Origin of the sequence: Paenibacillus sp. LjRoot56 (genome assembly GCF_964253335.1) — a bacterium.
GTDB lineage: Bacteria > Bacillota > Bacilli > Paenibacillales > NBRC-103111 > Paenibacillus_E > Paenibacillus_E allorhizoplanae.
This window is the reverse complement of the sequence record NZ_CAXURV020000002.1, coordinates 1-57,671: the sequence shown is the minus strand read 5'-3', so window position 1 is coordinate 57,671 and position 57,671 is coordinate 1. Positions and strand designations below refer to the sequence as shown.

The following is a 57,671-nucleotide window of genomic DNA, read 5'->3' as shown; positions in this document are numbered from 1 at the left end:
TCGATCTTCTCGTTCATTAAGCCGGATGTTTTATAATAGGCAATGTAACCGAGAAACGAAACGGCAATGATGACCAGTACGATGTTGAAGAATAGCATCTTTACGAAGTAACTTGTCCTTCGCATGATCATCCCCCTTTTCGAAATAACATTCACATTGTAAGAATCAATGGATGACGAGACATTGCAGCGTATCAATCCAACCTAGCATTTGACTTGACTAATCGGGATATAAATGAAATAATATTTTATGAAAAATCGATACGTTTTAACCGGAGTGATTATATGGATATCCTATCAATGCATAACGGGAAACACTGCGTTCCAGACTGGAAATGGCATGTTCCCGTCGGTTGTCATCCAGGGTTTACCTTGTGGAGTATTTGGGGTGGAGAAGGTCAAATCAGGCTAGGCAAGAACTGCTACAAATTAAGCATCGGTGATGTTTTTTTTATCAATTATCAGAACGAGGTCGACGCCTATCAAAGTGAACATACCAGTCTCGATGTACGTTACATAGATTTCACATTGCAAAATCCGGATATCTTATGTGACTTGCCTGAGCATCGTCATTTTGATCAATATCATTTTGTACTTGAGCTTTTCAATCGCTTTCGTTTAGCAGAAGAGAGAAATAACATAACGCAAATGGAAGTATGGCTACAAGCACTTATTACGGAATATCAACATATAACGCCAACATCAACCGGAGCATATACAATAAAAATTGATGAGCTATGCCGTATGTTTCAACAACATCCACAGCAACAATATGATATGAGCGAACTTGCCCAGAACTTTTCTCTTACGACAGATCATTTTATTCGCATTTTTAAACAGGAACGCGGTGTTACGCCCTACGCCTATCTGCAGAACTGCAGACTGGATACTGCAAAGACTCTGTTACGCATGTCTACTCTCAGTATCACGGACATTGCCAGCAGTTGCGGCTTTTCGGATATCTATAATTTTTCTCGTTTTTTTCAGTCAAAAACAGGAATGTCTCCAAGCAGATTTCGTAATTGAAATGCTTTTTCAGTCCATCATTCAAATTTAACTGGCGTGCCATTTTCAGCGCTCAAGTAAACCATATCTAACATTTGTGTGATTTTAAGTCCCTGTTGAGGCGTGCAAGGTACCTCTTCATCATTGACAATGGCATCCAAAAACGCTTGCCGAACATTTGACATTTTTGAAATAATCTTATCATCTAAAGGAATGTCTTGGACTTCTCCGCCAATTTCCAAAAACACTTTGTTGCTTGCAGCATTCCCATCTCCAACTACTCTATGCAGAACCGCACCACCCTTGGAGCCATAGATCCGTGTTGTAATCACCTCGTCCTCTCGATTGCTGGCCCAGGATGCTTCCAATTCAAGCATCACCCCGCCCGTCATACGAAACATAGCTACCCCCATGTCTTCAAGCTCAAAATTCTGAATGCCTCTGCGCGCAGCCTCGTCCTTGGATACCTTGCAGAACGTGTTAGCAAGTACCCATTCCGGATCTGGATGCCCGCAAAACCACATAGCACGGTCAAGCACATGGACACCAAGATCAATGATTGCTCCACCACCACATACTTCTTTCCCAGATGAAAGCGGATACCACCAGGGTACTCCTCGTCTTCGTTGCCACTGTGTACGCACATAATAGATATCACCAAGCTTGCCTTCGTCGATAATGGATTTTAACGTTTGGCATTCGTGTAGAAAACGCTGATTGAAGTTGATCATCAACTTCTTGTTGTGCTTTTGAGCGGCTTCAAGCATTTTTCTCCCCTCTGCCGCATTTCTTGCCATAGGCTTTTCACACAGCACATGCACGCCCGCTTCCATCGCCTGAATGGAAAGCCTCATATGCAAGAAATTAGGAACTGCGAGGCTAATCGCATCCAAATTTTCCTCTTTCAGCATCTTATCGAAATCCGTATATTTTTTTGAAATGTTATATTTATTGCCTATCTCTTTCAGTCTTGATTCATCAACGTCACACAACACAATTTCTTTAACGTTGTCGCTGCTAGCGTAGTCTTTAACATGACTTGCTCCCACAGTTAATCCGACAACACCTACTTTAAGTTTTCTGTTACTCAAGCTGATCCCCCCGTTATTTTATTGCCGAAGCATATATCACGATAATTCTTAAATCCTCTGGACCGTTATTAATAAGACCGTGACTGCCGGTTGCACGGCAGACGCTTATGTCGCCGGCCGACATCTCGTATTGGCTACCATCAAGCTCCATGATTCCGTGGCCAGAAATGCAATAATACCACTCTTCCATGGGAGCATCGCTGTTATGTTGGTGATAGCCAAAGGTAGAACCTGGCGGGATGATATCATCATGAATGAATTTGATGTACTGCCTATCGCTCGATGCAACCGTTTGAATAATATCCTTTAATTGAAAAGGACCTGTGCCACCATGGCAATTTTGACGAGTCTCATACGCTTGTGACTTGTTTTCGATAAAATCTGTTTTTTTCATAAATTAAAACTCCTTTTCAACCATGAGTTGTGTTAAACATTTTGATAAATTAATCATAGGCTTGACAAACTGGAATGTAAATGTTAAAAGGCGATATGATTTGTGAAAAATCGATATATCATAGAAAACTCCTATTTTTCAGTCATTTATGCAAATTCCTTATTTGATGAGCCGATTTGGTAACGAGTTTGCCATAAAATAAAATACGCGTTCACCCAATGGAATGAACGCAGTTGTAAATTAAGGACAACTATCCTGTATATCTTGGTGCTATCAAGACTCCCCAAAAATATTAAATTGTTTTGCTCACAACACGGGACCTTCCATGATCATCAAAATTTCTAAATATCAATCTACTAAAATTGTAAGCACCGTTATTCCAAACATGAAAATCATGAAAACCATCCTTAATCAGAATTTGATAAAAATGATTAAGATGATTCCCCGATTGATGTATAAGCTCATCTATAGATTTTATATAGCTGCCAATTGCTACTCCGTCCGCATCGCCACAGGTGGTATATAGCAGATGAAGATCATGGACGCAAGACGCAAGACTGACTCCAAGCGTTTTGCCATCACTCGACGTAGGCGCGTTTGAAAAAGCTCCGACATAAGCGAACAAATCTATCATACCTGGCGCGAGTACGGTCTTATCCAATTCGTTGTTCCAGGGACTCTCCGTGCGAGTGATTCGCGTCGAATCATGCCGGTAACCGCCGAGAATCAGATTCAGGGCTTGCATTCCCCCCATAGAAAGCCCAGCGATTGCTCTGTGGGTGCGGTTATATATGATTCCCTCATGGGAGGTGTCTGTTATATCTGCGAAGGTTTTGTAATTCGATTCTATACATGGAATCAGATCGTATCTCAGCTCATAATCAAAGTAATAGAATCCCAGCATATTGGTTCCTTCGGGATTGAAGGAGGTGTCTGTCCAGTCATGCGCGCTTCTTCCGTTAGGAAATACGACGATCAACGGATCGATATCACCGTTGGCAATGAGATTATCAAATAGATTGCAAATGATAAATCGTCCGTCAACTTTACCGTTGCTGCTTAACCACTCATATTGATCTCCTCCTACGCCATGAAGCAAATACAATACATTGTATCTGACAGTATTGTCGATTGGGTCATAAGCAGCAGGCAAGTAAACGTTGCATTTCTTCAAAATGGCATCTCCCGCAACGGTTTCTCTTCCTGCTTCACTGCTATCAATGTTCCGATCTGTTACAAGCTGTCGAGACAAATCAATATAGTTGCCTACCTTGTAGGTAACTTCCTCAACCGTACCTTGAAGCTCATCATTAACTGACTTAAAATATTCGGCAGGCACTGCCGTCACGTTCTTGCTTCTCATAGATGATTATTCTCCCTTCGGATATTTTTTCCAATTAGCCCCATTCCGCTCTAGAAACCCTAAAACAAAGCAGCCGCACATGAAATCCACGTGCGGACAGCTTTTCTTATTCCATTCTGGAAATGTTAATGTACCTTTTGAGCTTCCAAAATCCTAATAATGATAACCGCCGCTTCTGCACGGGTGCTGAAAGCCTTCGGCTTCAGCGTACCGTCTTCGTAGCCGTTAAGAACACCCTTAGCGGTCAAAGCCGCAAGTGGCCCTTGTGCCCATGCGGAGACGTCTCCACTATCCTTATAGTCCAAGCCGCTGTTGACAGATGCCAACTGTGCGGCACGTGCAAGGATTACGGCCATTTGTTCCCGAGTGATGTTGTCATCCGGGCAGAAGGTTCCATCCTCATAGCCATCCACGATTCCCAGCGCCGAAGTGGTTGCAATGGCTTCCTTCGCCCAATGACTGGCAGTATCAGCGAAATCGGTTCCGCCTGCAGCGTTCAGATGGAGAGCTCTGACGATTATGGATACGAACTCGGCTCTTGTTACGTTTGAATCAGGCTGGAATGTGCCGTCTTGGTAGCCGTCAATCACTCCTGCTTTTACAAGTTCTTGGATACCTGCTTCCGCCCAGTGTCCTTTAATATCGGTCAAGGCCGGAAGTTCGACGGATGCGGACTTTGCTGCCGCCAATACGGCAAACTTGGTGAAGTGCGTCACACTACCGGAAACGGTGCCTTTCACCAGGTCGATCTTAATATTGTCCAGTTTGACCCATTTGCCGGTTTCTTCGTTGTACCAGTACAGTGCCGGCTCATGCTTATCATCCAACAAGCTGGTGTTGAACGGAAGGGTGATCGTAACTGGTTTCTGGAACGGTCCTGCTACGTCCTTGATAATCTCGTACACATCTCCAGCCAGCTTCAAATCTGGATCCAGCTTCAGCTGTGAGGTTTCGCTCAACCTTTTAATGCTAACGTATATGTCACTGCCTATTGCTCCTGCCGGTAAGTCAACTGCCGCCCCATTATTCTCTACCTTGCCTCCTGTATCTGTTTGCACCTTAACAGCCCCTTCCGGTACTGGAGGCGAGACAGAGGAAGTCTGCGAGGTCGAAGGGTCGGATGACTGCACTTGCTCAAGCTTCAGAATGCCGAATCTCGAAGTGTTCTGGTAGGATTGACCTGTTGGGTCGTTCCATGAAAATACGCTGTCACGGCTTCCTCCGTCCTGATCATTGTTAACCTGGAAGTCAAATCCGATCACGGTTCCTGCTTGTGGAGTAATCGTATCCAGCGCTATAGCCGCTTCTACAACGTAACCTCCATCAATGATTTTGGTGGCTGATTCATAGTTATTTTGGGATGCATGGCCGCCGACGGTCTTTACGTTTTTGAAGTTGATCCGGTATTGGCCGTCGTCACCTTGGTAGCTGTCCGTTTTTCCGTTGTTCTGGTCTACGAAAATCTCCATCGAATCCTGCTCCCATGCGTTGGCATTGGCATCACTCAAATTGCTGTCTAACACAACGGCATAGACATAGAGGTTATGCTCATCCCACATGGCACGCAATTGAGCTTTGGCGACTGCATTGTTATGCTGCTCTACCATCACATCAGTCGTATAAACTGGTGCGTTCGCCCACTTGCTGTCCATTTCGCCATCGATTGCAGGAGTTCCGTAAGAAGCGCTTGCCGCTTTTACGGCATCGATATAAGTCAAGATCCCGTAACCAAGTACGTCGTTGTCCTGAGTGTTCCTTGGATCACTCCAGGAAACGATGACGCCGTTGCTCCCATGCTCCGTACCGTCATTAATCCCCTTATCGGTAGCTCTTACGTCAAACTTCAAGTGCTTGCCCAATGTTCCTGCCATCGGGATTGATGCTTGCAGCACATAACCGTCGGTTCCTTCCGTAATTTGAGCATCATTTCGTGCGAATGTATATTTCTTAATGCCATTGTCATCCACGAAGAGTTCTATTTGATCTGTTGCGGTTTTGGTCATGTCTTTGACCGCTATGCGGGTATACACATTTTGTTCATCCCACAAGGTTTTCACTTCAGCTTGAAGGGTACCTAATTGTTGCGTTTTCAATGCAGGAACCGTGTTCCAAACCGGATCTGAAGCATTAGCCGGTGTACCTTTCGCTGTATTTGCTGTCTGAGCGGTTATTGGCAGGTGGGATGGCGTCAACGTCTTTACTGCTTCAATCATTCCCCAATAAGCATATTTGGCTTGGTACTGCGCATCGAATGGGAAAGGAGCATCTTTACGGGTTGTACCTTGGTTATCGAGCCAAGTATGATCGTCTGCAATCCCCCACAACGTAACATTGCTGATCCACCCGTCAGGATTATATGCCTGCGTGTTCGAGGCGGCATTTCTGCCCGCATTGTCCAGCCGAACAAGCTCTTGGAACAACTGCTTATAACGGTAGCCTTGTTTCACAAGGATGGACTCATCATAGCTGGTGGAGTTGCTGTCGGTATAAACCGAAACGTCAAGCTCCGTTATTTGATTGTCGAATCCAGCTTCTCCAAATTTCCTTATGGAATCAGAAATTTGCTCGATTGAAGGACCGCCAATGCTGATGTGCGTTTGATGACCCACACCGTCAATGGGAACTCCCTCGCCTTTCAGCTTCGTCACCAAATTGAACAAAAAGTCGCGTTTGACAGGATCCTGCGTACTGTAATCGTTGATATATAGTTTTGCGTTTGGCAACTCTTGACGAGCAACCCTAAAGGCTGTACGGATGAAATCCAAGCCAGTTAGCGTATACCACTCGCTCTTTCGCATGCCATCCGGCTGTCCAGGATCAATAACTTCGTTGACCACGTCGACGGCATTGATTTGCACTTCCATGGAACTAAAGTGGCGCGCCACAGTTTGGATATACGTTGTTAGACGGTCAAGCACCAGCTGTTTATTCTCCGGTGTAGCTGCAAGCGGTTGGCCCTGCGCATCCTTAAACATCCATTCCGCAGCCTGCGAATGCCAAGCAAGGGTATGCAGCCGGAAATTCATCGTGTGATCCTTGGCATATTGTGCAATCTTGTCTGCTTCCGTCCAGTTCCATTGCCCTTCTGTCGGTTCCAGAGAACCCGGCTTTGTGGCATTCTCAGCTACGAGGGAGCTATAGTGATAATCCAGAAGCGTGTGAACATCGGAAGTAAGCTGATCTCCTGTTACGGCAGCACCAACTTTGAAGTTGTCCGCATAGATGTCCTTCAAAGGATCAATATCCGTTTGAATCGGCTTCGGCCCGGATACTTGACCCACATAGGACAAATCGAAATCGTCCATATAGAAGGATCTTGCATCTTCGTACTTGTTGGCTACTTCCACATATGCATTCAATACGGTCGGAATGGCAGCAACGGTAAACGCACCGGTCAACTGTACCCATTGATCAGAAGTTACCGTCACGTTTGACGAAACATTCGTATATGTACTATCGCCGCTCTGTACAGAGAGCCGCAATACAGTGGGGGATTGTCCCGGAGCCATTTTTACCCAAGTAGATAAATTGTACTTATAGCCCTTGGACATCTTGCCAAGGACGTTCAGCAAAGGCCCGTCATATTGCTCTGATACCGTGGTCAGCAAGCTCTTGGAGCCGCTTGTGGTGTGATTGTCTGCCGCAGATATATCGATATTGCCGGAGCCGTTTCTGCGCACCCAATTTCCTTGCCCGTCCTCAAAGTTAGATTGGATGCCAGTTTGGTCAACTGCTCCCGAATCAACCGGTGCAGTCGGCGTGACGTCTGTTAGCTGCACTTCATCGATATAGAGGTCCTCCGTAGTCGTGGAAGCTGAATCCGACTCCACCCATATTTTAAACCCCTTCGTATCAACCGGCAGCTCGTATCCCTTCAGTTCAAAGGGGGTCCATTCGGTAGAGTTAACGGTTTTATTTCCCACCAACCAAGGATATTTGTTGGTCAGCGAGGCGGCATCAACATTAGATGCGATATGGAAACTATCTGTTCCTGTTCCGACTTTAAGCTTCAGTGACAAATCGTACGTATGGCCAGCTTGCGTATACGAAGTCAAATCCAGGAACGGGGAGCTGTTACTTGCAGCACGGTTCGTCATCTCCAAGGATTTAGAGCCATCGGAGGCTGTTGCCGACGTCACGGCAATGGTTCCGTCTCCCATCCAGGATACTTTAACCCAACCGCCAGTTTGGTTGTCTTCAAAGCTTTGGGACAAAACGACCGTATTGCCGGCAGCCGATGCCATCACAGGCACTAGCAACTGGGGTGCGATCATCCCAAACAGCAGCACGATGGCCATCCATACATTCATTTTTTTTCTCACAAGCGTCCTCCTCTTTTTGCAATCGCTTACAAGTTTATTTCAATTTCATTCTACAACTTAGGTAATTGGCTTCACATACTCAAATTAAAGAATGATCCCCCCACAATTATGGAGCAGCATAACTAATGTGCGCACCGTTTCCACCGTTTGGGGTTTGTCACTGAAAGCGTCATGGATCATTTACTCTCACTTTGCTTCCTTGATTACTCGCCAAAATGCCTGCTTAGGCCGGAGATCTCCATCGAATAGAAACGGCCAATTCTTTCTGCCGCGAACAGGGAAGTTGTCCAACCAGGTATAGTTGTCAGCCGCTCCCCAGAATGTTACCGACGTAATGACTTCTCGATATTCTTTAAATAGCCTGAAGATATCCTCGTACCGTTGTTCCTGCAGCTCCACCATCTGCTCAGTGGGTACCAACAGATCAGTCCGCCTGTCCTCAAATTGAAAAATGGAGAGATCTAACTCTGTGATGTGAAGCTCCACATCTAGGGATGCGTAAAGCTCGATCGCTTGCCTTATTTCATCCAAGGAAGGACCATAGATATTCCAATGTCCCTGCATGCCGATTCCGTGGATAGGAACCCCCTTCTCCTTCAATGAACGGACGAGATTATATATCTTATCCCGTTTAACTGGCTCTGTCTCGTTGTAGTCGTTATAGAATAGAAGCGCATTCGGATCGGCTTCATGTGCTGCCTCAAAGGCATGGCGGATATAATCCTCACCGAGAATCTCCAGCCATTTGGTGCTTCTCATCACGAGGTCCGCCTTGTCTTCTATCGCTTCATTGACTACATCCCACGCATATACCCTGCCCTTATAACGACCAGCTACCGTACGGATATGCTCCTGCATCCGCAAGAGAACCATTTCTTTGCTGGCTGCACCGCCAGAAGGGCCTTCGAATATCCAATCGGAGGTTTGATTATGCCAGACCATCGTATGCCCACGAACGGCAATCCCGTTCTGCATGGCGAAATCCATGATTTCATCCGCTGCCTCAAATGTGTACCGATCTTCCTCTGGATGGATCTCCTCAAACTTCATCTGGTTCTCCGCTGTAATGCTGTTATAATGCTGGGCGATGAAGTTTCCTTCGGATCGGATGGTCTTCGTGCTAACAGCAGCCCCGATTCTGAATATGCCCTTATAAGCCTCGTGTAAGTTCGGTACCTTGTTGTTCATAGATTGATAAACCTCCTCATCATCCCCTGTTTAAACAGGCAATCTATGTTATATGATATAGAATCTGACTACACTTACCATTCACAGATTAAAGAACTCTCCCCCCTATTTTCTTAAAATGTTTCAAGATGGTGTGCGATGTTTTCAGTCGCACTCATAGCAAATAGACGTGTATCTCTTATAAAGAAATACACGTCCTTCATTTGACGTCCTTTATACTTTGCTTAACTGTCTAAACACACCGGGCTTGTCAGACACACGTTTCTCAAACTCTTTGAGGAAATGATGATAGTGAACGTATCCGATCTGCTCCGCAATTAGACGAATCGTCTCATCAGTTTCGCATAGCATACGCTTCGCCGCGTTAATACGCAGGTCATGAATATACTCAATGATGCCTACGCCGTTCCTCTTCATAAACGCTTGGCCTAAGTAAACTGGGTTCATGAAGAATCGTTCTCCGATCTCTTTAATCGTCAATGTTTCCCGGTAATGCTCCTGAATAAAACGCTCAATAACTCGAAGGGGATGACCGGAGAACTTCTCTTTATGCTGCTTCAGCTGGCTCATATACTGCTGCACATACGCCTGCAGTGACTCTTCCACTTCCTTTAGGGAACGATGCTCCCTTCTCAAAAAATCGCGAACACGAGGCAGCGCCTCCGAATCAATCCCCATCTCCCGCATGACAGCAGCGCTTTTCAAAACAATGCGGATGACCAACAAATGGACGACCTCCCGAGCCGTTTTATTATCAGATAGCATCACAAACATTTGTTTAATCAGCTCCCCAACTCGTTTCTCCTGAAGCGCCTCAAGGGCACTTTGAATGTCATCTACGATAGAAACCGCATGAAGATCATAGCTGATCTGCTTGTGATGAATCTTATCGTAATCGAGTGGACCACCGGATACATGAAAGAAATGATGTACCGAAGTCTCTAAAGAACCTACATACGAATTTGCAATAAGACGAAGAGAGTCCACCCGCGGACCTATCGACAAGCAACATTCGATACCTTGCTCGCGCAGGTCTTCGTATACCTGTTTAGCCCATTCCTCGATCCCGGAGAAAGACTCCATAACAAGGCCGTCCTGACTCCCAAACAAGTCAATAACATAAGCTTTTAGCGAGAGGAAGAAACGGGCATCCAGCTCCTGTGCTGGGCTACCAAGCCATTCGATATGAATGTACCTCCAGCCCTGATCTCCTTGTGCTAAGGGATCTAGTATTTCCCCAACGTTTCCGTCTGTTGCCGAGATTTCCCCCCGAAGCATTTGAGCAAGCAGCGTAGGTACTAGACGGTCGGTAACGAGATCATGGCGCAGCCTTTGCTGTTCTCTATGCTGCAGCTCTTCAATAACGGATTGAATGACAGCCTCCCATTCCCTGTCCAAAGCCGGTTTAAGCAAATAATGCTTTACCCCGTACCTTAGGGCGGAACGCGCATACTCGAAATCATTGTAGCCGCTTAAAATGATGAATACGGGATCGTTGCCTGCCTTTTGCACCCGATCGATTAATTCTAATCCGTCAATGACCGGCATCCGAATATCCGTAACAACGAGATCAGGCTTACAGGCTTCCATGCAGGCTAAAGCTTCTTCGCCGTTCTCGCACATGTCTACGATTTCAAAGCCAAGCTCTTCCCATTCGACCATGAGCTTTATACCTTCCAAAGCGAAAGGCTCATCATCCACGAAGATAACCTTATACATGTCCGATCGTCTCCTCCTGTTTCCTAATAAGACTCAAAGGAATCTGTATGGTAACGCTCGTTTTCTCGAAAGGAATACTTTCAATCTGGAACAATGAGCGTTCCGCATAAAACAGATTTAAACGTCGGTACACATTGCGAAGTCCGATGTTCTTGCCGTTGTCTTCTCCTTTATACAGACTCTGAACAATTTCATCCAATTTTGTGCTGTTCATACCAATTCCGTTATCTTCGACCTTCATGAGCATGTTCATCCCAGCTCTTTCTACAGATATCCGAATTCTGCGATTCCCTTTCACCGATTGAAGCCCATGCTTGCAAGAGTTCTCTACGAGCGATTGAATACTCATCTTCGGGATTCGATACGATAGAACAGAGTCGTCAACGGACAATTCATAGTGGAACCGATCTTGGAATCTGAACTTCTCGATCTGGAGATACATTTCAGTGAAGCTTAGCTCTTCTTCTACTGTCACCAAATCCTCCTTCCAGCTTAGCAGCCTTCTCAAAATCTGGGACAAGTTTTGAATAATCTCTATCACATGCTCATAACGATATTTCTTACATACAACAAGAATCGCATTTAACGTATTGAACAGAAAATGAGGATCTACTTGGCTTTGCAAATAATTCAGCTCGGCCTGTACGCGTTCTAGCTCCAAATCTTTTTTTTGAATTTCGAGTTTGTACACGTCGTTAATTAAATTGCGAATTTTCTTCGTCATTAAATTAAAGCTGCGAAGAAGATGACCGATCTCATCTTTTCCTTCATACATCGTAATGGGTTCGAACCTCTCGTTTTTCACCAACTGCATATGTTTGGAGAGCTTTCTTACCCGGAAATTAAAAGAGTGCATAATGATGTAAATCAATATCGTCGGAATGATCGTACTAATGAGCGTCAGCCAGATAAAGAAGTGGATGACTCCCCTTCTTTCCTCCGCGATTCGACTTCCCTCTGGAATTCCGACCAGCCGCCAGTTAAGCACATAACTAGCGTTACTGAGAGGATTGACAAAACTGTTCTCAGGTAAGCCTGTCAACTGAGAAACCTTTGACACAGGCAGGGTCGGGAGCAAAGGGTCACTCCCCTTAAACGCACCTGCTGATTCAAGAACAAGCCGATTCTCCTCATCCACAAGCTTGATTAACAAGTAATTACGCTCTTTATCAAACAGCTCCAGCAGCTTATCCATCCGAATATCGATACGCAGATATTTGGAGAATTTCATAAGATCTGGGAAATTATCCAGCTTTCGAATAATGCTGACATATACCAATTTTTCCTCGGGATTCATGGGATTCGTATCCAAATAAGAGGTCACTGTCACCTTATCTTTATTTTCGTTCATCTTTTGATACCATTCACTCTTCAGATCATTAGGTTTAAGCATAAAGTAGCTTCCACCATTGGATAGCGTTGGGTTCGATGTGTATACGCCAATCCAAGAGATATAGGGATAAATATTCGGATACTGCCCCAATTTGTCTCGGAGGTAACTGTCGTATTCTTCGTAATAAGCAACATTATCCGAGTACGTAAATTCTAGCATTTCATTAAATACACGATCAGCGGAAACAGCGTTGCCAATCACAACACCTGAGTTCACCATTTGCATGATTTCATTTCCGACCCTATCCAGAGAAATCCGCAAGTTATCCATCTCTCTACGTTCTGTATTTTTGCTATCCTGTAAGAAAAATAAGCCGTTTATACACAATATCGGCAGCAACACACACATCAAGTAAATGATCAGAAACTTGAACTTCAGGGGAATATCATTAACAATACGCAATAGTTTCCATTTCCGGCTCATATTTGCTCTCCTTGTCAGTCATAGGTTAACCCTTCTTGTAGGCAGAGGGTAATAGGCCAGTAAGTGCCTTGAACTTGGTTACGAACTGCTCGGAATCCGAGTAGCCCACACGATCAGCGACATCGGATATTTTCAGTTCTTCTCGGCGAAGTAATTTTTTGGCCTCGTCGATTCGTACGACATGTAAATATTCATTGAAGGTGAGGCCAACTTGCTTCTTAAACCTCTGGCCAAAATACGCAGCATTTAGCCTAAAATGCTCTGCAACAACCTGCAGCTGCAGTTTTTCCCTATAGTGCGATTTGATATAGTCTCCTGCTGCGGATATGACTTCATCTTGCCCTACACCTTTTTTCTGACCAATCCACTCTACAGCCTGCAGAATTTCTTGTGTTACTTTGCGCTCCAAGAGGCCAATATCCATTGGAACAATGGGAACAAACCAATTTGAAGCCCAATTAGGATCACCGCCAAATTGGGTAATTGACTTGAAAATTTCAAGCTTAATGTTGTCTACATAAGCACTTGCCCAAGATTCAGATACGGACTGCCTCGAAAAAGCGATGAATAATTGGTGTACATGGGCTCGTACTGTTTCTGGACACCCACTCCCTATGGCAGCTAGGATGGATTCCGTCATACCAAATGCAGGAAGCGTCTCCGCTGACCCCTCTCCTTGATAGATGTAAATCCCTTCCGTTCCAGAAGGGAACTTGCACATTTCGGCAATAAGCCCCTCACGAAATGCTTCTTTTAACGCATGCGGTCCCTTGTGTTCACTGCTAATTGAAAAGGAGATCGCTGTGCCCCAGTCATGTCTGACACTGGTCATGATCTCTGTCATCATTGCAGTAGGAAGTTCGCGTTTCTCGGGTCCTGTGACCAGCAAGAATCCATGGCGTTCTTTCCCTACGCCAAATGGAAGCATCCTCACTTGTGTAAGCTTCATCTTATCTGCAATAATCAGCTTCAGGTCCGACTGATTTTGAGCCTGAATGTTAGGTTCAAGTAAAACGCAGCGGAAGCTAGAATGTTCATGAAGATCTAACAAAGCGCTCGCCTGCTCGATCCATTTCTGCCTGTTTTCTCCCTGCAACAACTTTGAAATCGTTTCCAATCGTAAGCATTCCAAAGCAGCACTTTCGAACTGGCTAGCAGCTATACGCTCTCGAATCGTAACTGCGACCGCTTCCACTGCAGCTATAAGCTCCGCTTCCATCAAGGGTTTCATCAAATAATTGGCGACTCCATGCCGCATCGCTGTTTTGGCATATTCGAAATCCGCATACCCACTCAAAATGATAAATTTCATTTCAGGATGGAGGCTGGACGCTTGTTCAATCAATTCCAAGCCATCTATAACAGGCATTCGAACATCCGTCAGCACCAAATGAGGCAGGGCCGACGCCATCAAAGCCAATGCGTCTTCTCCATCTGAAGCTTCCCCGCACACTACAAAGCCTAGTTTGTTCCAATCAATCATCGTCCGCAGTCCCTCTAGCATGTAGGGCTCGTCATCGGCAAACATAACCCTTAACATGGGAATCACCTCTCTTCAGAAAGTCGATATGAACTATTATATAGGATAAGATGAGTTTGTATAAAGCAAAAACCGTCCCAGCACCGAGCTGAAACGGGAAATAATTATGATCATCGCTTGCTAAGTCTTATTCTTTGACACTTCCAAGGTTCATACCGACAATAAAATACCTTTGCAGAAAAGGATACACGAACAGAATCGGAACCGCCGCCACAATTGTAATTGCCGCACGTATGGAAGCAGGCGTAACCATAGCCTTCGTTTGATTCGTGTTTGCACCAGCTAGAAGACCTGGATCATTGTTGCTGTTCATCGTAGATCCAAGCAGCTTCATCATTTCGTACTGTAGTGTACTCAGTTTCAAATCAGAAGAGGCATACAGGAAGGTATCGAACCAGGAATTCCAAGAGCCAACGGCAATGAACAAGGCGATGGTTGCTAGTACAGGCGTACACAGCGGGAGAATAATTCGTACAAATATGGTGAAATCACCTGCTCCATCCATCTTCGCAGACTCAACCAAGCCTGATGGAAGCGTACGAATGTACGTCCGAATGACGATCAGATTAAACGCACTTACCATCCCTGGGAAAACATATACCCAGAAGTTGTTCAACAGTCCCAAACTTTTAATCAGAAAGTAATTAGGAATTAGCCCCGCATTGAAATACATCGTCAACACAAATATTAAACCTATTATTTTACGGAAAATATATTGGGGCTGCGCCAGCGTATAGGCAAGCATGGAGGTGAGAAACACACCCAGTACGGTTGTTGTAAGTGTACGAGCCACTGAAATCCAAGCTGCATGATAGATCGTACCAGAAATGAAAATCGCCTTGTAATTTTGCAATGACCAGGATCTCGGCCATAAGTAAATGCCCCCACGAAGCGCATCATTACCTTCATTAAATGAAATCGTTAAGGTGTGCAGGAAAGGATAAAGCGTAACTATAGCAAGAAGGAGCATGAAGATGCCATTAATCGTATGGAACAAAATGGGTTCAATTCGAGCTCTGCTAACAGTTGTTGTTCCCATCGTCATTTCTCCTTTATATCAACCGCTCTTCACCAAGACGCTTGGCGGTAGAATTTGCAATTAGAATAAGGATTATACTTACAACCGTTTTGAAAATGCCTGCCGCAGTTGCCAGTGAATAATTACCTAGCGCAATACCGTACTTAAGAACGAATATATCAATCGTTTGCGACCAGTCGACGATCAATCCATTGCCGAGCAGGTATTGAATCTCAAAGCCTGCATCCAGGATGTGCCCAACGTTCATAATTAATAGAATAATAAAAGTCGACTTGATGCCGGGCAGTGTGACGTACAGAATCTTCTGGTAACGGTTTGCACCGTCGATCCCTGCAGATTCATACAGCGATGGATCAATCGAAGTGATTGCCGCAAGGTAAATGATGGTATTCCATCCCACCTCTTTCCACACATTTGACAAACCCACAATTCCCCAAAAATATTTACCTTCGCTAAGCCACATCACGGGTTCCTTGATGATGTGCAACTTCATCAGCAGTTGATTCACGATACCATCATCAATCGATAACGAAGTCGCTACGATACCTGCAGCAATAATCCATGATAGAAAGTGAGGCAAATAGGATATCGTTTGGATAGACCGCTTCCAGAAACGAACTTTGATCTCATTCAGCAATAGAGCTAATAGTATGGCTGTTGCAAAACCTAAAACCAAATTGATTATACTCATAGCAAGTGTGTTGCGAAGCACCGTCAAGAACGTATCATCTTGAAACAGAAATTTAAAATGCTTCAGCCCCACCCACTGCTGTTTGGAAAATTTTAAAGCCGGGCGATAATTCTGGAAAGCCATCAACCAGCCCCAAATCGGAACATAATTAAAGATTAGAATATAGATCACGATGGGAAAAGACATCATTATTAACTGCTTCTGATTTTTTATCGTCTTCCAACTTAAACCGACGCCGATTTCCGGATCAATTTTTTGCTTTTTCTTTAATTTTTTGGGCAGTATGGTCTCGGCCATCGACATTTCCTCCTAGGAAGTAAAGCGGGAAGACCTGAGTCTCCCCCACTCCACTGTATGTTCTATCCCTTTATTTACTACTCCAGTTCTTAATACGCCAGCTGATTTGATCATTGATACGATCTTCGTAAACTTTATAGTTACTTTTGGAAATTTGATCCACATATTCCTTCCATACACCTTCAAAGTCATCCGGTTTGGCCAAAATAGCTTTCGGCAAATATTTTACAGCAAGGTCGTTCATCTTCGTATTGGCTACTTTTGCTGGGGAACCATCCACCAAATCAATGCTCCACGCTGGGTAGTATACGGGATTCTCATCTGGCGTTTTGAAAAACTCAGCCCATGTCTTATGGTTGTAAGCTTTCAGTACTTCTTGATCCTGCGGCTTCAAGCTGTCATAGAATTCTTGCGGCTGTGTTCCTGGATCTGTCGCATTTCCGTCACTATAGGTCCCTTGCATCTTAGGTAAATTAGCGAAGAACGCTTCAGCTTTATTGGCAAGCTTCCATGTATTATCGTCCGCTTTAGCGCGTTGTTCAGGGGTACGAGCGAACTTCCCATCCTTCACCGTATAGTCATCGCCTTGAATACCCCATTGGAGTGTCTTCTGCCAATCTTCGGTCATTAGTGAGTCAAGGAACTTGATAATTTGAACCGGATCCTTAGCTTTCGTCGAAATCCCGTATCCACGGTTGATGTTCAATACTGGACGGTCACGGTAGTACTCTTTGGCGCCTGGGTATAAGAGAGGGAACCCAACATAGGTACTGCCAATTTTATTTTGTGAAATCAGTGAGCGTTCGCCATCACCGAAATTCCAATGTTGATCAAACATCCCAATGACACGGCCGCTAGCAATTTTCGCCAAGTACTGATCGTAGTTCTGCACCAGAGCTTCCCTATCCATTAACCCTTGCGCATTAATCTCATTCAGCTTTTTGTAATAGGTCTTAGCAATGTCCTTGTCTGCAAATATTTGTGCTTTCCCATTCTCGACGATAACCCCGCCGTCATTAGGGTGTCCAGCTAAATGCTCTGGCGGATTAAGCAGTGGGAAGTTTCTCCAATCGAAGTTCAGCGTCTCGAAGCCGATCATATCTGGATGTTTCGCTTTGTATTTGGCAATGATATCGAAATATTCTTCCAACGTTTTAGGCGTCGGATAGCCCATTTCCTTCAGGACATCCTTTTGCAAATAAAAGCCTGGTCCTTCGTAAGCGGTTTCGTTAAATTGACCACTGAACACATTGTAATTTGGAAGTACATATAAATGGCCGCTCGCAGGATCCTTCATCTGATTCCAAACACTTGCATAGTGCTTCTTTAAATTTGGTGCGTACTTGTCAATCAAATCCTCGAGAGGCACAAACGCTCCCGCCGCAATTAGTTTATCGTTTCCAGTCATGATATCTGCATAATCGCCGCCGGCAATCATGACGCCAAGTTTTTGCTGCAAATCACCGACCAGAAACTCCATTTTTAAGCTAACGCCAGTCTTTTCTTTAATCATCTTATAAATCTTGTTGTCAGGAGTCGGTTGTTGATAAGGGCTGTCAATGAACAAGGACAATGTGACTGGCTTAACTTCATTGCTCTGCGTTGCCGCAGGCGTTGTCTGGCTTCCGTTAGGCGAAGTGGTGTTGCTTGCCGCATCCTTTGCGTCGGTGCAGCCTGTCAATGTTAATCCTAGAGCCAGAACAGGTACCAATGTTGCTAAAACAGGACGTTTAATTTTCATAACCATTTTTCTAATCCTCCCTTATTGTCTCCATAACGATGTATGCTTGTGTAGGTCAATCATTCATTTGCTTACACTATTTATTATACGGATCAAGAATGCGCTTACAATTCACAGATTATAGGTATTACCCCTACGAATTACAGCTACTAATATTGAGTTAATGAAACTATTTTACACTATACAAAGTTCAGAACACGAATACAACCTTTAGAGAGGATCAAATATGAAAAAAGCATCCTAGTTAGCATGGCGAGTTTCGCTGGTCTTGCGCTTATACAAGAATTTTTGTTAAATAAAACAGCAGCAGGCTAGGACTTTATTTTCTCGTCCTTGGCTGCTGCTGTTTTGTATTTCTGGTATGTAATCTCATTGTTGATCGCCAACACATTAGCGAATACTTCTGGGGCTCTTCTTACTTCAAAATAGCTCCTGCCGTCAATGCATTTTCAATCTTTTCATTACCTATCATATATACAATAATCATAGGTAAACTCGAGAGCACCATCGTTGCACCAATAAGTCCCCAGTCTGAAACACCGACGCTAACGAAGAAGCTTAGCAAGCCGACAGTTAACGGCCGGAATTGATCTTTTGAAGCTATAATGAAAGCAAGCGGAAACTCATTCCAAATGCGCATGAACAATAGAACGCATTGTGTCATTAGCGCTGGCGTGACAATCGGAAAAATAATTCTGAAGAAAGTCTGATAAACGTTCGTCCCATCTATACAAGCAGCTTCTTCCAATTCCTTAGGAAGTGAACGGAGAAAGGCAAATAACATCAGCACACAAGAAGCGATTGCGAATCCGGAATACGGAAATATGAGACCCCAATAACTATCCTTCAGATGTAACCATTTTATCAATTGAAATAGCGGAATTAATACAACTTCAATAGGCACAATTAACCCTAAGGACACATAGAGTAGTGCTGCCGAATTGAATCTCCATTGCATTCGGCTCAGACAATACGCAAGCATACTCCCCGTCGTCAGTGTGATTGCAATGGTCCCTATGGTATAAATCAAACTGTTCTCGAAGTAAACAAAGAAATGATATTTAGACAACGCTTCACTATAGTTTATCCAATCCCATGAATAGGGAATGCCGAATTGATTATTATAAGCTTCACTTTTGGACTTAAGTGACATTGTAATCATCCAGTATAAGGGAAACAGAAATGTACAGCCAATCGCTAGCCAAAATACACGACTTAAGTATTTCATGATGGTCTCCTCCTTAAAACTCCAGTTTTTCTCTGGCGACGAACCGTTGAATCAGAAAGGAGATGAATAGGCACTCTAGAATAAATACAACCGCAATAGCCGTTCCTTTACCAAATTCTGACGTTTCGAATGCCACATAATACATTTGGTAAATAACCGTCCTGGACAAATCTCCCGGACCACCGGCTGTCATGACGCGGACTTGCGAATAGAATGCCATGGAACCTAACGTAGACAAGATTAATACGTATTTCGTTACATCTTGAAGCAGTGGAATCGTAATTCGCAAGCAGACTTGGGTAAAGCTAGCACCATCAATTAAAGCAGCTTCGTAATAATTTTTGGGGATCGTCTTGATTCCCGTATAGAATAGCATGGCGTTCAGCCCAATGTATTGCCATAGAAATGTCAATCCGATGCTTGGCATCACCGTGTTCTTTTCAGTAAGCCAGGAATGAGTCCAAGCTTCAAGACCTATGGATCTCAGAATACTGTTAAATAACCCATAGGTTGGTTCATAGAAGGATATCCACATTTCTGCGACGACCGTAACTGACAAAATTGCGGGAAGCATGGCAGACGTTTTAAAAAAACGACGCAACTTTGGAGTTTGAACATCCATAAAAAGAGCAAACATTAAGGAAAGCGGTAAACCCAGAAAGACGGAAATCCCTACAATTAGATACGTATTCTTATGAGCTGTCCAGAAAGAAGCAGAAGCTAGGATATCCTTATAATTATCTAAACCAACAAACCCTAAAGTTCGAAAACCATCATGATTATTCAAACTCATCCAAATTTCAGGCAAGAGTGGATAAACACAGAAAACGGTAAACAGAATCAACGCAGGTGCGGAAAATACAAATATCGACAATTTGGTGCTGTAGTACTTGTTCATGGCTCTCTCCACCGTCTGATTTGATTTAGAATCCCCCCGGAACTCAATGTTCCAAGGGGGATTCAGTTTATGAAATGAACTTATATAATTTACTTTTTAAACCACGTATTTTCACTCCAGATCTTGCCCATCTCCGTACTAAACTTATCAGCTGGATATTGTCCCGTCAGCAATTTCGCCCCTTGCGTCGCAAGCTCTGCCGATGTTTTTGCATCCAACGAGTTAAGTGCGAGTGAAGCAATTTTGGTAGGGATAGGATTGTACCAGTTAATGAATTTCTTCATTAACGGCTTAGGTTCAGCCACTGTATTGCCTGTCTTCAAGGCAATTGGTGCACCCGTAGATTCGAAATATTGAGCGTCTGCCATAGCTAGAAATTCCGCCAACTTTACTGCTTCTTCAGGAAACTTGGTTTTTGCGCTAACTGCATATCCGTTCAATGGAGATCCCCAGAACTGAACGTGCTTCGTTGGGTCGTATTTGTCGCTAGCACTTGGGAACGGGAAGAAATCGACTGTATCATCTTTCGCCAAATTAGGAAGCTCCCAAGTAAACATCATGTACATAGCTGCCTTCTTAGCTGTAAACATTTCGTTAGCTGGACCGTAATCTAGATTAGCAATACCTTCCGGAAAGACACCTTCCTTAACCATCTTCTCAATGCGAGACACCCCCGCCTTGACCGCCGGATTACTGAAGTCTGTCTTATTGCTCACAAGATCTGCCATCGCTTGCGGATCGCCGATTTGGATCATCTGCTGAAGCAGGAATAGCTTAGGTCCCCATCCATCTTTGCCAGGAGTAACCGCTGGTACCATGCCCTTACTTTTTAATTTCTTCGATACTTCGATAAATTCGTCAAATGTTTTCGGTACTTGCACCCCTGCTTGCTCGAACATGTCCTTATGGTAGAAAATGACCGGGGTGAAATACGTATCCGCTCCGGAAGACAAGCTGTAAATCTTTCCGTCAACATGTTTCAATGCATCAGGAACAGCGAATTTGTTCAAAAACCCGTCCTTGGTGATCGGTGAGGTTAAATCCATAATACTGCCGGTATTGTTCAATGGAGTAAAGTAACCTGCGTCGTTCCAGAATACATCAGGCATATCACCTGCAGCGTTAAACGTTTTCAGTTTATTCGCCATATCTTCGCCGCCGCCACCTGGCTCAAATTCAATTTCTACGTTCGGAAACGCCTTGGCAACGTTCGGTTTAATATGCTTTTCCATGATATTATTGCGATTCTCGTCCGTAGTGATAGTTACAACTCTTAGCTTTACCTTCTTATCACTCCCAGCCTTGTTTTCTGTCGTTGCCGCCGGGGTTGGTGAATTTCCGGTGGTTGCGGAAGGTTGGGCTTCATTCTTCGTACTACAACCTGCTGAAACGAGAAGCATACCTGCCATCAGAGAAGTGCCGAGTACCTTTACTGTTCTTACCATTTGTTGACCTCCTAAGTTTGATCAAAGTAAATTGTATCTATTTGGTTGATCCCTCAATGGAAGCGGTATCATCCTTAATTTCATTCTACGGATTCCATATAAATAATTACAGAGACTATTCTCGGACAGAAAGGAAAATTGTTTGCAATTGCAAAAAAAGACGCAATGAGACATTATCGATAAATGCCTCATTGTGCCGTATTCTTAAAAGTACTTTATTGGACATTGTTCACGTACTTACTAGGAGTAATTCCAATATACTTCTTAAAGCATTTACCGAAATAATTAGCATCTGCGTACCCTACCTGACTTGCGACGTATTGTACGATCTTCTCTCCTTGGTCAAAAAGTCCCTTTGCTCTCGTAATGCGTATTTCGGTCAAATAGTCGTTAATTGTAATGGAGGTTTCTTTTTTAAACACATAACAGAGATGATTGTAGTTCATATGGACACTCTTCGCGAGATCTACGATACGTAATTCTTCATTCCCATAATGACTTTGGATATACGCTTTTACCTCGTCCACGACTTTGGCCGCTCTATTTTGCTTTCTGCCATGTACATGTGCAATCACTTTGAGAATCAGGTTACGAACCCATCTCTCCAGTTCGCCAAAAGAGTTCATCTGTTGAATGAACTGAAAAATATCAGTTTGAGCCGTATCCTGAAATACATGTTCGAAGCTTTGAGACATCTCATGCAAAAATTCCAAACAAGTGGATACGATTTCAAGTGCGGCAACAAACAGCATTTCAGTGGAAGCGTTCTTGGTACGAGCATCCTGGAAAAAAGTCGTGAGCCACTCTTCTGCCTCAGAGAGATTACCAATTCGCATACTCATCAACAGTCCGATTCTCCTTTCTACGGAGAATAAACTGACCTTCATACCCGATTCAGCAATCATGGAATGAAGTATAACTTGATTGCCACCTAAAACAAACCGATGTTTCAAAGCAAATAACGCTTCTTGGTAGGACACGGATATCGATTCAAAGGCAGGGTATCCATTGCCAACGCCGATCGTTACCGTACATCCCAAAGTCGCCTGAACCGCTTTCCTAATCGCTTCACTAATCGCTTCCATTCTGTCGTAAGAAACGTTAGGAATACCAATTATCATAACATACCGATCGTTAGTATCGTGGCAACTAGCATACGGGTATGTGTTTTGAATAAACTCTTGGGCTATATCTTGAACAGCCAGCTTGCGAATATGCATGTCTTCTTTGGTAACAAGATCATCCTGTGAATCAATATCGGCTACGACCACTATATGAAATGGAGCATCCAGATTGATGCCCAAATACTGCAACCGTTCTGAAGAAGATGAGGGGTCTATAACTCTACTACCCTGCAGCCATTCATTCAATAATCGCTCCTTCAACATCGGCATATGCTCTTTTGCCTGCTTCTTTAAGTGTTCATAATCCAGTTTTACGGAGTGCTCCTTGTCAATCAGATTTTTAATCTCAAGTAGGGAGCTTTTAAGTTCATCTTCGTCAATCGGTTTGAGCACATAATTAAAAACCCCAAGCTGCACGGCCATTTTGGCATATACAAACTCGCTTTGACCTGTTAACATGATAAATTTTATTTCCTGATCAGATTGTTTAGCTTTCTGAATAAATGCCATGCCGTCCATAATGGGCATATTAATATCGACCAAGACGATATCCGGTTCAATTTCAGACATCAATGAGAGAGCTTCCTCTCCATTCTTCGCTTCGCCGGCGATCTGGAAACCCAACTCTTCCCAAGGCAATGAAATTTTCAACGCTTGTCTAAAGTAATATTCATCATCGACAATGAGTACCTTTAACATCTCATACCTCCCGCAATGGTTTGAACGGCAAACGGATGGTAACTCTGGTATATAAGCCTACTTCGCTTTCTACCTCTAATCCGTATCTGTCCCCATACAGCATTCTAATCCGATTATGGACACTTCTAACTCCGAAGCCAGTTCTTTCACTGGTGTCCGAAACTTCCCTCAACAATCCCTTTATTTGCGATTCTTCGATTCCCACGCCGTTATCATAAATTTCAATACGTACCTCTTCATCCAAACGGCGCCCAGTGATCCTCAATAAACCTTTTTCCGTTTTCCTCTTAAGGCCATGATAGATGGCATTTTCCACGATCGGCTGCAACGTTAACTTCGAAATTGAACACGACATAATTTCCTCGTCAATATCCATTGTATATTCCATATATTCCACATAGCGCAATTGCTGGATTTCCAAATAACTCTCAGATAGTTGCATTTCTTCTCTAAGTGTAATAATATCGTTACCTTTGCTTAACGAAATTTTATAGAAATTGGCCATATATTTCGCTGCTGTAATGGCTTCTGTTTTCATATTCAGCTTAATAAGCGATATGATCGTTTCAAGGGTATTATACAAAAAATGGGGTTGTACCTGCGTTTGCAGCAATTTGAATTCAATCTCGGCCTTTGTCTTCTGTTCCTCAACATTTTCGGCCAATAGTTCTTCGATACGGTCCATCAAATTATTAAAAACATCGTTTAAATATCCGATTTCATCCGATGATTGGTACGAGCTTCTGACCGTCAAATGGCCAGTCCGAATATCTCTCATCGTTCTGGAAAGTTGGAAGATCGGCCTCGTGATCGATCGGGACAACAGATAGGAGACAATAAATGCGAGCAATAGACATAATGAGCCGATCCAAATAATTAATTTGTTAATTTCTTTGCGCTCCACCGTAATTTCATCAATTGGAATAACACTTACAATCGACCATTCTAATGGTTCCAATCGGTGAGTAGATACCAGCACTTTCTCGCTCCCATTTCCTTGAAAGAAGCCTGTTTCTACTTGAGTCGAATTAGGAATTGATATCGAGGTTGCCTCTTTGAAATCCCGGTACAAATTAGCTTTATTCTGGGAGGAGATGATTTTTCCATATTGATCGAGTATATAGAAATTTCCTCCCTTGTAGTTCATTTTCCTTTCATAAATAGAGGCGATAACCGTTTCTTTTACGTATAAAACAACCAATCCAACCGTTTTTCCAGTATCTTTATGGATCACAGTTTTGGAAACAGCAAATACGTTGTCATCCCCTTCATAGCGGAATTTGAACTTCATTAACCCTGTCAAGACAGGCTGAAAGGAATGATCGATGGCTTCTGGGCCGGATCCAAATATACGGGAAGCAAACTCATTATCCGCAAAGCCGACATCGACCCATTGATGATTCGAAGTGAGAACACTTACCGCTTTGATATTGGTATTGGGCTCAACAATGTTGCTAATAACTTCAGAGAGTGTCTTTTTCATTGATAAATTATCTAACCCCCCCACATAATGAGAGGACGATAAGTTATTATTTTCTAAGAAATCGTTATAGAGTTCATTTTGCAACCTGTAATCAGTTGCCAATATTTTTGAATAATCTTCGACTGTCGTGATTAATGTCTGCAGGTTATTGTCAATGAGAACAAGTTCCCTTGACGAATTTTTGACTGCTTTCTCGATAATTGCTTTTTGAGAGACGATGTTGGCAAAAAGCGCAATGATTGAAATCGAAAGGATAATAATCAAAATATTTGTGGAGAAGATTTTGTTTTTAATCGAGAGCCCATTGAAATATTGCTTATACCCTTTCATGTTGATGCCACCTTTCAAATGAAGCAGACAAACTTTAATGTAAGCGTTCACCATCATTATATAAGGAAGAAATTAACAACACAATATTCATTCTTGCACAAATTATGGCATGAAAAGCCCAATAAGCACATGTCATCTTGAAAGAGACATACAGCTTATTGGGCATTAATCTAGCGAAACCCGCATTACGAATCCTGACATACGAACCACCGTTCACTCTTACAACAGTTCACGGCAGCCGGCCAATACTCTCTTAGTGTTTGGATAACAAATACCGGGCATCCCTGAGCAAGTAGCCTGCGGCTTGCGCAGAGATATGCTTGCCGCTTTGCGCCTGAACTTCACTCACGAAATCGGCCAGACTGTTTGCAGTGAGCTTGCTCTGCAAGCTGTTCGCAATGCCTGCGTTATCGATCCATCCGGCATTCTTAAAGCGTGAGACCAGAGTTTGCAAGGATTGGATACTGGCAGTCGTCTGGAACGCGATCGTCCGGCTACTCGTATTCCCTGCCAGATCGCTTGCCGTCACGATCAGCATGTGTGAACCGAGAGGCAGCGTATAGAGTGGAATCGTCGCTCCTTGCTGTACGCCATTTGTATCCAGCATGATCGTTGTATTGCTGCTGTCCACTCCGGACAAGTTATCGCTGAGCGTCAGGATTGGCGTGATATCCATGGAATCACTGTACGAGCCGTATACTAGGCCGGATACCGTAATCGTCGGAGCGGCCTGATCCAGGTTGAAGCTGATCGTTCTCGCTGCTTCCACATTGCCGGCATTGTCCGTCGAACGGTAACTCACGGTATATTTGTTGTCTTGGCTAAGCGTTACCGGAGCCGTATAGGTTAACCATGTGCTGCCTCCGTCCAGGCTGTACTCCGTCTTGGCCGCACCTGAGAGATTATCGGCTGCGCTAAAGCTTACCGTTACAGCTTCTGCATACCAGCCATTGCTGCCGTTAGGAGCTTCGGGATTAACAGATAAGTCTGTAACAGGTGCCTCCATGTCAATGTTCACTGAAGCTGTATGCGACTGTTCCACATTGCCAGCGTTATCCACGCTCCAATAAACGAGGGAATGAGTGCCTTCGCCGACAATGTACACTGTCGTTCCTGCCTGTTGAACTCCGCCATCTATCGTGTAATACGTCTCTCCGACGCCAGACCCGCTATCAGTTGCCGTCAGATTGACCACTGCATCATGATTAACCCAATAGATCGGTGCATCATCGGCCGTTGTCGGTGGAGTCGTATCGCCCTCTTGACCGCTGATTGAGATTAGCGCGCTGCCGCTCAAACTGGACCCGTTGGCTATCGCCGTTACTTTCACGACGCCGTTCTTTTTGGCCGACAGCAATCCTGTCTCGCTGATGATCGCCGCATTTGTCTCCGAACCGTCTTCTGCGGTTACCGACCATACGACGGGCACTCCCGCCAACATTTGCAGCGTGCCGGCTTTCGTCGTGATGGAGGTCGCTCCAGCAGCGCCGGTAACCACCGGCGGCTTGCCCACAAGTGTAACCACACCCCATTGTGAACCGTTAGCATAGGACTGTCCGGTCACGTCGTGCCACATGATAATGTCCTGACGGCCACCCGTTGCTTTCGCGTCATTGATCTGCAAATCAAATCCAATTACACGATCAACCGTAGGAAGGACAGCTTTAAAGGGGATCTTCGTTTCAATGTAATAACCGCCATCCACGACTTTGGCAAAAGACTCAAAACCCGCACTGATACTGCCTGGATTAAAGCTTTTCGCATTAAGATAGTTAATACGGTATTGTCCCATACCTGTGCCGTAGGAGGTTTGTTTACTATTGGTCTCATCCACAAAGATCTCGACCGAGTCCTGCTCCCACGCGTTGCTGCTGCTGTTGTTCAGCTCAGGGGATTTTACACGCACCAGAACATACAGGTTAGTATCGTCCCATAGCACTTTAGCGGAGCCATCCGTCGGACCGTTCACCATTGTCAGATGCTTAAATATCGGCAGCGTGGCGGTCTTATCCCAGAGCAGGTCGAGCACGGCCCCGCCGAGAACAGGCGTACCGTATATGGCAGTCGCAACTCCGCTGGGTACCAGTTGAAGCGCTTTGCTCGCGTTACGGAGCGCGTAATATGAATTGTCCACTGCTGCCTGCCCGATCTCACCATTTGAGAGCGCTGTTTTGGCCTCACTTAATGCGCTTGCAAAAGCGTTCCATGAATTGCTTGTATAAATGGTAGCTTCCTTGTTATTGGCGGCCTCTATCAAGGCAGTCAGCAGGTTTTTGTCGACCGCGGAGACAATTGGGTTCGCGGGTCCACCACGGCCCGCTTTGACATTGTTAAAATATGTTTCTACTTTCGTAATTTCATCCGTTGTCAGCACCCTGTTGTAGATGAGAATCTGCGAGACCCTACCCAGGAAGCGGTAAGGGGTTGCAGCCGCCATCGTGTAACCTACGCCCAGATCCGAGCTGTTCCCTAAAAGTGCCTTAGCGTTGGTTCCAGTTCCGATGACATTGTTATTAACAAAAACGGCTCTATTGGTTCCGTTTAGCTGCGCCCGAACGCTGGCCAGACCGTCAGTGGCTGTTGTTGTAATTTGTTGCCCGCCGCCCGATACGCTGCCATCCGTGTTACCAAAGCGGACGTTAACTCTGTTTGTTCCTACACCTAGATTAATACCGCTCCAACCGCTGTTGGCCGCCCAAGTTTGGTAAGACTCGTTCAATCCGAAATAAACAAGACCATTTTGGTCACTCGAGTTGTTGGCTGTGGTTGTTGGTCTAACCAGCGCGTATATCGTCATCTGCGTACTGCCGTTATAATTTTTAAAGTCTGCAGCTTTTAGCGGCCTTGACATCGCTGCGAAATCTACATAGTCGTATCCATCGTTCTTTAGCGTGGGGTTGCCATTTGGTGTTCCAAGATTATCGCCACCGCTACCGGGGACGTTCGCTGGGACAAGCTTCGCCGGGACGCTTCCCATATTTGTCCATCCAATCACATTGCCACTGCTATCTTTTTCCACGCCCTCATCAGCCTTGAGCCATAAGTCAAGACCATTTCTAGGAATATCGACAGGCGTCATATCGCGTACCACAACACGAGCGTGAGACTGGCTGAGTACATCGCCTTCTTTCGACCGTACATAAATAATGTATGGACCGGGCAACTTTGGCGCGGTTATTTCTATCATGTTGCCGGAGGCCATTGTTTCTTTGTCGCTTTCAATAAAATTTCCATCGCTCGATGAGGAAATCCATATCTGTTTTGTGGCGTCGTCCAAATCGTACGCAAACCTGACTTTCCCGCCGGGGGCTACTGACACGTCAGCCGGGAGCAGCCTATTCGCCACCGATACTGTGGTGTTAAAGTTGAGGGTTATGGCAGGCGTCGAAGTGCTGCCTACCAAGGTCCAGCTTCCTTCGGTGCGGATTTCGTACCCATTCGCCACGGGCTTGCCGTTAAGCGTAAAGGTGTAATCAGTACTCAAAGTCAGTTTAAGCGGCCGTACCGCTGAAACTTCGTAGCTTTTCCCATTTTCCACATTGGTTGCTGAACCGCTCGCATCGACGTATACCGTATACTTGGAAGTCGCCGTTTCTCTACCGTCTCCATATTTGATATATAGTTTGTATTCTCCTGCGGCAGACGGAGCGTTGATTGACTTAACGTCGCCGGCAGCTTTTGTCATCGTATTGCCTTCATTAAAGACAGTTGTGTTCGCGGGCGCGAGCCAGACAGTGTCTTCAGCCTTTAGCAGACCCCTGCGGTTCAGTTTTTCACCTTTACCCATAATGACGTTGGAAGCCAGCTCAAACTCCGTATCGGCAATGAGGCTTCTTGGGATCATCTTCGTATATTCGTTAGTAAGGCCCGAATTCAAAACGATTTCGTTGCCTTTAAGTGGCCAAATGCGGCTTGTGCTTTTGTAATTGTCAAAAGTAGTCCTAGGGGCGCCATTCTGGTTGTTGTCCCCGTCCACATAACCTTGGACCATAATCATATCGCTTTTCCGCTTCCAGTTATTAAACTCAATAAGACGGCTCTGTCCGGGGGCATAGGAGAGCTTTGCCTGCACGACGTTGCCTATCATCTTAATGAACGTGCTGCCTTCGTCGGGATGGAACCCGTTCATCCAGTTGTTGGAGCTCGTGGGTTTATCCGTTGGATTTGGGTTAAGGAAGTTGTAGTTCATCTCGGTGAAATTCGTCCAGTTGTCAGAATTCCAGTTACTATTCTTGTTAGTGACGGGATCGTTTGTCAAAGGATAGACGGTGTTGATGGTGTCCCATGTCCCTCCACCTGGCAAATTACCCGGATCACCCTGCCGTCCCAGTGAGTAAATGGCTCCGGAGTCGTTAACTACCGTGCAAATTTCCTCTACCCGGTTATAGTTTATTTTGTTATTCCTGGAAGTCGTAGATATTGCTGGAGACCTTGCGATGCTCGTTTCACTCGTACCATTGTAAGGGCCACCGGTCTTGTTGGTCCCTTGGGCGGTAAAGCCGAACCCGTCATACTCGTCCCAACCCCATCCGATGCTCATGGCGCCGTAAGTGGTGTCATAGATGTAGTTGTGCAGTACCTGCATATTCGTTGTGTAGAAAGAAGCCAGTGCGTTGGCGCCCGGGAATCCGTAGCAGGTCCTGTACAAAAAGTTATTTGTAATATAAATATTCTCCGGCACGGCTTCCGTACCCGCCGTAAATTTCTCCTTATCAACGCCAGCCCAGTTCCTTATTGGCGTGCCTGAGACCGAAACACTAGATTCATGCGTAATCGCTACATCGTTTTCATAGATATGCTGCGGATGTCCGATTACAATGCCGGAAGCGAGCGTATCTACGATATAGTTGCCCGAGATTTCGATATCCTTGGCATCGTTTTCTACATGGATGCCATTAAATCCAGTTAGTCCAATCTCACCGTTCAGCACTTTGATGTTCCTCGCCGCGTTGATCATTACCGCTGCTGGCGGTATGTCATACCCCCGGTAGAAAGTCTCATGCCAGTTTATGCTGCTGGGGAAGTAAACTTTGTTCACGATAGAGCCCTGAACGGACGCATAGCCGCGGGAACTTGTTGTTACCGGACCGGACCCGTCGCTATATGTATAGGTGCCCGTCAGTTCAGTCAGTTTGTAGTCGGTATGGGCAAACTTCAGCCCGTTGAAAGTTATGTTTTTGACACGACCATCGTCCGAGCCCGCAACAGGGTTCAACCGATCTCCTACAGGGATCCCTCTAATGTCGAGGACCGTCTCAAGCCTTGGAATGACCACGTCGGCAGTGTTGATATCTTCGCCTGCAAGCGGGATGTAGTAAAGCGTGCTTTCCGCCTGGTCGAAATAAAAATCTCCGCGTTTGTTGAAGAACTCGAAAGCGTTGCGGATTACTTGATTGTTACCAGGATTGTATTGCGTGTTATTACCCAAAGACTGTGAAATGAACCCATACGGCATCTGGAACCGGAACATGATACCGCCGGGCTTGTTGCTGGCTGCCGGCGCCTGTTCGATCGATGCGAAGGTGATAAAAGGCCTCGCCCATCTGGCTGTGGAGCCGCCCGTGCTTTCGGCTTCGATGTTTTGGGGGTTTTTCGTTGCCGTCGTCAGTCCTACGCTGGCATCGAATACGATACCCGCCCGGATGTTGGTGCCGTTTTGCCACGCCCAAGGGTTATTGGCAGCGGTAAAGCTGGCTGTAGGGGTGCCGGTAACGGTTCTGTTGGCCGAAGCTATTTCCGAGCTCTTCGTCATGGTGGCGCCCTTATCGTTTACATAGAGTGCGCGCAGCTTATCGCTCCGGTTAAGGGTCGTTTTATACGCCTTTAAGCCGCCAGTCTGGGTAAGGCCAACAGCTTCTGTCCATACGCCTTTTTCCAACATTTCACCAGCGCTGATTACCGGCTTCGCACCCGGCGCCGCCTCATAGCGAATCGTGCTGCTTGCACTTCCGGAATCATCTTTGTCAAAAACTAGGGTTTCATCAAGCGGATAATATCCATCCGCAATTTGAACGATGATATCACCGCCCGTCTTAGGCAGAGTCCTTACTACTGTTTTTGCCTTGGCAAGCGTTTTGTACGGCTTTGCTTGTGTTCCGTCGCCTGTGTTATCATTGCCATTTGTAGCAACATAGATCGTTGCGCTTGGCACACTGGTAGCCGCAACTACCGACCCTGAAAATGGTAACATGGAAAATAGCATTACCAAAGTCATAATCCAAATGAATGCTCTGTTTCTCACTTTCATAAAACCTCCTTGGAATAGCAATTTATAAACTGTTCTGGTTAGCACGACAGTAGGAGTTTTGTTCGAATCACCCCCTTCCATTCCGAACTTAACAGTGTTATGTAAGCGATATCATTTCTGAGTTCATTGTAGTTTTTCACGACTCTTTCGTACAGAGACAATCATACGGACAGAAGGAATTTTGTAGGAACATTGATTGGACATCGTATAAGAATGCCAAGGTAAGACAAGGAAAAGCTCAAGTACCATTTGGTAACGTACTCAAGCTATATCTTGGCTATCTCCCCTTACAAGTCTTTTAGCGTGATCTCTATGTAGTTTCCTGTGTAGTGAATTTGCGTTTTCTTCTCTGCCTCCTTGAGAGATCCATCACCATCATTAACACCATAAAATGTTAGATTAAATGACTGATTTATGCTCATCCCGAGATAAGTGCCTTCCCGCTCTTTGATAATGAAAGTTCGGTTCTCCTCATCCCACACCATAGGAATTAGCGCGTAAGCACCCTTTTCATAGTTATAATTGTCGCCTTCGTCTTCATAGTAATCGAATGTGCCGTGCTGCCCCGTGTAGACACGAATGTGTCTATTATCATCCGTACGTTGTTCAGCAAACTGAATACTTCCGCCCATAGGCACGATCGATCCAGCCTTCACATATAGCGGTATACGGTCAAGAGGAGCCTCAGCTTCTATCATTTGCCCACCATCAAAGATGCGACTGGTCCAGAAATCGTACCACGCCGTTCCTGTTGGCAAATACACATCTCTGGTTTTCTTCACACCTTCTAGCACGTCAGAATTACTAGTGTAGTACATAGGCTCAGTGATTGGATTTACTAAAAAAGCAGGACCAAACATAAACTGATCCCCAATGTTATATGTGTTCGAATCATGCCTGAAATCAAATGATAACGCTCGCATGAACGTATAATCATCGTGATGAACGTGGGCAGATACGGAGTAAATGTATGGCATTAATTCATATCGAAGATGGAGGAATTTAACAATGGCCTCATATACAGGCTCACCGGGCTCACCAAATCGCCATACCTCCCTAGGGGTATCCGTTCCATGAGAACGAAACATAGGAAGAAACGAACCGTACTGAAACCAGCGAGCATACAATTCCCGGTACCCCATATCCTGGATGCCTGTGTCGTAATCGCCATTCCAAAACCATAGATCAGGTTTGTTTTGGACAAAGAAAGCTCCGATATCTACCGTCCAATATGGCGATCCTGTTGCGCAAAAATTCAATCCAGCTGGGATTTGCTTCCGCAGCGTTTCCCAATTTGCCGCAATGTCCCCCGACCATGTTACTGTTCCATAACGATGCTGCCCTGCATAAGCTGAACGTGTCAGGTTTACAACGCGTTTGCTCTCCGTGGTGCGGCGTTGTCCTTCATAAATGCCTTTGGAGTGTAGCAAGGAATAAGCATTAATGAACTCCGGATCAAGATATAACTTCGCTTCTTCTGTGTTAATCTGCATCCGTTGTTCCGGTTCAAGCTTGATAGAGCCATGCCAATCTGCTTCGAAAGGTTCTGTGCAATCACACCACCAAGCATCAACGCCATGTACAAACAGACCCTCGTTTGCCTGCTTCCAGTACAATTGTCTTCCTTTTTCCTGGAAAGCGTCATACGTTGCCTGATTTCCCAGCAAGCAACCATTTTCATTCATTTCCTTATTGTTATCGCTCTGTGGATTCATAATGGGCCAGATAGAAACCATCAATCGTGCATTCATCCCGTGAAGCTCTTCCACCATAGCTTTCGGATATGGAAAACGCTCAGGATCGAGCGTTTTCTGACCCCAGAGTTCCCCTGTCCACGACTTCCAATCCAGTACAATGCAATCAAGCGGGAGCCCTCGTTCACGATACTCACGAACAACGGCTATCAATTCTTCTTGTGACGCATACCGTTCTTTGGACTGCAAATAACCGAACGACCACTTAGGCAGCATCGGTGCTTTTCCAGTTAATTGCCGGATCCCATGCACAATCCCGTCCATCTCCGGACCATGAATGAAATAATAATCCAATTCATCGTCTACTTCCGTCCATAAATAGGAACCAAAAGCATCGTCTCGAAACGTCATCATGGAATAACTGTCCACTACAATGCCATATCCACGCGTAGATACAAGGACGGGAACAACCGCCTTCATGTTTTGTTGGTACAAGTATTGATGCGTTCCCCGCAAATTCATTACGCCTTCTTCATGCGAGCCTAAGCCGTATAAAGCCTCATCTTCCATCCATTCAAACTCAAGCTTTGTATGAAATGCTTTTCTATCTATCACTTTTCTCACGTTGTCGGCTCGGACACGCAGGCCATCTGCTCCTTGTCCTGCTTCGATATTGGCGGATTCATCAAACACGGATTTCGTAACATCCATGGGTACAAGCGTTTTGCCTCTACGATCTGGCTCTTTGGTTAATACAGCTCCTGACGCATCCAGATATGTAAAAGCCCCCGTCTTCTTTAAGATACGGATTGTCAGATCAGCCGTTGAAACTAATAAATGGCAATCCCGATCTTCTACAGTGAAGGCAATCTTCGGATCAGGCAAGCCTGTAATCATTAGACTTTCTTGGGTACTAAATTCAGCATCCAATGTATATCGAATCCTAATGATCTTGTTGGAATAAGGCACGAGCATGATTCTTCCGCTTGTCGTTTCTAATAGCAGACGATCTGTCTGCACAATATGTCGAATGATTTGCATCATAATTCTCCTTGTCACAGAAATGTGTATTCCTTATCCTTTTACCGAGCCAGATGTCATACCTGAAATAATGTATCGCTGACCTAATAAATACAAAATAATAGCGGGCAGACAGGTCAGTACAATATCAGCACTAACTAGATTCCAGTCCATTTGATATTGACCAAAGAAATTATAGACGGATAACGTCATAGGCCACTGTTTGGCATTGTTTAAAAAATAAAGAGGAAGTAAGAATTCATTCCATGAATTAATGAAAGCCAGAATAAATGTTGTCACTACAGCAGGCATTAATAATGGAAATATGATGGAGAAGAATAGCTTTAGTGGGCCGCAACCATCAATAATACCGGATTCGTCGAGTTCTTTGGGAACGGTTCCCACAAATCCATATAAAATAAATACACTGAATGGAATTTGCACGACTGCGTACAAAATAATAATTCCGATTTGCGTATTCATCAAATGAGTCATTTGCATTACCTTGGTTAATGTAAAATAATTGATGGGTATGGCAATGCCTAGAATTAAGAAATAGTAAAAAAAACGATTCCATCTAGAACGGTTTCTAGCATAAATATAGGCTGCCATTGCAGCTAATAATACGCATAAAATCGTAGAAACTCCGGTATACAACACACTATTCAAGAGAGAACGAAGTAATTTCCCTTTTTCCATAACGACCAGGAAGTTTTCGAAATGTAGCTTTTTGGGCAAATCAAAACCCATTGAGCTAGCCTGCGTTTTATCCTTTAACGAATTAATCACTATTAACAGGAGTGGAGCTAGCGTGATCATGCTCACGATCCAGGCAGCCATATTTTTCAAAGCATTCTTCACCATGTTCAGCTTCATTTGCCCACCTCATCTTCTTTGCTCATCCATTTGACTGCAAAAAAGCCAATCACGATCATAACGAGAAACATGACTGTAGACAAAGCAGTACCTACACCATAACGACCGAGGGAAAATTCCTTAAACACGCCAGTATACAGTACTTCTGTTTCGTATCCCGGTCCACCATTCGTAAGCGCGTACACAATATCAAATACTTTGAATCCATATATGAAATTAAGAACCGTCGTAACCGTAAGCGCTGGCATCAATAGTGGCATAATAATATGCTTGAATTTATTCCAAAAATTGCTTCCATCCATTTCCGCAGCCTCATAGTACATATCCGGAATGGCTTGAAGGCCAGCCAGTAGAATGACCATGATATAACCGACTCCTTTCCAGGTATCTACAGCAATAATGGATTTGAATGCCAAATGGATATCCGTCAGCCAACTTTTTGCCAAAGCTCCAAAACCGATGGATCTTAAAAACTCATTCAGTAAGCCAACTTCCGGATGCAGTACGGATTTAAAAATTAATCCTACAATTAAAGTAGGAACGATAACTGGCATAAAGATAACAACACGATGAAAGTTTTTACTTTTAATGCCATGATTTAAAATTAGAGCAAGGAAGAGCCCGATTGCCGTTTTCAGTATGGCCGTTGTTATCGTGAACGTAACTGTATGATTCAAATAGGATACGTATTTCTCATTCCCTGAGAAGATCGTTCGAAAATTATCAAGTCCAATGAATTCAATTCCTTCGCTATAACTGTTCCAGTCTGTAAACGAGTAGTAAATTCCCATAAAACCTGGAATTACAAAAAACAGCAGATACAGGACCAATGCGCCAATTGAAAAATAAAAGGGATATATGCTTTTGTTCATTGTAGGACTCTCCGCTCCATATTATCTTCAGTAACAACCCAGCAAGAGGTATTATCCTATCCACTGGGCTGTTCTGATTTATACCTTTATCAAATTATTGCGCCCAAGCAGGGTCTTTGGCTGCTTTTGCGGCATCGCTTCTTCTTTTGTCGATGCTTTTCAAAATATCCTTAGGCTGCATTTTCCCTGTAAACATCGCTGAAATGTCTTTCCCGATATCCATCCATTGCGGATTTAGGTAACTAATGGATGTTTGATACACGGTGCCTTGTTTTTTGCCATACATATCGAAGAATGCCTTTTGATCAGGTGTGTAACGGTTCTTAATATCTTTGAAATTCAAAGCTAAGAACTTCGGTTCGTTATCCAAAAAGAATTGCAAGTTTTCTGGCTTCGTCAAATACTGAAAATATTTCTTTGCCAAATCAATATGTTTGGATCCTGAATAAATAAATTTACTTGGCGCAGCAGGATTCACATTTAATATCTGATTGTCCGCAAGCGGCATCAAGAAATAGCCAAATGTATCCGCTTTAACCTCTGGGAACGCTTTTTCGATTTGCGCCGGCAGCCCAAGATTATACACCGTCATCGCATATTTGCCGCTTGCCATGTTCTTTTCTGTATCAGCGTACGTATTTGAAAAATAGTTATCTCCCATGTAACCCGACTTCGCAAGTTCATTGAGTTGCGTAAGTGCCTGCTCCATAATCGGTACGTTCGCGAATTGCTCCTTATTACTATTTAGCTTATCCGTTAATCCAGGATTTGCTTCTTCGAATTTAGGACCAAGCTCAGGAAACCAAAGCACATGATGCCAGCCATCCGACACGGGTTCATAAATAGGCGTCGTGCCTGCAGACTTGATCTTCTCTGATACCGCTTTAAAATCAGCATAAGTAGTCGGTACTTTGATGTTTAGCTTTTCATATATTTTCTTGTTATATACGATAACCCAGTCATAACTTGGATCCCAAATGGTCAGTGCATACACCTTTTTATTAAAGGATCCTTGTTCTACAAAAAGAGGGTCTTCTCGTTTTACCCATTCTTCACCGCTTAAATCAACCGCATTTTTTTCGACACCGTACAAATTGTTCAAATCAAGCTGTCCGTCCTGTCCACCGAAAATATCCGGTGCTTCCTTCGCATTGAGTTTCGTCTTCAAAATATTCTGGTACTGATCTGATGGAACGATTTGGTAATCAATATGAATGCCTGTCTCCGCCTCAAACTTCTTTGCGAGCTGCATTTCGGAATCCTTTATCCAGTCTTGGCTAGCCATGTATGTCAGTGTAACTTTTTCTTTTGGCATTTCTGTTGATTTCGCACTATTGGTAGCACCGCTTGAAGCTGCTGGTGTTACGGTCTCCGCTTTACTTCCGCATCCTGCTAACATAGACGCCATAATCCCAATCGACACAATCACCGTACATGTTTTTTTCATTGGTCTCGTTTCCCCTTTTCACTTGTCGTTGATAATGTTTACGCTTTCATTATAATTGCAATTCATTTCTATCATCCATGGATTTACAGTACTTTATAACTGGACATTCTTTACCTCCGTTAAATTTCTTTTGACAATTCCCTATAAACACCGCAAACTAAACATAAAAAATCTTATTCCTGTATTCAGTAGGAGACTATGGTCATTCACAAACGTACCATTCGATTCGTTCTTTTTCAGACCTATTCCTTAATTATCATAGTGGTATTATCGCTAGTGGTTGTACCTTTTTATATGTGGTCATCCGATTTATTAAAGAAAAAGGCTGTTGAATCTCTTGATAATCTCTCACAATCCATGCAGGACAAATTAGACCTAGAAATAAGAAGAATTGACTCTGTATCCTTAAATATCTTGTATTCCAATCTAGTGAAAGATAGATTCCTCAAATTCACTGAGGGATCTGGCGACTCGATCAATAACAATAAAGATCTAGCAGACATTTTAGTTGCAGCAAATGGACCTGCTCTCCCCGTTAATCAAATTAATTTATATGATTTAGGAGGAAACATGTTTGGATCCGGCATCGACAACCGGAGAACGAAAGTAAACTTGCCTAATAAACTTTGGTATGAAGAGGTGCTCGCAAATACCAACGGCAAATACATCACAATTCCGGAGAAGGATGATGAGCTTTCACTATTCCTATCCTCCAAGGATGCGTATTCCATCTCACTGGTTCGGTTGTTTTTTGATGCTAATAATACCCCAGAAGGTATCGTAGAAGTCAAGCAAGATGCAGACAAATTATTTACCAACATTAATGATTACATGAAGCACAACTACGGGCAAAAGGTTATTGTATATAATGATATTGGGGACATTATATATCCCATTGACCCCAAAGCTAAGGAACTAATTTCTTACTTTACCCTTCTGCAAACCAATTCCCATTCAGCTATCAGTAACATCCGTAACTCTATCACAAATGAGAAAGAAATTTATAGTATCGCCCATTCCGAGTACACAGGTTGGAACATTGCTCTCATTGTCTCCGAACAGCAATTATTAGGCCCCTTAAATGATTTTACCAAGAAAATCGCCATGGTTAGTTTCGCCATTCTACTACTTGCTATTTCGCTTTCTTACCTTGCAGCTAAACGAATCACAAAGCCCATAGCAAGAATGCATGCCACTATGAAATCCACAAATTTAGTAGGTATCACCTCTCATACACATTTGGAACTAAACAGCGGTTTAAACGAGCTTGATCGCTTGCAGTTCGCTTTTAACAAGATGAGTGAACGACTGAAAGAATCCATGGACCAATTGTTAATGTCCCAGTTACAGGAACTTCAAGCCAAAATGTTAGCGCTTCAATCGCAGATGAATCCTCATTTTTTATACAATACATTAACTACGATTTCCATCATGGCCGAAGAAAATATGAACGAGCAAATTGTAATCATGATTGAGAATTTATCCATGATGTTAAGATACATATCCGCTGATAATTCATCTCTTGTTCCTTTAGAAACTGAACTAGCCTATACCGAAAAGTATCTGGAATGCATTAAAATCAGACATAAACAAAACGTTCTGTATACATTTGAAATGGCAGATAATATGAAAAATATTGCAGTTCCAAGATTAATTATTCAACCACTTGTTGAGAATTCACTGAAGTACTCATCCAAACTGTTGCCTCCATGGACAATTAAGGTGAGAGGGTATCAGGAGAACGACCACTGGTTCGTAGAAGTTACCGATAACGGACCTGGATTTGATCAGAGTGCCATCGGTGAATTTACGAATAGGATTCAGGAAATTGAACAAACCGGTATTATTCCTGGCCTGCAGCTTGATGGTATGGGTCTACTGAATATTTATCTCAGGTTGAAAATTTCTTACAGTACTGATTTGTGCATGCAAATCAGTAACCTACCAGATGGCGGGGCAAAGGTTATCGTTGGAGGAAAATGTTGAAGGGGTGAGTCGAAGTGGAGCATACAACACAGATTCGCGTTGTAGTCGTTGAGGATGAAGAACTGATTTTGAATAATATCGTTAAGAAAATTCAATCTCTAGATACTTCCTTTGTCATCATTGGTACTGCTCAAGACGGTTTGTCCGCGCTGAAGGTGCTTGCAAATAATACCGTCGATGTTTTATTTACGGATATTCAAATGCCTGCCATTGATGGATTAGAGCTCTTAAAGCAAGTCTCACTTCAATTTCCCCATATCGAAAAGGTAATCATCAGTGGTTACAACAATTTCGATTATGCGCGTCAAGCTATTAAATTCAACGTAAACGAATATTTGTTGAAACCGATCATAACTAGCGATTTGGAACAAGTCCTAATCAAGATCAAGATGTCGATTGAAAACAAAAGGCAGTTACCTAAGTCACTGCCTTCCACCGAGAAAAATATGCGTGCACCTGAAGAAATCGTGCAGATGGTTCAACTATATTTAAAAGAAAACTTTTATGAAGAAATTACACTGGAATCGATCTCCAGGCACTTTAATTTTCATCCTTCTTATCTTAGTAAAATTTTCATCAAACATTCAGGGGGACCACCTTCTAAATACTTGACAACAGTGCGAATCAATCACGCCAAATATTTGCTTACAAAGGAAAAGAATCTCACTATCAGAGAAATCTCTCAGCGTGTAGGCTATCCAGATCCTTATTATTTCAGTAGAATTTTTAAACAAGTTGCAGAAAGAACCCCAACGGAGTATCGGAATTTGTTTGAGTGATTACCATCTTCGTGCGCTTCGTTCATTACAGCATTATGCCGTAGCATAAAGTTCGGAAGCTCCTCCGCGTCGCTTTACTATTACTGAATAGCATCAGGTACAGGGAGAACTGAACGGAAAAATGGTTGCAGCCGGTGGATCATCTATGGCCTTCTTCGTATAATTAAACATACGACTTAAGAAAACGCTAAAAAAAATCATCATTGCAGTTTTATTTACAAAGATGACTTTTAGTGATTTACTTCTCTGTTAATCGATCAAATCGTTGCGACTTCAGCCGTTGAACGCCTATATCTGATCGGCGGCGACTACAAGGATATTCTCTTGTATGCAAGCATACGCAGTAAAAGAGAGCCCGTTTTCCGAGGAGAGCTCGTTTTCACTTATCAGCTTTTCCTTCATCTTGAGAAGAAGCCCTTTCGCGTTACTATTATCAACTCTGACTGATACGGTGTATTGATGCTTTTTTTTGATATTATCCATTTCCAACATAGATAAATCCCTCCCATAATAAAGTAAGCACTTTCATCTTAGTGCAATTATGTGCCCTCCCCCTTGCTCGAAAGCAATGTTTAAGGGATAGGGCACAATATTCGCAATATTAGTTTATGTGATCATTATAGTAAATCAGATATCCGTAACAACTTTTGTACCAACTTAGCAACCTCGGCACGAGTAATATCTGCGTCGGGATTAAATAGGTCTTTGCCAATCCCACGAATGATCATCTGTGATAATTACTGTTTACAGTTTAACTTAAACGTAATCATTTCAGAATGTAATTTCTTATTCGAAAAGTGAAGATTTCTATGAATGACTTCGTAGATTCTAAGAAAAACCAACAAATACAAGTATGCCCTATCCCTATGAGGATTTCTATCGGGATAGGGCATAACTAACATTCAGTTTTTATTGGAGTATCTTGGATGCCACATCCGCAAGATCACTAATATCGATCTTATTATCGTTATTCATATCTGCAATCTTAGCTGCCGCCCAGTCTGTGCTGGTGGAATTCTTACCGTAATAGTAAGCAACCATCGCAAGGTCACCAACATTGATGTTTCCATCCTTGTTGAGATCTGCAGACTTTATAACTGCTGCTTTGAAGGCATCAACTGCACTGCCCAGTGCTGTTACGCTATTATCAACCTGGGACTGTGTCGCACTTTGGTTGTCTTTTACAGCATTGGCTGCATTAAGGGCTGCACCGAACGCATCCTTGGCTGCCTGCGGGTATTGACCCGCCGCTGTACCAACGACCGCTGAACCATATAGGCTCTGTGCACTCGTAATGGCTGTTGTCAAAGCGGTCTTATCTACAACCACTCCAATACTGCCTACTGAAATGCTCTTACTGCCAAGCTGCGCTTGAATCACGGTTCCCTCTGGGGCCACACCAAGCTTTGCCTCGGTAGCTGCAATCGTTCCACTGGTACTCTGAACACCGGCCTTTACCTTGAAGGTTAGATTCAGAACCGGCGTACTGGCTCCAGATATCCCCCCTCCAGTATTGGCGGTAATGAGTCTAACTTTCCCAGCAGTGGCTTTGTCCACTGTCACGATCTGGATGTTGTTGTTTGCACCCGCCGCACTCACATATTCAAATACATTGGAATCATAAGTTAAGGTGATGTCCTGGGCGTAAACACTTTGTGTCACGTTGTCCAGGCTAACTCCCACTGTAAAGCTGCTTCCGGGCTGCACACTGCTGTCTGCTGAAAGTGCAGCAGCGGGTACTTTCACTACAATCACTCTGGCACCTGCCCAATCACCATGGTCATATGCGTTCCCATCTCCACCATCGGTTACGACCAGTTTGAGAATCTGGACTCCTTTTATATTTACATTCGCTGTTGCAGTAGAGCTAGTTGCTGTCATGAGTCCGCTTTCCCACAGCTTTACCCCATCTCCATACACCTGAAACGTAACACTACCCTGGTTAACGTCATCATCAATTCCTACATCAGAAATAAAAGTTTCATATTTACTGTTTATATTGTAAGTGATTTCACTTCGTGAATTTGTTCCCAAGCCTTTGTTATATTGGACACCATTAAGGGTTATGATTTTTCCGTCATTTGTACCATTGTTTCCAACCGACATATTCTTCTCTACCGGTCCCCATCCATTTGTTGAAGAGGCCCACGCTAAGTCGCTTAAATACGCACTACCTTCGGATAAATTAACGACAACTTTTAAACTTTCTTGCTGCTGCTTTGTAATAGTCCCATCTAAGTAGTTCAATGTGATACCAATATCTTGTGACCCTACTGAAGAAGAAGGAGCAGTAATATTCCAGCTAGCTGTTACCGTTTGTCCGATTGCAATGTTATTAAAACTGTTGGCGGATGTTGGCACTACTGTCCAACCATTAGGAACTTGTGCACTTACAGATGCGTTTTGAATATCCTTGACACCGCTATTGTAAATAGTGGTTGAATATTGAACAGTTTTACCAGTCTCCAAATTAGCATTGGAAGCCGCAGGTTGAATATACAGTGAAGCAGGCAAATCAGCTAATGCTGCCGCAGATACTCTGAACATTGCAGTACCGTGAGAAGGAACATCAGCGCTGATTGTTCCAAAAGATCCCTTGCTCTGATGCAGCCACAAGTCTCTAACTAGGTATCCTTCTGAAACTGGAAGTCCTACATCCGCAGCCGTTACACTAATTTTCGTTGCCTGTGCTCCTCTATTTAACAATGCAACTGCTTTGTCACCATTCGCAAGCGGTTTCACAAGCACTTCGATATCTCCATTGTCACTAATTTTTGTAGCTTGAACGCCAAGAAGGTCCTGATTTACAGCAATTACTTCTTTATTCATTAAAATATCTTTGGTAGCTTGTGACATGGTTCTGAGATCATTCCCGGCAATTAGCGGTGCCGCCAACATACTCCACAAGCTAAACTGTGAACTGTATTCTATAGTAGTTGCACCGCCATTACCTATTTCAAGCATATCCGGGTCATTCCAGCCGCCAGGTCCTGCGTTGGCATTATGAGTAACAGATGTATCATAAGCATTAATTATTCCATTGTACCAATTTGTACCTTTTTCCCATGCATCCCCAATATCTTGGCCAGTGCGCCACAAATTGCCGACTTGCGGTCCCCACACCCATGGTGATTGCTCACCCCAGTTGCAAATACTATAAACAATTCCTCCTCCGGCATTCTTTAGTGCTTCCCCGAATTCACCATACCAAGTTGCCGCATTAGGTTTCGGACCGGAGTTTAATAATTTTGCATCTGGATCAACATAACACCAATCCACTTTGACATAGTCAACACCCCATTGCACATACGTTTGCGCATCTATGTCATAGTAACCTCGACTGCCCGGACGCCCTGCACAAGTCTTATAACCAACATCCGTATACACACCAAGTTTTAATCCTTTCGAGTGAACATAATCAGCAAGAGCTTTCATTCCACTCGGAAACCGAACTGGATCAACCACAATTTTTCCAGTTGTTGTATCTCTAGAAGTTTGCCAACAATCGTCGATATTCACATATTGATATCCGGCATCCTTCATACCACTTGAAACCATGGCGTCGGTCATTTCTTTAACCAAGCTTTCACTAACATTGCAACCAAACTTGTTCCAGGTGTTCCATCCCATAGGTGGTGTCTTAGCAAGACCGTTCTCTGAAGCTTCTGCTGGAATACTTGGAATAAAGAAATACATGCTGACCATTACTAAAAGAGTGGCAATCATACAAGCTTTTCTCATATTTTTTTCAACCTCCATTGTATTTAGATAAATTAAGATTATACCTTGCTACCAAACTGTTTGCGCTTTCAAAATATGAAGTATCTACAACAAGTACTGTTAGCCTGCCCTTCCTCGATAAACTCAATATCGTAGCATGACTTTTCCTTCCTATACCTCCCTTTATTCAAATTGTACAATTAAAATATATCGAAGATACATGCATGTATCCATTTAGAAAATTACAATTGAATTGCTCATTTATACTGAATAATTTGCATTGAAACGACTTTATTCTTGTTTGGAACTTCTTTTTATGATTCTTCCTGTATACTCAGAAGGGTTGTAGCCTGTATACTCACGAAACGTTTTAATGAAATGACTTTGACTTGTATATCCGACCCTCAAGGCCACTACTTGAATAGGTTCGTCCGTTATAGCTAGCAACTTTTGAGCTTCTTGAATTCGGAGGTTTGTTACATACTTAATAAAAGAAATACCGACATTACGATGAAACAATGTACTCAAATAATTGGGGGAAATATGAAATTTGTTTGCGATTTCTGTTATGCTGAGGTTATACATATAATTCTCGGCGATATATTGCTGAACTTGGAAGAGGAAATCATTTGTTCTAGCGATTTTATCAACAACATCTAATTTTGATGAAAATTTCTGAATGAGATTAACTAAGTAATTGGAAGGTGACTCGTCCAAATTGAATATAAATGGGAAAGTTGTCTGTAAGTATACAAGAAGTTTCCGTTTTTTCTCGGGGTCATCCTCCAATCTGTCCATCTTGAGTTGATTCAGCAATCCGTTACACTTCTCTATACTGACACACCTATTATTTGTATAGTCGTTCACAAAATCAGTAACCATAGAGCAAAAATGAACGTAATGCGAATCATAATGAGCTATACGAGCTAAAACCTTCATTTTCCATACCTGATTTATGCCAAATAAGATTCGAAGATGAGATAACTTATTAACCTCTTTGATCCAAAGAGCGATTTCGCTATACTCAAGTTCACGATCATGTACAATCAACGTTATTGCCCAATCTGGTTTTGATTCTGAACGTATGAATTCCTCAAACTGTGCTTCATAGTTTTGCATTGAAGACCTCCCCTCCTTTTCCTTCCTAAGTATTTGTATCAAACAAAAAATTCCATTCTGTACTGAATAATTCAAATCCCCTAAAGTTATATTTCCGTTACCTGTAAAGAACTGTTTTAATTTTCTATTGAATTCTTGATTTAAATCTGTTTGTAGTTCTTTTTCTAAACTACTGTCCACATATAATAAAGCAATTTGATAACAATATTTGTCTGTGTGTACTTCATTTTGACTCATAATTTCAATTCGCTCATTGAAAGCATTCTCTACACTGCGTTTTAGGTGATCCTTTAGGACAGCTAGACCCTGCTCTAACTCCTCCTCAATCGTTCTTACTATATTCGCTAACTTTGATGCTTTAACAGGCTTAGTCAAGTAATCGTGAGCTCCGAGTTTTATCGCCTGCTGTGCATACTGAAACTCTTCATAGCCGCTAATTATTACCCATTGTGTATCAGGAGAACTAAGCTTACAAGCCTTGTAGGCTTCCAGTCCATTCATTTCCGGCATTTTAATATCAATAATAGCTAAATCGGGATTAAGTTCCGATACAAGTTGATACAGTTCTTTACCATTAAAGGCTCTACCGATTATTGTCCATGATGGATCGCCATTTAAAAGAATTTGTATTAAATATTCTTGAGCCCAATATTCATCATCTGCAATTACAATTCTCATACCTTCACCTCATTTTCTTCGATTATTCCTTTGGCCGGTAATGTCAGTTTGATAACAGTTCCTTGCTCCAGCACACTCTGTATATTAATCTCAGATCCGGGATATGTTAGTTTCATTCTGTTGATTACATTCTGTAAACCGATATGATTCCCTTTAACCGATTTCTCCTCTGCAAAACCTATGCCTGTATCCGCTACAATTAGATTCACAAAAGATCTGTTAGCTTCATCTTTATCTAAACATGCTGTTACTAATAATTCGCTTGGGGAATACAAGGGCTCAATACCATGAATGATTGCATTCTCAACCAATGGCTGCAAGAGCAGTTTAGGAATTTGTATAGACTCCAGCTCGGGTTCACATTCAATCCGATACGAAAAACCTCGACTGCCAAGTCGCATTTTCTGCAGCGCGCAATAGCTCCTTAGAAAATCCAACTCTTCGCTTAAGCGCGTCATATCTTTATTCGAGAGTACGTAACGCATCATATGGCTTAACGACAAAATAGCTGACTCTATCTCTTCCTTGTGACCCTTTCGATTAAGTCCAAGTATCCCATTTAAGACATTGTATAAAAAGTGAGGTTGGATTTGTGACTGCAAGGATCGAAGCTCCGCTTCTTTCAATCCTAGCTGAGTCCTATACTCCCTCTCAATAAGATCATTTAACCTATTGATCATCGTGTTCATTGCTTGGCCCAGTTGAGATATCTCATCTTTACCTCGAATAGTCACTCTCCTATCCAAATGTCCTGTTTGCACCCTTTTCATCACGTTTGTCATCTCTTGGAATGGTTTGGTAGTTCTCCTGGATTGAATAGCAAATAACGTAACCGTCAGTATAAGCCCGCCGATACCAAACAAGATACCAACCACATACACCCAACGGAACTTGGACTGAATATCGGAATAAGGCAATAGTACGATCACTTGCCAATTGTTCTGTTTTAGCTTTCCTTTTATGACAAAATAAGAACCATTACGATCTTCTTTTATGATCGCTTGGTTAGCGTTTAGTTGAGTTAGCAAGCTATCATTAATAGTTTTGCTGGTGAACAATGGGTTTTGCCCTTCATCCAAAATGGCGACAATCGAATTGACTTGAAATTTGGTATCATCAATGATTCGTTTAAACACCTTAGTATCCGCATCCGCCATGATAATCGCCAGCTTTTGTTGGGTATCGGGTTCTTTAATGACTCTTGCGACAGAGAAAACCTTTTTCGACTCATGCCCTTTCCAATAATCCTGACTATGGGTGCCAATATACACCACTCGCCCATCTGCCTCCGTAATCGTTTTGTACCAAGGCTGTTTTTCAAATGCATATGATTTTACTGGATCAGACAAATCTATTGATTTCACAAAGGCTGTGCCATCGTTAAAAAGCATCGTGGTGCCCAAAATATCTGTTCGTGCCATCTTCATATAACTGCTAAGACTTACGTCAAGTATACGACTTGTCGTCAAGGCTATGTATGTATCCTCTACCCCATGATGATTCGCTTTGTTCGATAACGCTCTCATAACCTCATTATTTAAATATGGCGTGATGGTCAGCTTCTCTAGATCGTCCAAATAGATTTCAATATTACGACTCATGGCTGCCACTATACTTTTAGTCTCCGTCGTAGAGTTGTTGATAATAACCGTTTTAAAATAATACGGCATAAAAAATATAATAATAATCGTTGGTACGATTATCGTAAGCAAATACAGGAACGATAGTTGAAAGCGAAAAGAGTGAATCCATTTCATTGGCGTAACCTCTTCATATTCGTTTGCATATTATCTGCAAACTCTTCCGGGCTCATATGGTTAACTAATACATCTAGCCCTTCGTTAGACATGATATCCCACATGCCACTAGGTAAATAAACTCTGTCAAAGTAAGGGAAAATACGAGTTTTCGCATATTTCTCATAAAAGGATACAAATTCATGTGAAGCCTGTATATTTTTTAGTCCTGACGGAAGCTTAGTCGCATTTGCAATCTTGGACATATTCTCAGGTTTGGCATAAAAGTTAATTAATAACCTTGCTGCTTCTTTGTGCAGGGAGTCTATCCATATCCCCATCGTGTTCCTTTCTCCTCCTGCAAAACTGGGCTCAACATACTCCTGCATGGCTGGTATCGGCATGATACCGATTACTGTTTCCGCATTCAATTGGTAGACGTCGTTAGCAAAGGAAGGAGATGAAAACGTGAACGCCACTTTATCAGTAGCAAACAATTCGGGTAAATCACTATATTTGGCTTTAGCAAAATCTTCATTCATATATCCTTTTCGGAGCATTTCCTTCCATGTTTTAGCGATCCACACCCATTTGTTTTTATTTAGGATCCCATTCTCCAATTCGGCAAACTCATTATCCGAAGTTGAAACATAAAGGGAATTGGCCATATAATCGAAATATTGTCCAATTGTCCATCTATTCGCACCGGCAAAAAAGAAAGGAATGACTTGACCTCCGCTCTCTTGCTTAATCGTTTCTGCAGCTTGCATTAACTCTGTAAACGTTCTAGGTATTTGAATGTGATATTTCTTAAGCACATTTACATTATATGATAATCCATCCCTTGCCTCACTTATTGGCAGCGCATACACGGCCCCATCTGTATCTGTGACGGCTATCTTCATTGAGTCCGAGAGCTGATGCGCCCATTTCTCATCACTTAAGTCCATCAACAATTTGCCATACCTTCTCTTAGTCCAACCATGAGTATCGAAAATATCGGGAAGATCATGAGATGCGATTTTAATTTTTAGCACGTCCTCATAGTCAAACCCTGGGAATATTAGATTCACCTTAATATTAGGATGTACTTGCTCAAATGTCTTTGAAATGTCTAAATAGGTGTGTTGAACGGACTGGTCTGTGATATACATAGTTACCATCAGCTCTTCTCTTTCATTTTCTTCGTTTTTATGAATTGGTCCTATTGCATCACTACATCCCGAAAAAAGCAAAAAGAAAAAAAATAAAAATACGCCATTTAAGAAATTAACTGCCTTATTTTTCATTAAAGGTATCCCCCTAAATTCACTGCTATCCATTAACAAGAAGCCGCAAGCGAGAAGTTCGTCTCGTTTGCGGCACACATATTTGCCGTTATATAAGATTTGATAACTCAGTTCCGCTATTTCTAAATTCCTTTGGTGTCATGCCTGTGATGCGTTTAAATATGTTTGAAAAATAATAGGGGTCATTATAGCCAACAAGAAAAGCAATTTCATATGATCTGGATGATGTACTTTTGAGAAGCTCCTTGGCTTTGCAGATACGAATTTGAGTTAAGTATTCAATAAAGGTTTGACCTGTTTCCTGACTGAATAAACGACTTAAGTAGTTAGGGCTCAACTTGACATATTCAGCCACAACTTGTAGAGAGATCGTATCCTTATCAAAGTTTGCTTGAATGTATTCTTTGACTTTGGTTATCAAATCCTTATATTTATCGTATGTTCGTGATCGCCAGGACCAAAATTGTTCAATCAACTTCATTAGAAAAGAGCTTGCTTCTTCCCATGAGTAGATACTTGCGATCATTCGCTGAAATTGGTGAAGTGATTTATCAGGATCTGGCAGGTGGCGATACATCTCTTTATAGGATCGGAAAGCTTCTATCGTAATATTATTTAAGATATAGAATCCGTTTGAGGAAGTGTCCCAATTAATCTCACGTAATGATGCAGCGTATGTAGAAACAAACGATTCCATTTTATGAAGTGTGCCGACCTTTAAGAAATCGATAAAAGCACCTTGACTTAATAACACTGTTGGGTCTAATGTTTCTGAATTGTTCTCCTGTAGTGCTATATAATTTTGAAAGGATAACCTTTGCCAGTGAACGTCTTCCATGGCGTCTAGGAAGGAGAAATGTACATTTTGGAGCCGATCCTGAACACTTCCAATACCAATAAAGATATTGGAGGTATTCATTTCTTTCTGAGTAGCATATTGCAAATCTCTAAATACTTGGACATCCTGATTTAATTGCTCCAGTGTATCACCTTTAATGATCCATATGAATTCGGAACGACTGCGTTGAAACATTATAGTCTGGCTACTTAGTTCCAGTTCCTTATAACGATTTACTAACGAAAGTTCATTTCCTAGTGAAGAAGACCTCAACTCTTCAAGTTTGTTTATGCCCCTATCACGAATGTCCAGCACGGTTAGTACATAGTAGCGGGCAACAATATTTAATTCGAGCGATTCGTTGTGATTTATCACTTCGGCAGCTGTAACGAAACCACTGCATAAATCGTTTAAGAGCTTATATTCTGGAAATGATGTTTTTTTCTGTTCCTTAGTTTTGAGTTCCCGTTCTTTATCAACTAGTTCACTGACACTTCGTAGGACCTTTAAAAGTTCATTAGCACCAATTGGTTTTATGCAAAAATCCTGTACGCCTATTTGTAAAGCCTTCCTTGCACACTCAAAATCCGCATCAGCGCTGATAATAATAATTTTCATTTCTGGGTACTTACGTCGCATAATACTGCTCAGTTCGAGACCGTTCGTGAAAGGCATTAAAATATCAGTAATTAAAATATCAGGTTGAAATTGCTCAATGAGCGGTATGGTAACATCAGCATCTAACGCATTTCCAGAGTAAATAAACCCTTCCTTCGACCAATCGATGATTTCTCTAAAGGTTTCTTGAAATAAGATGTCATTGTCGACAAGGAAAACTTTCTTCACTTCAATTCACTCCAATCGCCTGTCTCAGACATGTTTCCCCTCCACTACAAACAAAATAGAGCACCTCAGTAATACAGGGTTTCACAAGGAGAGCTTGCTCCAAGCCACAATGCCCTATCCCTATGAGGATTTCTAGTGGGATAGGGCATTACTGGCAATCAGTTTTTATTGGAGTATTTGGGATGCAACAACCGCAAGATCACTAATATCGATCTTATTGTCATTGTTCATATCGGCAATCTTGGCTGTCGCCCAGTCTGTGCTATTGGAATTCTTACCGTAATAGTAAGCTACCATCGCAAGATCACCTACATTGATGCTTCCATCCTTGTTGATGTCTGCCGATTTATTAACTTGCGCCTTGAAGGTATCTACTGCACTGCCTAGTGCTGTTACAGCATTGTCAACCTGGGACTGTGTCGCACTTTGGTTGTCATTCACGGCTTTCGCTGCATTGAGGGCAACACCGAATGTATTCTTGGCTGCCTGCGGGTATTGACCGGTCGCTGCACCAACGACTGCTGCGTCATACAAACTCTGTGCATTCGTAATAGCTGATGTCAACGCTGTCTTATCTACAACCACTTCAGTATTGCCTACTGAAATGCTCTTACTGCCAAGTACCGCCTGAATGACGGTCCCCTCTGGAGCCACACCAAGCTTTGCCTGGGTAGCTGCAATCGTTCCACTGGTATTCTGAACACCAGCCTTTACCTTGAAGGTTAGATTTAGAACCGGCGTACTGGCTCCCGATATTCCCCCTCCAGTATTGGCGGTAATGAGCCTAACTTTCCCAGCGGTGGCTTTATCCTCTGATACGATTTGGATGTTGTTGTTGGCACCTGCCGCACTCACATAGTCAAATACGTTGGAATCATAAGACAGGGTGATATCCTGGGCATACACACTTTGTGTCACGTTGTTCAGGCTAACTCCCACTGTAAAGCTGCTTCCAGGGTTCACACTGCTGTCTGCTGAAATGGCAGCTGTAGGTACAAGCGGCTGAGGCCAAACAGGATCTGTGGTTGCATCGCTTGTGGTTACATATATCCGGTCTATAATTAAGCCAGATTCCCTTCCCCATAAGTTCAATTCATGCACACCAGCGGTAATATTCAATGGAGTGCCACCAGTTACAAGCGTACCCCCATTACTGAGATTGACCCATTTAAACTGACTGTTGCTCACGTTCTGAATACCGTTGGAAGTGAATTTATACGTATTATCCAATCCAACGTGGACGGAGTCCGTTTGGAAACTATGACTCTTGGCAAGTATCCAGACATAGTAGGTTCCTGCAGTCGTAAAGTTGATCTTGTAATTCAGTCGGGAACCAGCAGCGAGGCTGGCAGCGTCAGTACCTGGTGTGACAGCAGTACCATCATCGGGACTAAATTGCATAGCTTTCGTGGACAAGCCGTCAACAATCGACCAGGTATGGCCATTTGCGGTGCCAAATACATAGGCATTGGCTGAGTTTGCTGCTGCAGCTTCTGCCTCAACCGCCACGATGGCTGGTGTATTAAAATTAATGGTATATACCGTAGCTTGTAAGCCTTCCCTGCTTACAGTCACCGTGGCCTTTCCAGGTACAGCCGATGCTTGTATAATCGTAACACTCGCGCCAGGATCATTTGAAGCAGCAGTCACTTGCGGCGGAACCGATCCTGCAGGAACATCTAGAGAATAGGTATACGCACTTGGACTAAACCCATTCACTTGTGTATCGTTTACCTGGAGTGACTTCAAATTCGTATCAAAGTTTGAACCAACCAACTTGTCATCTAATTTGAAATAGTCGAAGTCAACGTAACCACCTGTTGTTTTTGTTGAATAATTGAATAAGGCAAATCGGTAGCCCATAAAATGCGGTAGTGTATATTGCATTTGAAGTGTATTTCCTATGGATGCCCAACGCTCACCGTCAAGACTGTAATAAAACTTTGCTTTATCTGTCCTATTCTTAAAGTCCAACTCAGTCCTTAGATATACGGTGTTCTGAGTAAGGGGGACACTTGCTACTTCCACTGCTGACCCTGAACTTCCATTCACCATAACAACTGACTTTGTCGTGCCGGACATTTTAATACCGACAAACCCGTAGTTCTGTTGGAATGCGGCAATTCCTGCATAATCCCCGTCTTTCATATGGCTAACATCGATAGCAATGGTTCCTGAACTTTCCGGTCCGAACGTTCTTTGTGTAAGCGTATTTCTGGCATCAAGAATACTAGTGCTCGTTCTTCCGGTAGTGAGTCTTAGATACCCTGACCGATTGGTAAGAGACCAGAATCTATGATCAGGATTATGGTTCCACTGCCATACGAGAGAGAGATTGGACCCATTGTAGTCATTTTCTCCGCCTGCTACCTCTGTATGATAAGCTCCAACTTTCTCTGTTCTCTGATCGAAGTTATCTGATGAAACCCAGGATTTTGAAAGTACAGCAGGAATCCCAGTATCATTGACATCCCCGAAAACAGGCCATCCATCCTGACTCCAAGTCATCGGCACAATGTAAGGTATACGTCCTACAGACCCATAATCCTGAAACAACATGCCGTACCATTTTCCGTCAGCCGCTTGAACAATCCCCCCCTGTGCGACACCAGCACTGTTGGAAGTACTACCCGATCTTAAAGCAATCTTTCCTTCATAAGTACCATCTATTGTATCAGCCCTGTGTACTAATTCAGTACGAATGCTTCCTGATGGCCATGATATATTGAAGATGTAATATTTACCGTTAATTTTATGAATGTGTGAGCCTTCAGCTCCAAGACCACCGGAGCCTCCGGGAGCGCTCGCATTTTGAATGATTGTTTTATTCATTCCGCCTGCTTTGATCGCTGTGGCATCTGAAGTAAGTTCAATAATCTTAATGGATCCACCGCCATATACCATATATACACGTCCGTCATCATCAAACAGCAATGACATATCATGATAAACACCACCGGCAAGCTCATACTTTTCCCATGTGCCCTTTTCTATGTCAGTGGTTTGAAAGATATACGTTTTACCCGTATCATTGGAAGCAAATACCACATAAAACTTGCCATTATTGTATCTTATACTGCTTGCCCATGAGCCTTGCCCGTATATGTTCTGCCCATTCGAAAGCGTTTGTTTATCCGTAGACGCAAGAATATCATACACATAATTGACGATTTCCCAATTTACGAGATCCTTGGACTTCATGATAGGAACACCAGGATTCACGTGCATGGTAGTACTGGTCATATAATACGTATCATTTACTCTGATCACATCAACATCTGGTACATCCGCCCATATGATTGGGTTCTTGGCAATCGGTGTATAAACGTCTGCATAGAAAGTTGTAACACTTTTCCCCTTAAGCGTGGCTTGAAGTGAGCTTCCATTTACAGTGGTATCGCCTAAATTTGCAATATTCTCACTAGACGAAGTTCTATAAGTAGTAAACGATTTTACAGCTTTACCATTTACATTGAACGTTAATGCAGTGTCATTGTCATTGTCATTAATAGCTGTAATAACTAACTTTCCATTGGAAGAGTCTTTATACGCTGTTGTATATACACCCGTTGCTGGGGTTACATCCGAATTGACTCTTTTATAACCCGGCCTGATAAATCTGCTGTATTGACCAAGAGTAAACAATCTTTTATTCAAATCGTAACTTTTGACTGCACCATTATCGTCCGTATGAAATGTAATCAGTGCGCCTTTATCTCCAACAGAATTCACACTGTCTTTTGTGTTATTCCAAAGCCACCAGTAGTTAAACGCATTTACTTCTGCTACCGTCATATCCTTATGGATCATTTTCGCCCAATAGATACCGTCATTTATGGTAGGATCATTGGGTTCACCTACAGATGCTTCTGTCACCCATAATTTTTTATTATAAAGCTTTGTTTGCGTCAGCCACTTCGCGCCAAGATTGGGGTCCTGCTGATTTACGGCATATTGGTGTACACCAACAATGTCTACGCGATCCCTGCTATCGGCATCATTCAATGTTGGAACAGCCAGATCTTCACTGAAATTTAACCCCTCTGGCATAATAAGCTTCGCAGTCACACCTTTTTGTGCAAAAGTAGGTTTGAGATAGCCCTTTACAAAATTATGAAAATCATCCGCTGACCAACTGCTAGATTCATAATTCGGTGCATAGTTTGGCTCATTTTGTATAGATACAGCTGAGATATCGATTCCCTTATTGGTCTTAAAGCCAGTCACATAGTCAGCTAAGAAATCAGCATATGCCTGATATTTATCAGTTCTGAGCTTACCACCGATCTCTCCGTTTGTTCCTGTGCTGCCAGTCTTCATAAACGGCGGAGGCGTCCAGGGAGTAGTGAAAAATTTGGTTACGTTATAATCCGTTTTTATTTTATTAAAAAGCCAGGTTGTACCATTAATATCCCAATTATTCCAATTCCATGTGCCTGATTCCGATACGATGTCATAAGGAAGCCTGTTTCTTACCATACTTAGTCCTGCGCCAGTAGAAGTACTAAAAAGCGCATCCAGTATTTCCTTCTGTGGTGGGTTTGCAAGATTTTGTACAATCCCTGTCGACCAAGCGTTGGATGCACCAAAGCCGTCGATTTCCTGCTTTTCAATATTATAATCAATATTAACCGTTGGGATGGATGCAGCCTGGGTACTCTTATGAAAACTAAGCATGGATGATACTATCAGACTAAGACAGAGAGAAACTTTTAAAGCAGCTCTTGAGTCAACCCTTCCTTTTTCCATTTATCTCTTCCCTTCATTAAAGTGATTCTTGTACCTTACCTTAAAGATATGGGCCCAGTTGCTTGTTAGCATCATGGACCCATTACCATCTCAACAAGGAATTGTATACTTTCTACATAATTGCCAGATGCCTGTATGAATGAATTTTATTTCAATTCTTGATAGAGTCTGTAGATGACCGTAGCAGCTTGTGCTCTTGTCGATTTTCCTTTCGGATCAAAATATCCCTCTGACACTCCGTCCATTAAGCCTGCCTGTTTGGCAGCCCAAACAGCATCCTTGGCGTATGTAGAGATTTGATCTCCATCAAGGAAATTTGAAGTTGCACCATTTGCTAGTGCAGTCGTAGAACTAATAATCTTGGAGGCCCGATAAATAAGCACCGCCATATCTTCACGACTGATCTGGTCGTTCACACCGAAACTGCCGTCATCTTTGCCTTGAACGAGGCCGATCTTCTGTGCTGAGGCTATGGAATTGTAGTACCATGCACCCGCCTCAATATCTGTGAAGGCTGCTGTTGCAGTAGAATCTGCTAGATCGAAGAGTTGAATCAACATCTTAACGAACTCTGCTCTTGTTACCTCCCCAGCCGGAATAAAATTACCCTCACTTCTACCGCTTACTACTTCACGAGCTGCTAAGCCAAGAACACCCTCGTTTGCCCATGAATATCCATTCATGTCACTAAAGGAAACCTGAACATGGTTAGCCGTGTACTTGCTGAAGTGCGTAGGTTGAAACTGAACTTTGCCTGTTTCGATATTGTATTTCCCATTCCTGACAATTTCTAATTTACCATCTTCCGTTATGTAGTAGATGACTACTTGATTCGGCTTTTCATTAGGTGCCAATGTATACGGTACTTCTACTAGGATACTTTTCTTGTTAAATTTTGTGATTTTACTGCCATCTAAACTTAAATTAAAATCGTACACAACAGAACTTCCGACTTCTTCTCTGATATCCTGCGAAAGGTTGGCAGGGTCTACCTTTGCAATACTTAGTTGCAAATTAGATGTATCTGACAGGGTCCTTTTATCAAGAAGATCCCGATTAATGGAAACCGTAGCAAGATTTGTCTCAACCTTTACTGTCTTTACGTCGCCCGATTCTGAACGGAGCTGTTGAAGCTCCATCGCCGGCAGATTCAATTGGAGTTCCTTAACGTCAGAGCCTGAGTTGACTTTAATCGTTACCGAATCATCTTTGGAATTTTTGCCCGCTTCAAGAAGAGCTTTTGACCCAACATCAATAGAAGCAACACCATTATTAACAGGCATGGTTTCCAGTAACAAAACAGATGTACCTGAGGTATTCGGCGTTGACGGATTTTCTGCCCCTTGGGAACCCGGGTTGGAGCCAGGATTAGTTCCGGGATTAGTGCCGGGATTAGTTCCAGAGTTCGAATTATTAACCGACAATGTAATTCCGTTACCCATCTTCCCATTCGTTTTTTCCAACTGACTATTGATAGTTGTCAAAGAACTTAGGGAAACGGAAGCTGCCCCTGCTTGGGAAGCTTTAAACGAAAGCGTAAATAAATCCTTATCTCCAGTTAGTCCCGACTTGTTTCCTGTTAACGTAAAAACCAGCAATATTTTGTTGCCTTGTACTTTAGGTTCAAGCACGTATGCTTGATTATTCAGGCTGCTTGTGTAGCCCGTATACGCCAGTTGCTGCTCATCATACGTTAATTCCATCTCGGCAGCATATAAGTCTGTAAGTGCTTTGCCTGCAATGGTAATCGTAGCGTTGTTTCCTAACTCGATACTTGGAGTCTGAGAGCGCAATACAACTTCATCTGTTGTTTGTGCTGCAGCCGTCAAAGGGAGCAGCGTGGCAATGAACATCATAGCTAGGAAGAATAATTGAAATTTGAGTTTCATGTTCACATTCCCTCATTATAAGGATGGGAGACAAACGTCTCCCATCGCCCTTTTCTTGGATTTAGTAATTTTTAGCGATCACGATCAACTACGATTGAGTGGGTCACTTATTGAAGTATCTTGGATGCTACATACGCAAGATCAAAAATATCGATCTTATTATCGTTATTCATATCAGCTTTCTTGGCAGTTGGCCAGTCTGTGCTATAGGAGTCCTTACCGTAATTGTAAGCTACTATTGCAAGGTCACCTACATCGATGCTTCCATCATTATTGAGGTCAGCAGATTTAATTACGGCTGCCTTGAAGGCAGCAACTGCACTGCTCAGTGCTGTTACGCTACTGTCAACCTGGGACTGTGTCGCACTTGCACTGTCTCTTACAGCTTTTGCTGCAGTGAGGGCTGCACCGAATGCATCCTTGGCTGCTTGTGGGTATTGACCAGCCGCTGTTCCTACGACTGCACCGTCATAC

35 protein-coding genes (1 of these 35 running past the window's edge) are annotated in these 57,671 nt (G+C 43.1%); 3 read left to right on the top strand and 32 right to left on the bottom strand.

Annotated features, from left to right (window positions below; genetic code table 11):
• A protein-coding gene (locus ACSQ8O_RS13315; protein WP_436242043.1) for a helix-turn-helix domain-containing protein crosses the window boundary here: on the bottom strand, nucleotides 1-125 show its start. 2,152 nt of this gene lie to the left of the window's left edge; 125 of the gene's 2,277 nt are visible here — the first part of the coding sequence; it begins with the start codon at nucleotides 123-125; its stop codon lies off the left edge, out of view.
• A gap of 159 nt (nucleotides 126-284) precedes the next feature.
• Here ACSQ8O_RS13315 and ACSQ8O_RS13310 point away from each other — a divergent pair, with 159 nt between their 5' ends.
• Nucleotides 285-1,025, top strand: a complete 741-nt coding sequence (locus ACSQ8O_RS13310) for a helix-turn-helix transcriptional regulator (RefSeq protein WP_436242042.1) — start codon at nucleotides 285-287, stop codon at nucleotides 1,023-1,025.
• Between the two features lie 17 nt (nucleotides 1,026-1,042).
• Here the strand turns inward: ACSQ8O_RS13310 and ACSQ8O_RS13305 are convergent, their stop codons facing one another.
• The 21 genes from ACSQ8O_RS13305 to ACSQ8O_RS13205 form a co-directional block, all read right to left on the bottom strand.
• A complete protein-coding gene (locus tag ACSQ8O_RS13305; RefSeq protein ID WP_436242041.1) occupies nucleotides 1,043-2,095 on the bottom strand; it encodes a Gfo/Idh/MocA family protein in 1,053 nt (350 codons plus the stop codon).
• Between the two features lie 13 nt (nucleotides 2,096-2,108).
• On the bottom strand, nucleotides 2,109-2,489 hold the full coding sequence (locus ACSQ8O_RS13300; RefSeq protein ID WP_436242040.1) for a cupin domain-containing protein: 381 nt from the start codon (nucleotides 2,487-2,489) through the stop codon (nucleotides 2,109-2,111).
• A gap of 292 nt (nucleotides 2,490-2,781) precedes the next feature.
• Nucleotides 2,782-3,852 carry an alpha/beta hydrolase gene (locus tag ACSQ8O_RS13295; RefSeq protein ID WP_436242039.1) on the bottom strand — a complete coding sequence of 357 codons (1,071 nt, stop codon included), beginning with the start codon at nucleotides 3,850-3,852 and terminating at the stop codon, nucleotides 2,782-2,784.
• 125 nt (nucleotides 3,853-3,977) lie between these two features.
• Nucleotides 3,978-8,174, bottom strand: a complete 4,197-nt coding sequence (locus ACSQ8O_RS13290; protein WP_436242038.1) for an endo-1,4-beta-xylanase — start codon at nucleotides 8,172-8,174, stop codon at nucleotides 3,978-3,980.
• 186 nt (nucleotides 8,175-8,360) lie between these two features.
• Complete coding sequence (locus ACSQ8O_RS13285) at nucleotides 8,361-9,362, bottom strand: endo-1,4-beta-xylanase (RefSeq protein ID WP_436242037.1); 1,002 nt, start codon at nucleotides 9,360-9,362, stop codon at nucleotides 8,361-8,363.
• Nucleotides 9,363-9,575: 213 nt separating this feature from the next.
• On the bottom strand, nucleotides 9,576-11,081 hold the full coding sequence (locus tag ACSQ8O_RS13280) for a response regulator transcription factor (RefSeq protein ID WP_436242036.1): 1,506 nt from the start codon (nucleotides 11,079-11,081) through the stop codon (nucleotides 9,576-9,578).
• Nucleotides 11,074-12,897 carry a sensor histidine kinase gene (locus ACSQ8O_RS13275; protein WP_436242035.1) on the bottom strand — a complete coding sequence of 608 codons (1,824 nt, stop codon included), beginning with the start codon at nucleotides 12,895-12,897 and terminating at the stop codon, nucleotides 11,074-11,076. Before ACSQ8O_RS13275 ends, ACSQ8O_RS13280 begins: the two co-directional genes overlap by 8 nt.
• Before the next feature lie 25 nt (nucleotides 12,898-12,922).
• The gene (locus ACSQ8O_RS13270; protein ID WP_436242034.1) at nucleotides 12,923-14,437 is read right to left on the bottom strand and encodes a response regulator transcription factor; all 1,515 of its coding nucleotides are present in this window, start codon (nucleotides 14,435-14,437) and stop codon (nucleotides 12,923-12,925) included.
• Between the two features lie 127 nt (nucleotides 14,438-14,564).
• Nucleotides 14,565-15,476 carry a carbohydrate ABC transporter permease gene (locus tag ACSQ8O_RS13265; protein ID WP_436242033.1) on the bottom strand — a complete coding sequence of 304 codons (912 nt, stop codon included), beginning with the start codon at nucleotides 15,474-15,476 and terminating at the stop codon, nucleotides 14,565-14,567.
• A 13-nt stretch (nucleotides 15,477-15,489) separates the two neighbouring features.
• Entirely contained in the window at nucleotides 15,490-16,464 is a 975-nt protein-coding gene (locus ACSQ8O_RS13260; RefSeq protein ID WP_436242032.1) for an ABC transporter permease, read from the bottom strand.
• 70 nt (nucleotides 16,465-16,534) lie between these two features.
• On the bottom strand, nucleotides 16,535-18,211 hold the full coding sequence (locus ACSQ8O_RS13255) for a sugar ABC transporter substrate-binding protein (RefSeq protein WP_436242031.1): 1,677 nt from the start codon (nucleotides 18,209-18,211) through the stop codon (nucleotides 16,535-16,537).
• 409 nt (nucleotides 18,212-18,620) lie between these two features.
• Nucleotides 18,621-19,433 carry a carbohydrate ABC transporter permease gene (locus tag ACSQ8O_RS13250; RefSeq protein ID WP_436242030.1) on the bottom strand — a complete coding sequence of 271 codons (813 nt, stop codon included), beginning with the start codon at nucleotides 19,431-19,433 and terminating at the stop codon, nucleotides 18,621-18,623.
• Between the two features lie 13 nt (nucleotides 19,434-19,446).
• The gene (locus ACSQ8O_RS13245; protein ID WP_436242029.1) at nucleotides 19,447-20,331 is read right to left on the bottom strand and encodes a carbohydrate ABC transporter permease; all 885 of its coding nucleotides are present in this window, start codon (nucleotides 20,329-20,331) and stop codon (nucleotides 19,447-19,449) included.
• A gap of 89 nt (nucleotides 20,332-20,420) precedes the next feature.
• Nucleotides 20,421-21,776: an ABC transporter substrate-binding protein gene (locus tag ACSQ8O_RS13240; RefSeq protein ID WP_436237938.1), complete on the bottom strand. Its 1,356-nt coding sequence runs from the start codon at nucleotides 21,774-21,776 to the stop codon at nucleotides 20,421-20,423.
• Nucleotides 21,777-21,991: 215 nt separating this feature from the next.
• On the bottom strand, nucleotides 21,992-23,599 hold the full coding sequence (locus ACSQ8O_RS13235; RefSeq protein ID WP_436242028.1) for a response regulator transcription factor: 1,608 nt from the start codon (nucleotides 23,597-23,599) through the stop codon (nucleotides 21,992-21,994).
• Nucleotide 23,600: 1 nt separating this feature from the next.
• Nucleotides 23,601-25,412: a sensor histidine kinase gene (locus tag ACSQ8O_RS13230; RefSeq protein WP_436242027.1), complete on the bottom strand. Its 1,812-nt coding sequence runs from the start codon at nucleotides 25,410-25,412 to the stop codon at nucleotides 23,601-23,603.
• 253 nt (nucleotides 25,413-25,665) lie between these two features.
• A complete protein-coding gene (locus ACSQ8O_RS13225) occupies nucleotides 25,666-31,659 on the bottom strand; it encodes a sugar-binding protein (protein WP_436242026.1) in 5,994 nt (1,997 codons plus the stop codon).
• A 287-nt stretch (nucleotides 31,660-31,946) separates the two neighbouring features.
• On the bottom strand, nucleotides 31,947-34,397 hold the full coding sequence (locus ACSQ8O_RS13220; protein WP_436242025.1) for a TIM-barrel domain-containing protein: 2,451 nt from the start codon (nucleotides 34,395-34,397) through the stop codon (nucleotides 31,947-31,949).
• Nucleotides 34,398-34,427: 30 nt separating this feature from the next.
• Nucleotides 34,428-35,249, bottom strand: coding sequence for a carbohydrate ABC transporter permease (locus ACSQ8O_RS13215; RefSeq protein WP_436242024.1), 822 nt, complete (start codon nucleotides 35,247-35,249; stop codon nucleotides 34,428-34,430).
• Entirely contained in the window at nucleotides 35,246-36,121 is an 876-nt protein-coding gene (locus ACSQ8O_RS13210; RefSeq protein ID WP_436242023.1) for a carbohydrate ABC transporter permease, read from the bottom strand. The genes ACSQ8O_RS13215 and ACSQ8O_RS13210 overlap by 4 nt, the downstream gene beginning before the upstream one ends.
• Before the next feature lie 94 nt (nucleotides 36,122-36,215).
• Entirely contained in the window at nucleotides 36,216-37,568 is a 1,353-nt protein-coding gene (locus ACSQ8O_RS13205; RefSeq protein WP_436242022.1) for an ABC transporter substrate-binding protein, read from the bottom strand.
• A 294-nt stretch (nucleotides 37,569-37,862) separates the two neighbouring features.
• Here ACSQ8O_RS13205 and ACSQ8O_RS13200 point away from each other — a divergent pair, with 294 nt between their 5' ends.
• Together ACSQ8O_RS13200 and ACSQ8O_RS13195 are read left to right on the top strand one after the other, a co-directional pair.
• Nucleotides 37,863-39,554, top strand: a complete 1,692-nt coding sequence (locus tag ACSQ8O_RS13200) for a sensor histidine kinase (RefSeq protein ID WP_436242021.1) — start codon at nucleotides 37,863-37,865, stop codon at nucleotides 39,552-39,554.
• A 14-nt stretch (nucleotides 39,555-39,568) separates the two neighbouring features.
• On the top strand, nucleotides 39,569-40,333 hold the full coding sequence (locus ACSQ8O_RS13195; protein ID WP_436242020.1) for a response regulator transcription factor: 765 nt from the start codon (nucleotides 39,569-39,571) through the stop codon (nucleotides 40,331-40,333).
• A 288-nt stretch (nucleotides 40,334-40,621) separates the two neighbouring features.
• Here ACSQ8O_RS13195 and ACSQ8O_RS13190 read toward each other — a convergent pair whose 3' ends face one another.
• The 10 genes from ACSQ8O_RS13190 to ACSQ8O_RS13145 all read right to left on the bottom strand — a co-directional run.
• Nucleotides 40,622-40,825: a hypothetical protein gene (locus ACSQ8O_RS13190; RefSeq protein ID WP_436242019.1), complete on the bottom strand. Its 204-nt coding sequence runs from the start codon at nucleotides 40,823-40,825 to the stop codon at nucleotides 40,622-40,624.
• A 125-nt stretch (nucleotides 40,826-40,950) separates the two neighbouring features.
• Nucleotides 40,951-41,061 (bottom strand): S-layer homology domain-containing protein, encoded by a 111-nt coding sequence (locus tag ACSQ8O_RS13185; protein ID WP_436242018.1) that lies wholly within the window; start codon nucleotides 41,059-41,061, stop codon nucleotides 40,951-40,953.
• A 181-nt stretch (nucleotides 41,062-41,242) separates the two neighbouring features.
• Entirely contained in the window at nucleotides 41,243-44,074 is a 2,832-nt protein-coding gene (locus ACSQ8O_RS13180; RefSeq protein ID WP_436242017.1) for an NPCBM/NEW2 domain-containing protein, read from the bottom strand.
• Between the two features lie 270 nt (nucleotides 44,075-44,344).
• A complete protein-coding gene (locus tag ACSQ8O_RS13175; protein WP_436242016.1) occupies nucleotides 44,345-45,850 on the bottom strand; it encodes a response regulator transcription factor in 1,506 nt (501 codons plus the stop codon).
• On the bottom strand, nucleotides 45,847-47,607 hold the full coding sequence (locus ACSQ8O_RS13170) for a cache domain-containing sensor histidine kinase (RefSeq protein ID WP_436242015.1): 1,761 nt from the start codon (nucleotides 47,605-47,607) through the stop codon (nucleotides 45,847-45,849). The genes ACSQ8O_RS13175 and ACSQ8O_RS13170 overlap by 4 nt, the downstream gene beginning before the upstream one ends.
• Nucleotides 47,604-48,875: an ABC transporter substrate-binding protein gene (locus ACSQ8O_RS13165; RefSeq protein WP_436242014.1), complete on the bottom strand. Its 1,272-nt coding sequence runs from the start codon at nucleotides 48,873-48,875 to the stop codon at nucleotides 47,604-47,606. The genes ACSQ8O_RS13170 and ACSQ8O_RS13165 overlap by 4 nt, the downstream gene beginning before the upstream one ends.
• Nucleotides 48,876-48,963: 88 nt before the next feature.
• The gene (locus ACSQ8O_RS13160) at nucleotides 48,964-50,559 is read right to left on the bottom strand and encodes a helix-turn-helix domain-containing protein (RefSeq protein ID WP_436242013.1); all 1,596 of its coding nucleotides are present in this window, start codon (nucleotides 50,557-50,559) and stop codon (nucleotides 48,964-48,966) included.
• 165 nt (nucleotides 50,560-50,724) lie between these two features.
• Nucleotides 50,725-55,236 (bottom strand): family 43 glycosylhydrolase, encoded by a 4,512-nt coding sequence (locus tag ACSQ8O_RS13155; protein ID WP_436242012.1) that lies wholly within the window; start codon nucleotides 55,234-55,236, stop codon nucleotides 50,725-50,727.
• 218 nt (nucleotides 55,237-55,454) lie between these two features.
• Nucleotides 55,455-57,197, bottom strand: a complete 1,743-nt coding sequence (locus ACSQ8O_RS13150) for an S-layer homology domain-containing protein (protein ID WP_436242011.1) — start codon at nucleotides 57,195-57,197, stop codon at nucleotides 55,455-55,457.
• Nucleotides 57,198-57,304: 107 nt separating this feature from the next.
• Nucleotides 57,305-57,671: dockerin type I domain-containing protein (locus ACSQ8O_RS13145; RefSeq protein WP_436242010.1), on the bottom strand; the 367-nt coding region annotated here is incomplete at its 5' end.

Bases quoted from the DNA above. Each gene is read 5' to 3' on its own strand.
- ACSQ8O_RS13170 (WP_436242015.1), bottom strand. From the start codon at position 47,607: ATGAAATGGATTCACTCTTTTCGCTTTCAACTATCGTTCCTGTATTTG.
- ACSQ8O_RS13310 (WP_436242042.1), top strand. From the start codon at position 285: ATGGATATCCTATCAATGCATAACGGGAAACACTGCGTTCCAGACTGG.
- ACSQ8O_RS13215 (WP_436242024.1), bottom strand. From the start codon at position 35,249: ATGAAGCTGAACATGGTGAAGAATGCTTTGAAAAATATGGCTGCCTGG.
- ACSQ8O_RS13280 (WP_436242036.1), bottom strand. From the start codon at position 11,081: ATGTATAAGGTTATCTTCGTGGATGATGAGCCTTTCGCTTTGGAAGGT.
- ACSQ8O_RS13220 (WP_436242025.1), bottom strand. From the start codon at position 34,397: ATGATGCAAATCATTCGACATATTGTGCAGACAGATCGTCTGCTATTA.
- ACSQ8O_RS13275 (WP_436242035.1), bottom strand. From the start codon at position 12,897: ATGAGCCGGAAATGGAAACTATTGCGTATTGTTAATGATATTCCCCTG.
- ACSQ8O_RS13190 (WP_436242019.1), bottom strand. From the start codon at position 40,825: ATGTTGGAAATGGATAATATCAAAAAAAAGCATCAATACACCGTATCA.
- ACSQ8O_RS13175 (WP_436242016.1), bottom strand. From the start codon at position 45,850: ATGAGAATTGTAATTGCAGATGATGAATATTGGGCTCAAGAATATTTA.
- ACSQ8O_RS13270 (WP_436242034.1), bottom strand. From the start codon at position 14,437: ATGTTAAGGGTTATGTTTGCCGATGACGAGCCCTACATGCTAGAGGGA.
- ACSQ8O_RS13250 (WP_436242030.1), bottom strand. From the start codon at position 19,433: ATGAAATACTTAAGTCGTGTATTTTGGCTAGCGATTGGCTGTACATTT.
- ACSQ8O_RS13205 (WP_436242022.1), bottom strand. From the start codon at position 37,568: ATGAAAAAAACATGTACGGTGATTGTGTCGATTGGGATTATGGCGTCT.
- ACSQ8O_RS13180 (WP_436242017.1), bottom strand. From the start codon at position 44,074: ATGAGAAAAGCTTGTATGATTGCCACTCTTTTAGTAATGGTCAGCATG.
- ACSQ8O_RS13240 (WP_436237938.1), bottom strand. From the start codon at position 21,776: ATGGTAAGAACAGTAAAGGTACTCGGCACTTCTCTGATGGCAGGTATG.
- ACSQ8O_RS13295 (WP_436242039.1), bottom strand. From the start codon at position 3,852: ATGAGAAGCAAGAACGTGACGGCAGTGCCTGCCGAATATTTTAAGTCA.
- ACSQ8O_RS13155 (WP_436242012.1), bottom strand. From the start codon at position 55,236: ATGCTTAGTTTTCATAAGAGTACCCAGGCTGCATCCATCCCAACGGTT.
- ACSQ8O_RS13225 (WP_436242026.1), bottom strand. From the start codon at position 31,659: ATGAAAGTGAGAAACAGAGCATTCATTTGGATTATGACTTTGGTAATG.
- ACSQ8O_RS13150 (WP_436242011.1), bottom strand. From the start codon at position 57,197: ATGAAACTCAAATTTCAATTATTCTTCCTAGCTATGATGTTCATTGCC.
- ACSQ8O_RS13300 (WP_436242040.1), bottom strand. From the start codon at position 2,489: ATGAAAAAAACAGATTTTATCGAAAACAAGTCACAAGCGTATGAGACT.
- ACSQ8O_RS13210 (WP_436242023.1), bottom strand. From the start codon at position 36,121: ATGAACAAAAGCATATATCCCTTTTATTTTTCAATTGGCGCATTGGTC.
- ACSQ8O_RS13260 (WP_436242032.1), bottom strand. From the start codon at position 16,464: ATGGCCGAGACCATACTGCCCAAAAAATTAAAGAAAAAGCAAAAAATT.
- ACSQ8O_RS13285 (WP_436242037.1), bottom strand. From the start codon at position 9,362: ATGAACAACAAGGTACCGAACTTACACGAGGCTTATAAGGGCATATTC.
- ACSQ8O_RS13230 (WP_436242027.1), bottom strand. From the start codon at position 25,412: ATGAAAGGGTATAAGCAATATTTCAATGGGCTCTCGATTAAAAACAAA.
- ACSQ8O_RS13165 (WP_436242014.1), bottom strand. From the start codon at position 48,875: ATGAAAAATAAGGCAGTTAATTTCTTAAATGGCGTATTTTTATTTTTT.
- ACSQ8O_RS13200 (WP_436242021.1), top strand. From the start codon at position 37,863: ATGTGGTCATCCGATTTATTAAAGAAAAAGGCTGTTGAATCTCTTGAT.
- ACSQ8O_RS13235 (WP_436242028.1), bottom strand. From the start codon at position 23,599: ATGTTAAAGGTACTCATTGTCGATGATGAATATTACTTTAGACAAGCG.
- ACSQ8O_RS13185 (WP_436242018.1), bottom strand. From the start codon at position 41,061: ATGATCATTCGTGGGATTGGCAAAGACCTATTTAATCCCGACGCAGAT.
- ACSQ8O_RS13245 (WP_436242029.1), bottom strand. From the start codon at position 20,331: ATGAACAAGTACTACAGCACCAAATTGTCGATATTTGTATTTTCCGCA.
- ACSQ8O_RS13265 (WP_436242033.1), bottom strand. From the start codon at position 15,476: ATGGGAACAACAACTGTTAGCAGAGCTCGAATTGAACCCATTTTGTTC.
- ACSQ8O_RS13255 (WP_436242031.1), bottom strand. From the start codon at position 18,211: ATGGTTATGAAAATTAAACGTCCTGTTTTAGCAACATTGGTACCTGTT.